The organism is Heyndrickxia acidiproducens DSM 23148 (genome assembly GCF_000374345.1).
Taxonomy (GTDB): Bacteria; Bacillota; Bacilli; order Bacillales; family Bacillaceae_C; genus Weizmannia; species Weizmannia acidiproducens.
Genome location: NZ_KB893998.1, coordinates 1 through 48,478 on the forward strand (window position 1 = coordinate 1; position 48,478 = coordinate 48,478).

Consider the following 48,478-nt stretch of genomic DNA (forward strand, 5'->3'; position numbering starts at 1 on the left):
GGAAGAGAGTACGCACAAGATTTTATTGGCTCAAGAAATTAGGGATCAATAAAAGTAAAGCTTGGGAATGGGCAAACACAAGAAAAGGCTACTGGAGAATTGCCGGCAGCCATATCTTAACCAGAACCTTAACAAACGAACTCTTCCGAAGAGCAAGGTATATAAGTTTTCTGGATTATTATCTGTCTGTAAGGTCGTAAACTTTAGAACCGCCGTGTACGGAACCGTACGCACGGTGGTGTGAGAGGTCGGCTAATCAAATAATGATTAGCCTCCTACTCGATCGTTCTAAAATAAAATAAAAAAATCGTGGAGTAAGAAGAGTATGTAATCGGATGCGGCACAGAGAGCCGGCATGGGTGGGAATCCGGCACGCTTACGATTACAGAATGGGCTTACGAGAGATTTCCTGAATCTATAGTAGGGAAAGACGGCTTCCCCCGTTAACGGGATAGGGTATAAAAACGGGAGAGCCGTTTCGTACCCGAATGAGCGGAAAGGTTGAAGGCCTTTCAAAAGGGGTGGCACCGCGTGAAAAGCGTCCTCTATCCAAACAGCAAAATGCTGCTGTTTGGGTAGGGGGCGTTTTTTTATTGATCGAAAAAGGAGAGAAATTCATGGAACAGAAAAATTACCAGTTTAAAATTGTCAAATTGAATGGTGATATTTTAACGCCGATTATGATATTTACGAGATTAAAAGGAGCCGGAAAGTTCTTGTTTGAAAGCTCGCTGCCGAATGACAGCAACGGCCGCTTCTCATTTATCGGGTCAAAACCGGCGAAAGAATTCATCGGTACGGCAGATACAGTAACTGTTATCGATCATATGTCGGGCAGGACGGAAAAGAAAACAGGAAAGCCGCTGGAGATTATAAAGGAGGCATTGCCCCGCATTGATATTCCGCTGCCGTTTCCATTTTACGGCGGCGCGGTCGGCTATATCGGCTATGATACCATCCGCCAGTATGAAGAGATCGGAGCAGTGCCGGAAGACGAAATCGGCATTCCTGATTTGCATGTCATGGTGTACCAAAATGTCGCAGTCTATGATCATAAAAGCCAAACCGTCTACCTCGTCTCCATCCATGAAGACGGGCAGGTGATTGAAAAAAATCTGGAGGCGATGGAAAAAGCAATTTTTAAGCAGACAAAGGCAGAACCGTTTGTCGATTTGGGGCCGGTTGAATTTGTACCGTCCATTGAAAAAGCAGCCTTTATGCAAATGGTGGAAAAAGCAAAGCAGCACATTGAAGCAGGGGATATTTTCCAGGTTGTCCTGTCGCAGCGGATGAAAGGAAAGCTTGACCACAACCCGTTTTATTTCTACCGGAAACTCCGGAAAGCCAATCCATCGCCATATATGTTTTACCTCGATTTTGGCAGCTATGTCGTGCTCGGCGCTTCCCCGGAAAGCCTGATAAAGACAAAAGGAACGACCGTTTATACGAACCCGATTGCGGGAACAAGGCCGCGCGGGCAGTCGGAAGCAGAAGACGTATCCCTTGAAAAAGACCTGCTGCAGGATGAAAAAGAGCTGGCGGAACATAAGATGCTCGTTGATCTGAGCCGCAATGACTTAGGCCGTGTATGTGTGCCCGGCACCGTCCATGTCCATAAATATATGGCGGTCGAACGCTTCCAAACAGTCATGCACATTGTGTCGGAAGTCCAAGGCGAATTGAAGCAGGGGTACAGCGGCGTTGATGCTCTGGTGTCCTGCATTCCGGCCGGCACGGTGTCAGGCGCGCCAAAAATCAGGGCGATGCAGATCATCAATGAATTGGAAAAGCAAAAGCGCGGCATGTATGCAGGCGCGGTCGGTTATATCAATTTCAACGGGGATATCGATTTTGCACTGGCGATCCGCTCGCTCCTGATTAAGGGCCATACCGCTTACCTGCAGTCGGGTGCAGGTATTGTGTACGATTCGGATCCGGCGCAAGAATACCAGGAAACGCTCAATAAAGCAAAATCCATTCTGGAGGTGCAGGCAAATGATTTTATTACTCGATAACTATGATTCTTTCACTTATAACTTGTATCAATATATATGCGAACTTGGCCGGGAAGTAAAAGTCGTCCGCAATGACCGGATCACGGTTGAGGAGATTGAAACACTCGCACCCGAGGCGATTATTTTATCGCCCGGGCCGGGAATTCCGGAAGATGCCGGCATTTCGGTGGAAGTGGTCCGGAGATTATACCGGAAAATTCCGATCCTGGGCGTTTGCCTTGGCCATCAGGCGATTGGCTGCGCGTTCGGGGCAAAGATTGTGAAGGCAAAAGAAATCAAACATGGCAAGACATCGATGGTTGAACATAATGGGAGCGGCGTTTTTGCCGGCCAGCCCGCACCTGTCAAAGTCATGCGCTACCACTCATTAGTCCTGGATAAAAACAGTATTCCCCAAGAACTGGAAGTAATGGCGAGATCTTTGGATGACGGGGAAATTATGGCGGTTAAGCATAAAAGCGCACCTTGTTACGGGATCCAGTTCCATCCTGAATCGATCGGAACAGAAACCGGGAAACAAATGCTGGAAAACTTTTTACACGAAATGAGAAAGGATGAGCAATATGAAACCATATCTTGAAAAAATTTTAGCGCAAAAAAGCCTGACTTTTGCAGAAATGCAGGAAGCGTCAAGGGAATTATTTTCAGATGAAATAACGGAGGGGGAAATGGGCGCATTTCTGGCGACCTTGAAGTTTAAAGGGGAGACGGCCGAAGAAATTGCCGGGCTTGTCGAAGTGATCCGCGAAAAAGCCGTGCCGATCCCGTGTAAAGTCCGGGGGCTGATGGATAATTGCGGGACAGGGGGAGACGGCAGCCACAGTTTTAACATCAGCTCGACATCGGCATTTGTGCTCGCCGGCGCCGGCATTAAAGTCGCAAAACACGGGAACCGCAGCGTTTCAAGCCGGACTGGAAGTGCAGATGTATTGGAAAACCTGGGAATCTCGTTATCTTTGCCAAAAGAGGAGGTTGAAAGCCTGCTTTCAAACATCGGGATTGTGTTCCTGTTTGCTCCGAATGTCCACCCGGCATTGAAAAAAATGATGAAGATCCGCAAAGATTTGCGGATCCCGACGATTTTTAACCTGATCGGGCCGCTCACCAATCCAATGAATTTGGAAACACAACTGCTTGGGCTGTACCGGCGCGATTTGCTTGCAACGATGGCGGAAGTGCTTGGCCGCCTCGGCAGAAAACGGGCGCTTGTCGTTAATGGCGCAGGCTTCCTTGATGAAGCATCCTTGTCCGGCGAGAACCACTTTGCACTTTTGGACGGCGGCAAGATCACAAGATTCACACTCTCGCCTGAAGATGTCGATCTTCCGGTTTATCCGAATGAAGCGATTCGCGGCGGGGATACACAAACAAACAGCAAGATTTTACTTTCAGTGTTAAATGGCGAAAAGAGCCCTTACCGGGACACGGTGCTGTTTAACGCCGGGCTTGCAATATTTGCGGCCGGTAAAGCGGAGACGGTGAAAGAAGGCATCCGGCTGGCAGAAAAATGCATTGATTCAAAAGCGGCGCTGGAGAAACTGCACGCACTTGCCGAAGCCAGCCGCAACTTAACACAAGAGGTGATCTGAATTGACATTTTTGGAAAAAATCCTGGCCGAAAAGCAAAAAGAAGTGGAGCGTCTGAAAGCGGACGGAGCCGTGTTTGAACCATCGGGAAGGAAAGCCGCTTCCTTGTATGAAACGTTTATGCATGCGGAAAAAACGAGTATTATTGCGGAAATCAAAAGGGCTTCCCCGTCAAAAGGCGATATTAAAACAAGTATCGATCCGGTCCGGCAGTCCATCCACTATGAAAAGGCGGGGGCCGGCGCCATTTCCGTCTTAACGGATGAAACGTTTTTCAAAGGCAGCGTCCAGGATTTAAAAGCCGTGAGTGATGCGGTTAAACTGCCGGTTCTTTGCAAAGATTTTATCATCGATGAAATCCAGATTGAGCGGGCAAAAGCAAACGGTGCAAGCGTCATCCTTTTAATCGCGGCCGCACTTGCACCAAAGCGATTGAAACAGCTTTATGCATATGCACACAAACAGGGGCTTGAAGTGCTGCTTGAAGTGCATCATGAAGCCGAACTGGAAATTGCGCTTGCTATGGGTGCCAACATCATCGGCATCAATAACCGCAACTTAAAAACGTTTGAAGTGGACCTTGGCGTTGTAGAACGGTTGGCCGGAATGATCCGGGACCCGAACATTCTGGTTATCAGCGAAAGCGGGATCCGTACCCGAAAAGATGTCCTGCGCGCAGAAAAAGCAGGGGCAAAAGCGATTTTAGTCGGTGAAACATTCATGCGGGCGGGCGACCCGGAAAAAACAATCAAGCAGCTGATCGGTGTGCCTGAAAAACGGAAAGTGAAAATCTGCGGCATCCGGACATTGGAAGCAGCAAAGGCTGCTGTCGAAGCAGGTGCGGATATGATTGGTTTTGTTTTTGCCGATAGCAGGCGGAAAATTACACCGGAAAAAGCCACACAGATTGCTGCACAATTACCCCGGGATATTGAAAAAGTCGGCGTGTTCGTGAATGAAAAGCCTGAAATAATTACAAAAATTGCCGATATCGCAGGCCTTGATTACGTCCAGCTCCACGGGGATGAAACGCCGGAACAGGTAGCCGCGATTCCTTACCCTGTCATTAAAGCCTGCGCCGTGCAATCACGGAAGGATATTGAGGGGCTGCAGGCTTATCGCTGTGATATGGTGCTATTGGACAGTCCTAAAGGGAAATACCGCGGCGGCAACGGAACCGCTTTTGACTGGGAACTCGCAAAAGATCTTTCCAAACACCGGACCGTCATACTTGCCGGGGGGCTCTCGGCGGAAAATGTTGCCGAAGCCATATTCACCGCCCGGCCGCAAATCGTTGATGTTTCAAGCGGTGTTGAGACAGACGGGGAGAAAGATACGGAAAAAATCTTTGCTTTTACGGCGGCAGCCAAAAACGCATTCAATAAAATAGAGGAGCGTGACAGCTATGTTAACCTATAAACAACCTGACAAAACCGGACATTTCGGTGCATTCGGCGGAAAATTTGTACCGGAAACGCTGATGCCGGCCATAAACGAACTGGAGAAAGCGTATAAAGAAGCGATCCTTGATCCGGCTTTCCATGAAGAACTGGATGGCCTGCTTAAACAATATGTCGGCCGTGAAACGCCGCTTTATTACGCGAAAAACTTAACGAAGCTTGGCGGCGGCGCGAAGATTTTCTTGAAACGCGAAGATTTGAATCATACCGGCGCCCATAAAATTAACAACACGGTCGGCCAGGCGCTGTTGACGCTCAGGATGGATAAAAAGAAAGTGGTCGCTGAAACGGGCGCGGGCCAGCACGGTGTCGCAACGGCAACTGTGTGTGCTTTGCTTGGCCTCGACTGCATGATCTTTATGGGCGAAGAAGATATCCGCAGGCAAAAGCTGAATGTTTTCCGGATGGAACTGCTCGGTGCTGAGGTGAGAAGTGTTACGCAGGGGAGCGGCACATTGAAAGATGCGGTCAATGAGGCGCTGCGCTACTGGGTCAGCCATGTCGAGGACACCCATTATATTATGGGATCCGTTGTCGGCCCGCACCCTTTCCCGCAAATTGTCCGGGATTTTCAAAGCGTGATCGGAAATGAAACGAAAAAGCAAATTATTGAGCAAACCGGCAAACTTCCCGATGCCGTTGTTGCCTGTATCGGCGGCGGCAGCAATTCGATGGGCATGTTTTATCCATTTATAAAAGACGAAACGGTGAAACTGTATGGTGTGGAAGCAGGCGGCGCCGGTGTGGAAACCGGAAAACACGCGGCATCTTTAAGTAACGGCAAACTCGGCGTCCTGCACGGGATGAAGACGTATTTGCTGCAGGATGCGGATGGCCAGATCCAGGAAGCCTATTCTGTCTCGGCCGGACTTGACTACCCTGGTGTCGGCCCCGAGCACAGCTATTTGAAAAAGACCGGCCGCGTTACTTACACATCCATTAATGATGAAGAAGCATTGCAAGCCTTCCAGTTACTTGCGAAAAAAGAGGGCATTATTCCGGCATTAGAGAGCGCCCATGCCGTCAGTTTTGCGATGAAACTGGCAAAGGAAATGGGAAAAGATGAATCGCTTGTGATTTGCTTATCAGGCCGCGGCGATAAAGATGTAGAAGCGGTCAGTGACTTGTTTGGAGGGAGAAAGTAATGGGAAAACAAAAATTAACGGCAAGCTTTGAAGCAGTATCAGCACGAAATGAAAAAGCGTTTGTCCCTTATATCATGGCGGGGGATGGCGGGCTTAAAAAGACGCAGAAAAGGCTTGAATTTTTGGAGGCTTCAGGTGTTACGGCAGTTGAGCTGGGCATTCCATTTTCAGATCCGGTTGCTGATGGGCCAACGATCCAGGCGGCAGGCATCCGGGCGTTAAAGGAAGGCACGACGCTGAAAAAAGTGCTCGACCATTTAAAAGCCCATCCGCGCCAGGTGCCAATTATCTTAATGACGTATTTTAATCCGATTTTTTCATACGGCATCGAAAAGTTTACAGAAGATTGTGCTCAGGCCGGTGTTGACGGGCTGATCATTCCGGACTTGCCGCTTGAAGAAGAAAACGTTATGGCAGCGGAACTTGAGAAGAAGGATTTGGCCTTTATCCGCCTTGCTGCGATTACAAGCCCGGAAGAAAGGCTCAAGGAAATCGCCGCCCGCTCGGAAGGCTTCCTGTATGCTGTTACGGTCACAGGCACAACCGGAAGCCGAACCCGTTTCCATGACAACATCGAAGCTTATTTAGCCCATTTATCCGAAATCAGCAGCGTGCCGGTTCTGGCGGGATTCGGTGTTTCCACCCCCGAACATGTCCGCCATTTAACCGCTTATTGCGACGGGGTCGTAGCCGGAAGCCGAATCATTGAGCTTTTTGAAAAAGATGATCAGGTAACAATGAAAGAACTGATTGGAAGTGCAAAACGAAAAAACAGTTTGGCACAAAAATGAAATATTGTCAAGGTCAACTGATAAGCAAGAATGTGAAATGAGAGATTTGCCCACAGATTTATTCACAGAGCAGTCCTCTAATTTTCAAGGCTCGCCAAGGTTATCAACAATATACACAGTTTATGCACAGGATTTAACCACAATTTAATACACAGATTGGTGATGCTGTTTTTCCTTATATCATAACGAAAGCAATAAGTTATACACATTATCCACAGTTTAAAAAACGGGAGCCTGTTATTAAAACGCGGCTCCCGTATGGTTTATTGTTTGGCTCTTTTCTCTGCTGCTTGAGAACGGGCTTGTGCTTCACGGTCATCCTGGTCTGCAAGCACCTCGGAAAATTCGACATCCCTGCCGTCTATTTTCATATTCTTTGGTACCTGAGGAAGTGTAGCTTTGTTTTTATCACGTGTTTTATGTTTATGCGCTCTGCCCATGCTAAAACCCCTTTCAAGCACATTGTATGCGGAAAAACCCGCATCTTTAATGTTTGTTGAAAAGGCATTTGCTAAACAGGTAATTATTTACGACCGTTTTTCTGTGTATCCGCCGGCACGGTCTGCTTTTTTAAACTCGCGCTGATAGGTCACTTCCTGCATGCTCCGCAAATTGCTTTTGGTTTGTACCTTCTTATCTTTTGGCATGGCAAATCCTCCTTTTGATCCCATTTCCATCAGCGGACAACCCCCACTGATGGAGGTTTCATTTTAGGATTAGTATTCCCCGTTTTAGCGTGAACTACACGATCGATGGTAAAATAAGAAATGAGAGGGGGGTTTTATGTGCCGGTAATTACGAAAATCTCTGTACAGAAACACAATGCGGAGCGTTATAATATTTTTCTTGATGGGCAGTACCGGTTCAGTGTCGATGAAGAAGTGCTGGCACGGTTCCAGCTGTTGAAGGGGAAGGAACTGGATGAACTGGACATTGAATCGATTCTTGCCCAGGATGATGTCCGCAAAGGCGTTAATACTGCAATCCAATTTCTTTCTTACCGGATGCGCTCTGAAAAAGAAGTACGCGATGATTTGCGAAAAAAAGAATTTGGCCCTGAAGTAATCCGGGAAGTCATCTTAAAACTATACGAAATGCAATATTTAGATGACGCGGAATTTGCTGCAAGCTTCGTCAGGACCCAAATGAATACAACTCATAAAGGCCTGGGCGTGATTGAAAGGGAGCTCCGCCAAAAAGGAATTGCTCCTGTACATATAGAAAAAGCACTGCAAGCGTTTAATACGGAAAAACAAGTAGATCATGCACTTGTCCTGGCACAAAAGCTGGCAAAGAAACATGCAAAGCTGTCCGAAAAAATTTTAAAGCAGAAAGTGGAACAGGGCCTTCTCCGCAAAGGCTATCCATCCGGCATCATCAGGATGGCAATGGATGAACTCCATATTGTAAAGGATGAGGAGGAAGAATGGGCGGCGCTGCAGCTGCAGGCAGAAAAGGCACAGCGCAAGTACGGGAAGCTGCCCGGTGCCGCTTATGAGCAAAAGATGAAACAGGCTTTGTATCGAAAAGGGTTTCCACTTGATTTAATTGACCGCTATTTGCGCGAACAACAAGAATAAAGGGGACAAGGGGAAAATGGAAAAAAGGTACAGTGACATGAGCACGTATGAGTTAAAACAAGAAATTGCACAATTGACAGAAAAAGCCCGTAAAGCGGAACAGCTGGGGATTGTGAATGAATTTGCCGTTCTGGAACGGAAAATCATGATGGCAAAGTCGTATTTGCTGGATCCAAACACCTTTAAAAAAGGTGAAATATATGAAGTGGAGGGGGACCCGGGCGTTTATTTTAAAATTGATTACATCGATGGCGTATTTGCCTGGGGCTACAGGATCAGCGGCGGAAAACCAATTGAAGCACTGCCGGTCGCAATGCTAAAGGCAGTGAAGTAAGGCTGTGCTGGGATCTTTAAGGCATCTCACAGTTCTATAAGCTGAATTGGGATTCATAAGCGGTACGAAGGGATTTCGAGGGTTTTTTTACGTGAAATGTTTTTCATTAGCGTTAGCATGTTATTTGAAAAAGGAGCGCCCAAAATGAATTAGGGCACTCCTTATTTTTACTCTCCTCTATGGCTGGATGCCCGCATGCGTTCCTGCGGGTGGGTATTGGTGGTGCCGTCTGCGCGCTTTGAAGCGTATTCGGCTTTGGCGCGCGGCTCGCCTTCAAATACATTGTCATGTTGGTATGGGAATCCCTTTTCTTTATTGCGCATGCGTGGCCCCTCCTTTTAAAAATAACCGTTGTGGAATGTGCTCCACAGCGGTTATTTTTTGCACCTGCCGTTATTTTTATCCCGGCTAACGGGCAGTAAGGATACTTAAATACTGGGGCCCTGCTTTATCTTGGTACAACATCAAGTTTTTTCTTCAATTTTTCTTTATTGAAGATCCAACCTGTATAGGATCCGATAATTTCCAAGTCGCGGTTCAGCTTTACGACCGCGACAAAAGGATAGTGGCCGTGGCTGCGGTACCTGAGATCGGTAAAGCGGATCTGGTACCCATTTTCTTTCTCCACAACCTGCCAGCGGTACACTGGGGAGAAGCTTAAGAAAGCGGACAAATTTTTATCTTGTTTCGCAGCCTGCAGGATTTCATTGTCCGGAACAGGCAGGCGCTTGAATTTATCAAGAATGGTAATATACGATTTATACGCTTTGGCAACATAATAATGATCTTTTGTTTTCACTGCAATTTTCCATTGGTGAAAGTGGATTGTAGGCGAAATGATGACTTTTTCCACATCCGGAATTGCAGCCAGCACCGCTTTTTTGACATCGTGCCGGGCTGTAAACCGCGCAATATAATATAAAAAAACAATGAAATACATTAGCGTAAAAGTGATGCCTGGCTGCGCCCCTAAAGCCCATGCAAGCAATCCGAAAATATGGATTGAAAAAATGATCGGGTCAAATGTATTAATGACACCAAGCGCTACCCATTTATACGAAAATGGCCTGAGAGCCTGGGTGCCGTATGCGTTGAAAATATCAACAAACACATGCAGGAAAACAGCCAGAGATGCCCATAGCCAAAGATGCAGCATATCTGTTCCCGGGAAAAAGATACCCAGCACAGCCGTAATGGCAAGCGGCCACAGCAGGACTGCCGGGACAGAATGGGTAATGCCGCGGTGGTTTCGGATATAAACGGCATTGTTTTTAAATTTTAACACTGTATCAATATCTGGTGCTTGTGAACCTAAAACCGTGGCGATGAGAACACTGTGAAAATGAACCGCATCTTGCGCAACTGCAGGGTCCAAAGTTGCTAAACCCCCCAGTGCAAATCCCATAACAATATGGGTTCCTGTATCCAATCCTATTCCTCCTAAAAGTGGTTCTGGTTCTTCCGGTAAAGCGCTTATTCTTCATTATGACTTCATCATATGGTAAATTAAAGAGAAATGCAATAGTTATGTGCTGAACAAAACCTGATCTTTTTTACAATATTATGCCCGATCAAAAGTGGAGTTAACATGTTAGTTGGAGGATTTACCGTGAAGAAAAATATACCGGATGATTATACAAAAGATCTTGATATACAAGCGTTTCAACACGATTTAATTTCCTGGTTTGAAAGAGAACAGCGGGAATTGCCATGGCGACGCGACCACGATCCTTATAAAGTCTGGGTTTCAGAAATTATGCTGCAGCAAACACGGGTTGACACTGTGATCCCTTATTTCCAGCGGTTTATGGAGCAGTTCCCGACCCTTGAAGCCCTTGCGGAAGCAGATGAAGACCAGGTGTTAAAAGCATGGGAGGGGCTGGGTTATTATTCGCGCGTCAGAAATCTCCACAGTGCCGTAAAAGAAGTGCAGGCGCATTATGGCGGCACTGTGCCGGATACGCCGGAAAAAATTACAAAGCTGAAAGGGGTCGGGCCTTATACTGCAGGAGCAATTTTAAGCATTGCTTACGGGCTTCCCGAGCCGGCCGTGGATGGGAATGTGATGCGCGTGCTGTCGAGAATTTTATTGATAGAGGAAGACATTGCCAGGCCGTCTGCACGCAAAATATTTGAAGCGGCCGTCCGCCGTATGATTCCTGATGATAATCCGTCTTTTTTTAACCAGGCATTAATGGAACTGGGTGCCCTCGTCTGTACGCCGAAGTCGCCGGCATGCCTGCTTTGCCCGGTACGTGAGCATTGCGGCGCTTTTGCGGAAGGGGTAACAGCCGAACTTCCGATTAAATCGAAAAACAAAAAACAAAAGCAGCATCAGCTGGCTGCGGCGGTATTAAAGGATGAGGATGGAAAAATTTTGATCCATAAACGCCCGAATGAAGGCTTGCTTGCTAATATGTGGGAATTTATTCAGGTGGAAGCAGGGGCGATTATTCCCGCAGAAAAAGTGCTGGCGGATTTTCTTGCTGAAGATTACGGCATCACGGCTGAAATTGAACCGTCTTATTTTACCGAAATCCATCATGTATTTACGCATTTAATATGGGATATCCATGTCTATGCCGGTATGATAAAAGGCAGCGTAGAGGAAACGGACAGTCTGAAATGTGTGCGGGCGGATGAAATGGACCAATTCGCATTTCCCGTTTCGCATCAAAAAATATGGAAAGCCTATCAAGGTAAATCATAAAAAAGAAGGAGGCAGCTCCTTCTTTTTTATGATTTTCGTTAAGCAGATGGCTGCTCGATTGCCTCGTTTTTGCCAATGAGAAACTGGTCGATTTCCTTTGCCGCTTTTTTTCCTTCCTGAAGGGCCCAAACGATCAGGCTTGCACCGCGTTTTGCATCACCGGCGGTAAAGATGCCTTCCGTAGTCGTTTGAAAGCTGCCCGGACGGGTTTGAATCCGGCCGTTAGCCACGGCCACGCCGGCTGTTTCAGACGGGTTAACGCCTTGGAAGCCAATGGCAATCAGCACCAAATCAGCTTCCCAAAACTGTTCTTCAGTTACAGGTACATCGGAAAACGGCACAGTCATTAATCCTTTAACACGACCGTTGTGATCACCGAGAAATTCAGTTGTCTGAATATAATATTCTCGCGGATCCTCACCAAATACTTTTAAGGTTTCTTCATAGGCGTAATCCAATGTAAACAGTGATGGATTAATCGGCCATGGTTCGTGTGCCGGGCGTTCTTTTGGCAGTTCGCCGTGCTTGCCGAATTGGACAACGCTTTTGCAGCCCTGGCGGATGGCGGTGGCCACGCAGTCTGCGCCGGTGTCCCCGCCGCCAATGACAATGACTTTCTTGCCTTTTGCCGAAATGGCCGGCTCGCCGGCTTCACCATGTTCCAGCAAATGTTTTGTGCTCGTTTTTAAGTACTGCATCGCGGGATAAATCCCGTTCAGGCTGCGGCCCGGAATGTCTATATCCCGCTGTTTTTCCGCTCCGATACAGAGAAGTACGGCGTCAAATTGCTGCCGGAGCTGATCAAGCGTGATATCCTTGCCAATTTCAGTATTGGCTTTGAATGTAATGCCTTCCGCCTGCAGTAAGTCAATGCGGCGCTGCACATATTTCTTTTCAATTTTCATATTCGGGATGCCGTACATCAGGAGACCGCCAAACCGGTCTTCTTTTTCAAAAACGGTAACATCGTGCCCGGCCTGGTTCAGGTCATCGGCAGCTGCCATCCCGGCCGGCCCGCTTCCGACAACGGCGACTTTCAATCCGGTCCGTTTTAACGGAATTCTTGGTTTCACCCAGCCTTCTTCAAAAGCCCTGTCAATAATTGCTTTTTCAATGCTCTTAATGGTCACCGGCTCGCTTACCAGTCCGGCTGTGCACGAACCTTCACAGGGGGCGGGACAGGCACGCGATGTAAATTCAGGGAAATTATTGGTTAAAAGCAGGCGATGGTAGGCTTCTTCCCATTTTCCCTGGCTGGCAAGGGTGTTCCATTCCGGAATTAAATTGTATAAAGGGCAGCCGCTTGTTTGCCGGCCGATTAACTCGCCCATTTGGCAGAAAGGGGTGCCGCATTCCATGCAGCGGGCTGCCTGTGTTTTCAGCTTTTCTTCCGGAAACGGTTTTTTGTATTCGTTCCAGTTTTGAACCCGTTTAAGGGCATCGACTTCCTTCGGTTTTTCTCGTTTTTTATCGATAAAATCAGTTGTTCCGCGCATGGTTCACTCTCACTCTCCTGAACAGCTTCACCCGGCTGTATTCATGAATCTGCAGCCGGATTAGTGAAGGTTATTTTGCTTCAGTTGGAAATGGTTCTTTTTCAACAATACTTAAGCTTTTTCCTGCCTTTTTATATTCAAATGCAGCCAATTTTGCTTCTTCAAGCGGCATTTGCTGATCTTTAAAGTATTGGATCAATGCCATCATCGCTTTATACTCGCGAGGGACAATTCTGATAAATTGATGCAGGGATTTTTCCCAGTTTTTAAGAATTCGTTTGGCAATGAGGCTGCCTGTATTTTGGTAATGTTTCTGGATCATATGGTAAAGCTCACGCAGCTCGCCATCTGAATCGGCCCCTTCCACGCTGACCAATTCCTGGTTGATTTGCGATAAAATTTCATTTTCTTCGCCAGCGCCCGTATAAATATAGGCGGTTCCTCCGGACATCCCGGCGGCAAAGTTCTTGCCAATCGGGCCGAGTACAACGACGCGGCCGCCGGTCATGTATTCACAACCATGGTCGCCGATGCCTTCCACGACAGCATGGACGCCGCTGTTGCGGACGCAGAAACGCTGGCCGGCTGTTCCGCGGATGTATGCTTCACCGGATGTGGCGCCAAAGAAAGCCGTATTGCCAATGATCGCCTGCGGTTCGTTTTGTTGCCAGCCTTCACCCGGTTTTACGATAATTTTCCCGCCGGATAAACCTTTGCCGACATAGTCATTGGCGTCGCCTTCCAAATTCAGGGTCAGGCCTTTTGGAATAAAGGCGCCAAGGCTTTGGCCGGCAGAGCCGTTCAAATTGATTTTGATGAAATCTTCCGGCAGCCCCTTGTCGCCGTATTCCTTTGTGATGATATGGCCAAGTGTGGTGCCGACAGCGCGGTCAGTATTTCGGACCGGCAGTGTAATGGCTGTTTTTTGTTTATTCCGTACTGAAACGGCCAGATGCTGTAAGGCGCGGCTGTCAAACCGTTCTTCCATTTTGTGGTTCTGTTTGACCTTGCCTTGTTCCGAAAGCAGGGTTTCAGAAGTTTTAAACAATAATTTATTTAAGTTTAGCTGTTTTGCTTTCCAATGGTTTTGTACTTCATCTTTCACTTTAAGCAGGCTTGTTTCGCCGATAATTTCGTTCAGGCTGCGGTAGCCGCATGCTGCCAGAACTTCACGGACCTCTTCAGCAATAAACCGCATATAGTTGACGACATGGTCAGGATTGCCCATAAAGTTGGCACGCAATTTTGGATTCTGGGTTGCGACACCAACTGGGCATGTATCGAGATGGCAGGCGCGCATCATGATACAGCCAAGCACGACAAGCGGTGCGGTGGAGAAGCCGTATTCTTCGGCACCGAGGCAGGCGGCAATGACAACATCTCTTCCGGTCATCAGCTTACCATCGGTTTCCAGTACAACTCTGTTGCGCAGCCCGTTCAAGGTTAGCGTCTGGTGCGCTTCTGCTAAACCAAGCTCCCAAGGCATGCCTGCATGTTTGATGCTTGTTTGCGGGCTTGCACCGGTGCCACCGTCGTGGCCGCTGATTAAAATGGTATCGGCAAGGCCCTTCGCCACTCCGCTTGCAATGGTGCCGACTCCGGCTTTTGCAACCAATTTGACTGATATGCGCGCACGCGGGTTTGCGCTCTTCAGGTCGTAAATCAGCTGGGCCAGGTCCTCAATTGAATAAATATCATGATGCGGGGGAGGGGAGATCAGCCCAACGCCGGTTGTGGAGCCGCGGACTTCGGCGATCCACGGATACACTTTTGTTCCCGGCAGCTGTCCGCCTTCGCCCGGTTTTGCGCCCTGCGCCATTTTAATCTGGATTTCATCGGCATCTGTCAAGTACAGGCTGGTTACACCGAAACGTCCGGAAGCCACCTGCTTGATGGCGCTTCGCCGTGAGTCGCCATTTGCGTCCGGCACATACCGTTCTTTTTCCTCGCCGCCCTCGCCGCTGTTGCTTTTTCCGCCGATGCGGTTCATGGCGATCGCAAGCGTCTCATGTGCTTCTCTGCTGATAGCGCCATAAGACATGGCCCCGGTTTTAAATCTTTTCCAAATTTGTTCAACCGGCTCAACCTCGTCAAGCGGAATCGGTTTGCGGCTGCTATTGATGGTTAACAGGCTGCGGATCGTTGCATAAGGGCCGCTGTGGTACATGCCTGAAAACTTACGGTAAGCTTCTTTATCATTTCTCCTTGCTGCCTGCTGCAGCGTGTACATCATTTGCGGGTTAAATAAATGGTATTCGCCGTCTTTGCGCCATTGCAGCTCGCTGCCCGGATCCAGTGCCTTATTATATTGGTAGAGCATTTCCTGCGCTTTTTCATAGCGTTTATAGGATTCTGCCCCGATTTCAGATACTCCGATTCCGCCGATTTGTGAAACGGTTCCGGTGAAAAAGCGTGCAGTTGTCTCTTCTGAAATGCCGAGCGCTTCAAAGGTCTGTGCCCCGCGATAGCTTTGCAGGGTAGTAATACCAACTTTTGTCATGATCTTTACAACGCTTTTGCGGATAATCTTGAGATAATTCCCAATCGCTTTTTTAAAAGGCAGGTCAATATGGCCGTCATCAATTAAGTTTTTAATGGTCTCAAAGGCCAGATATGGATGAATGGCATCAGCGCCGAAGCCGAGCAGCGCCGCCATGTGATGCGAATCCCTTGGTTCACCGGAATCGATAATCAGGCTGGCTTTCGGACGTGTCCCCAGCTTAATTAAATGCTGGTGGACAGCGGAAGTAACGAGCAGGGATGGCATCGGCACCGCGCTTTGGCCGACTTCCCGGTCCGATAAAATAATGAGTTCCGCACCGTCCGCAATGCTTTTGTCTACAGTTGCCAGCAGTTCTTCCAACGCCTGTTCAAGATTGCGTTCCGGAGTATAATAAGCCGGTATTTTTACCGTCTTTAAACCCATGTTTTGGACCGCATAGAACTTTGCCGTGCTTAAAAACGGGTGTTCCAGCTGGATTTTTTTATAATCAGTATCGTCATGGCCGTCTAGAGAAACCTGCGGGCCCAGCCATGTTACGGTTGAGATGACACAGGCCTCACGAATCGGGTCGATCGGCGGATTTGTAACTTGCGAGAAGCTTTGTTTGAAATAATGGAACAGCAACTGCGGCCGTTCTGATAAGACCGCGATCGGCGTATCGACCCCCATTGCGCCAAGCGGTTCTTTCATGTCCTGTGCCATTGGAACCACTGATTTTGTCAATTCCTCATATGAATAACCAAACAGGGTTTGCAGATAAGTCAGTTCATTTTTATCAAGCTGTGAAGCCGCAGAAATTAAACGCTTGGAATCCGGGATACGGACGACAGACTGTTCCAGATGTTCAGCATAAGGTTTTTCCAGGCTGACCAGCGCTTTTAACTCATCGCTTGGAATCAGCTCGCCTTTTTCCAGATCAACAAACAGGAAATGGCCCGGTTTTAAATGGTGGCGTTCTTTAATATTTTCAGCGTCAATGTCAACAACACCGACTTCTGAAGCAAAAATAATTTTATCATCGTTGGTGAGATAATACCGTGCCGGGCGCAGGCCATTCCGGTCCAAAACCGCACCGATTTGTTTTCCGTTTGTAAATTCGAGCGCCATCGGTCCGTCCCATGGCTCCATGATCTGGCTGTGGTATTCGTAAAAAGATTTTAAGTATGGCGGCAGATCTTCGTTGTTCTCCCATGGTTCCGGCACCATCATCATAATGGCGCGGGGGAGAGAAATGCCGTTTGTGGTCAAAAATTCAAGCACGTTATCAAAGACCGCGGAGTCGCTGCCGCTTGCATCGATGACGGGCTGGATTTGATTTAACGTCTCAAGGCCCAATTGATTGGCGAACAGAGAAATTTTTGCGTTAAACCAGTTGATATTTCCTTTGATCGTATTGATTTCCCCGTTGTGTGCGATGATTCTGTTCGGATGGGCCCTTTCCCAGCTTGGAAATGTATTCGTGCTGAAACGCGAATGAATGAGCGCCAGCGCGGATGTGAATTGGTCATCCTGCAGGTCCAGGTAAAATAAAGGGAGCTGTTCGGCTGAAAGCATGCCTTTATAAACAATGGTCCGGTTGGATAGGCTGGCCGCGTACAGGCCGGACTTGAATTTGTTTTCGACCAGTTTCCGCAGGATATAGATCTTTCTTTGAAAAACGGATTCTTCCATGCTATCGTTTAAAGAAGAAATGAAAATCTGGGCAATAAACGGCTGCGAATCTTTCGCCTGCTGTCCGAGCACGCCCGGATCCACCGGTACATTGCGCACACCGAGCACTTGAAGCCCGAGGCGGGATGCCTGCAGTTTAAATTCATTCAGTATTTGGTTTTGGGTGGCTGGATCGTGGGGCAAAAAGAGCATTCCGACTGCATACTCCCCTTTTTGTGGAAGGCTGAAGGAACATACGGCCTGGAAAAACTCATGCGGAATTTGCATAGAAATACCTGCACCATCACTTGTTGTTCCATCGGCATTTTTTCCGGCACGGTGATCCAGTCTTTTAAGCATCTCCAATGCAGTAGTAATGATCCCGTGGGAAGCGCGGCCTTTCATATCCGCGTAAAACCCGATGCCGCAAGCATCATGCTCGTATTCTGATTGGTAAAGTCCATATTGTTGATTATTCATTGCTTCACATTCCTTCCATAGTCAGCTCGAGTCCGAAAAGTATGATTATTTTAAATTTTACTCTTTTGTTATTCTTTCTTACAATATATAATTAAGATGGATTTAATCTCAAATTGAGAATGGTGTGATATTGAGTGGAATTAAGGCAGCTGTTTTACTTTATAGAAGTGGCCAAACGCGAGCATGTGACAAAGGCGGCAGACGAACTTCATGTCGCCCAGTCCGCAATCAGCAGGCAGATTTCGCTATTGGAAGCCGAGCTTGGGGTGGAGCTTTTTTTACGTGAAGGGAGGAATGTCAAACTGACGCCGATCGGGAAAGTTTTTCTCGAACACGCTGAAAAAGTTGTCCAGGAAATTGAAAAAGCAAAAAAAAGGATGAATGAATTCCTGAATCCTGAGGCCGGCCTGATCCGGCTCGGTTTTTCAACCGGTCTGTCGGTACAGTCTTTTTCCGCTTTTTTGGCGCAGTTCCGGGAGGGGCATCCGAATTTGCAGTATCAGTTCATCCAGGGTACCCCAAACGATTTGATCCGTTTAATTGAAAGCGGCGAACTTGATATTGCGCTGACTGCACCTGTCCCAACGGATCACCCGGCTGTTGCAGGCGATGTTTTATATATGGAAAAACTGATGCTGCTATTCCACCGCGGCCATTGGCTGGCAGACGAACCAATCATCCGGCTGGGGCAACTTAAGGCGGAACGGTTTATTACCTTCCGCCCCGGATTTTCAATCAGGGAAATGCTGGTGAACGCGTGCCAGCAGGCGGGATTTGAGCCTTCAATTGCGTTTGAAGGCGAAGATATGGAGACCATTAAAGGGCTGGTTGCGAGCGGAACAGGAGTTGCAATTCTTCCGGAGCCTGCGCTATTATTTAATTTGTCAAAAGAAATTATCACGGCTGAAATCAGCGATTATCATTTCACAAGGCCGGTTGGCGTTATCGTTCCGAAAAAGCGGGAGATGGCACCGTCAGAAAAAGCCCTTTATGAATTTCTGAGCGCTTTTTATGACCGCCTGAACCGTTTTCAAAGATGACGGGATAAAGGATTAAGGACATCCATCCGCTTGTTGAGGAATAAGGAAGGTGTTATGAATGGAAAATAAGGTGGCATTGGTGACGGGTTCAAGCCGCGGGCTGGGCCGGGCAATTGCGCTTGATCTTGCCAAAATGGGCTATGATCTCGTTATAAACTATGCAAGAAGCAAGTCAAAGGCAATGGAAGTTGCCGGGGAAATCGAAAAATTAGGGCAAAAAGCGTTGCTGGTGAAAGCAAATGTTGGCGACGTGGAAAAAATTAAAGACATGTTTGCACAAATCCGCGCTGCATATGGCAGGCTGGATGTACTGGTAAATAATGCCGCTTCCGGTGTGCTCAGGCCGGCTATGGAGCTGGAAGAATCCCATTGGAACTGGACGATGAATATCAACAGCAAAGGCTTGTTATTCTGCGCCCAGGAAGCCGCGAAAATGATGGAGGAAAATGGCGGCGGGAAAATTGTAAGTTTGAGTTCGCTGGGTTCAATCCGATATATTAAAAATTATACAAGTGTCGGCGTATCAAAGGCTGCGGTTGAAGCTTTAACCAGATATTTGGCAGTTGAACTGGCGCCGAAAAATATTATCGTCAATGCAGTTTCAGGCGGGGTACTGGATACCGATGCCCTGAACCATTTTCCAAATCAGCAGGAAATGCTGGAAGATGCGCGCAAAAATACGCCGGCGGGGCGCATGATGGAAATAGATGATATGGTGAAAACCGTGCGTTTTCTGCTGTCGGATGATGCCTTTATGATCAGGGGGCAGACCATTATCGTGGATGGCGGCCGTTCGCTGCTGTTAAATTAATTTTCCGGTACAATCGTATTCATGCGGCGGAAGCCAGTTTGTTACTGCCTTTTTTTGTCAGCTGGATTTTTAAAGGATAAATCCGCTCATCTCTGGACAGATTAAATGTCGTGGAGGTGAAAAAAGATGGCAAACAACTTTAACAAAGCTGCAAAAGGGCAATTCGGTTCTGAATTTGCAAGCGAAACAAACGCACAAAAAGTAAGAAAACAAAACGCACAATCCGCTTCTGAGTCAGGATCTTTCGGTTCTGAATTCGCAAGCGAAACGGATGCGCAGGAAGTAAGAAAACAAAACCAGCAATCAGAAGCTAAAAAATCACAAAACGCTGGTCAATTCGGCCAACAATAATTGCAGGATACAAAAAGAGGCACTCTTTCTCGAGAGAGTGCCTCTTTTCTTGCCTCTTTTTACTTAACAGCAGCGCCCTCCGCTTTTCTATGATCCAGCTGCGGGCGCTATCGGCTAGCGGATTTCTACGTCTTTTCCCTGCGATAAGTCAACATCGATTCGCCTTTTCAGCTCATCGTGTTTCCTATATCTCAGTCAAAGACTACGAAATCCGTACGCCGATAAGCAAGCGCCCTCCGCTTTTCTTGTTTTCGACAAAAGAAGTCAAAGGAATTTTAAGTGCCGTAAAGAATATGTGTTGATAGAGAATGGAATCCATCCCAAAAGGAGGCTGTTCAAATATGGAAAATTTTAATGAGATCGTCTTAAAACAAATGGATACGATGGGGAAGTTGTTATATTTGCAGTCGGAAATTGAGAGATGCCAAAAAGTCAAACGCGAGCTGCAAAAATTACAGGAAGAAACGAAGGTGGATAGCATTAAAGAAGAAATTGCGCAAATGAACAGCCAATTGTTTGAAATTCAAGATGTTTTTGAAACCCAGACAATTGAATTGATTCAGGTTTACCACAAAACAAAGATCTGTTAAAACAATCCTATTTGAAAATAGGGTTGTTTTGTTTTAAAAATATCCATTAACCGTTATAATAATAGAAAATATACTATGTTGCCAGGAATATACATATCAACAATACGAAAGTAGGCTAAAAATGATGGGGATTCCCGCGGAGGGTGAAAAAATACAAATACAAAGCTATAAACACAATGGCCATATTCACCGCATATGGGAAGAAACAACAGTGCTAAAAAGTACGAAATCACTGGTGATCGGCGCCAACGACCGCACGCTTGTAACGGAATCGGACGGGAGAACCTGGATTACAAGGGAGCCGGCCATTTGTTATTTTCATGCTGACCATTGGTTCAATATCATCGGAATGATCCGCGAAGACGGGATTTACTACTACTGCAATTTAGGATCGCCGTTTGCGTATGATGAGGAAGCGCTCAAATACATTGATTATGACTTGGATATTAAGGTATTTCCTGATATGACGTTTACGCTGCTGGATAAAGATGAGTACGAATACCATCGCAAAAAAATGGGCTATCCGGATGTAATTGATCATATTTTAAAACGGAATGTCGACAATTTGATCGATTGGATCCGGCAGCGGAAGGGCCCGTTCAGCCCGGATTTTATTGATATTTGGTATGAGCGGTATTTAACTTATTTACGTTAGGGGAATCACCTGTTGAATGGCCAACAGGTTTTTTATATGCTTTTTTGTGTATGTTCATTAAACGGGGAGTACATATGGACGAAAAAAATAGACTTGGAATTAAACGGGCCGGAGGGTATAGTGAGTGAATAGTGTAAAAAGATATATGAAATTTGTCAAACCGTACCGGGCGCAAATCTTTGCCACAATTGTGATTGGCATCTTGAAATTTGCCATCCCGCTGTTAATCCCGCTGCTGATTAAATATGTGATTGATGATATCATCGGGAATCACGGTTTGTCTGTGGATGAAAAAATGCATAAGCTCGTCTGGGTTATGTCGATTATGCTTGCTATATTTGCGATTGTACGGCCGCCAGTCGAATATTACCGCCAGTATTTTGCCCAGGGGACGGCCAGCCGGATTTTATATGATATCCGCGGCCGCCTTTTTACCCACCTGCAAAAATTGAGCTTTAAGTTTTATGCAAATACACGCGGGGGAGAAGTCATTTCGCGGGTTATCAACGATGTCGAGCAAACAAAGGATTTTGTGATCACCGGGCTGATGAATGTTTGGCTTGATATGGTGACCGTGCTGATTGCGATTGTGATAATGTTTATGATGGACGCCAGGCTTACGCTGATTTCGCTTGCTGTGTTTCCTTTTTATATTTTCTCTGTCCGCTATTTTTTCGGGAATATGCGGTTTTTAACGAGAAAACGGTCGCAGGCGCTGGCCGAGGTCCAGGGATATTTGCATGAGCGTGTGCAGGGAATGGCAATTATCAAGAGTTTTGCCATTGAAGATCATGAACAGAAACAGTTTGATAAACATAACGCTAATTTTTTAGAAAAAGCGCTGACCCACACAAGCTGGACGGCCAAATCTTTTGCAGTCGTAAATACGATTACCGATATCGCGCCGCTTTTAATTATTTTTGTTGCGGGTTATTTGGTGATCGGAGGCAGCCTGACAGTGGGGACGCTTGCTGCATTTATCGCTTATATCGATCATTTATACAGCCCGCTCAGACGGCTCGTAAATTCCGGCACGACATTGACGCAGGCGTTTGCTTCGATGGACCGGGTGTTCGAATTGCTCGATGAAACATATGATATTGACGATCTTCCTGATGCGGTTGAATGTAAAAATGTCCGCGGCGACATCCGCTTTGAAGGTGTTGAATTCCAGTACGCAAAAGGCGGAGAACCGGTTTTGAAAAACATCAATCTGCAGATAAAAGCAGGGGAAACAGTAGCACTTGTCGGCATGAGCGGCGGCGGAAAGTCTTCCCTGGTCAGTCTGATCCCGCGCTTCTATGATGTGACAAAGGGGGCGATCCTCCTGGACGGTACGGACATCCGTTCATTTCAGGTCCGGAGCTTGCGTGATAAGATCGGAATGGTACTGCAGGATCATATTTTGTTCAGCGACTCGGTCAAATCAAATATTCTGCTGGGGAACCCAAACGCCTCGGATGAAGAAGTGGTACAGGCTGCGATTGCTGCCAATGCCCATGATTTTATTATGAATTTACCCGAGGGTTATGACACAACCGTCGGCGAAAGGGGCGTCAAGCTCTCGGGCGGGCAAAAACAGCGGATTGCCATCGCCCGTGTCTTTTTGAAAAACCCGCCGCTTTTGATTTTGGATGAGGCGACTTCAGCACTTGATCTTGAGAGTGAGCATCTGATCCAGGAGGCGATCGATAAATTGGCGCGCAACCGCACCACTTTTATCGTCGCCCACCGCCTCTCCACCATCACCCACGCCGGCCGCATCATTTTAATCGAAAACGGTGAAATTAAAGAAATGGGAACCCATGAACAACTGATGGAAAAACAAGGGCTTTATTACAACCTGTTTCAAATCCAGCAATTGGAGTCATGACACAATCGGAGGCTGCTGTCTCCGATTTTTTTGTCAAGGTATGAAACATAATTTCCTTTTTAAATATAATAATCAAAAAATATTGAAATTTCATTTCAGAAAATATATAATGGCTTCAAAGGAGGGATGCACAGATTGCTTGGTTTTTCGATTTACTTGAATGAAGATTGGTCTGTTGAAAAAGAAGACTTTATAAATGACATGGCAAGTATTGGCTTTAAAGGCATTTTCACATCTCTGCACCTGCCGGAAGATGATGCTTCCAAATACGGAGAAAGATTGGCGCCATTGCTGAGCGCCGCAAAACATAACGGCCTGAAACTGATGATTGATATTTCAGGAGATGCCCTTCACCAGATTGGGCTGTCAATCCGGGAACCTGAACAAATCGTTGAAAGCGGGATCAGCGGGCTGCGTTTGGATGACGGGTTTGAATTAAAAGATACTGCCCGGCTTTCCAACTATCTCACGGTCGCTTTAAATGCCAGTACATTAACGAAAAAAGAATTTGAACAGCTTGAACGCTATCATGCCAATTTCGGCAGGATGGAGGCCTGGCATAATTATTATCCCCGGCCTGAAACCGGGCTGGAAGAAAAGTGGTTTGGCGAAAAAAACGAATGGCTGAAAAGCAATGGATTTGCAGTTGCTGCTTTTGCGCCCGGAGATGGCAAATTGCGGCATCCTTTATTCGAAACACTTCCGACATTGGAAATCCACCGTTGCCAAAATCCCCTTGCTTCATCCTTATCGCTTTTACAGGATTATGGAGTGAATCATGTGTATCTTGGGGATCCGGGTTTGTCGCCGCATTCCCGGCGCCAATTTATTGAATATTTGAATAACCGGACCATCCTGCTGCATGCAGCGACTGCAGATGCAAAATGGCATGATTATATGTTTAAAGACCACGTCAATCGCGTGGATGTTGCAAAGGATGTCATCCGCAGCGAACGATCAAGGCGGCATAATAGGGATGCAAATATTCTGCCGGAAAATAACCGGCTGCGGAGAAAAGGAAGCATTACTTTGGATAATTATCTTTATGGCAGATATAAAGGAGAACTGCAGATCACGAAGCTCGAACTGCCTGCAGATGAAAAAGTAAATGTGATTGGGCAGATTGTTGAACATGATCTGCCGCTGCTTGAATTTATCCGGGCAGGAACGAAGTTTAAAATTACAGATCGTGCAGGTGGAAAGTGATGGAACTCGATAAGCTCGCCACAGAACAGCGCAATGAAAATACCATGAATTTGGATACATTGTCTACGATGGAAATTTTACAGAGAATGAATCAGGAAGACCAGACAGTGCCATTAAGTGTCCGGAAAGAACTCGGGCAAATTGAAAAAGTTGTCAAAGCTGTAATCCATTCATTTAACCAGGGCGGCCGCCTGATCTATTGCGGAGCCGGCACGAGCGGGCGCTTAGGCGTGCTTGATGCTGCCGAATGTGTCCCAACATTCAGTGCAGACCCGTCCATGGTGCAAGGCTTAGTTGCAGGCGGCGCTGCAGCGATGACGGTTGCAGTTGAAGGGGCGGAAGATTCTTTAAGCCTTGGGGAAGAGGATTTGAAAAAGATTCATTTAACAGACAAGGATACGGTGCTTGGCATTGCGGCAAGCGGCAGAACCCCGTACGTAGTCGGCGCGCTCGATTATGCCGGAAAAACAGGGGCCGTTACAGCCAGCCTTGCCTGCAATAAAAATGCGGTCATCAGCAGGCATGCAAAGATTCCGGTAGAAGTGGAAGTCGGCCCGGAAGTGTTGACAGGCTCAACAAGATTAAAATCCGGCACCGCCCAAAAGCTCGTTTTAAACATGATTTCGACTGCTGCCATGATCGGGATCGGAAAGGTTTATAAAAACTTGATGGTGGATGTCCGGCCGACAAATGATAAGCTTGTGGAAAGGTCGAAGTCGATTATTATGCAGGCAGCAGGGTGCAGTTATGAAACAGCAGCGCAGGCTTTACGGGCAGCAGATGAAAATGTCAAACTGGCAATTGTCATGGTCTTAACCAATCTCTCAAAAGAAGAGGCACAGAGTAAATTAGCGCAGGCGAAGGGCTTTATCAGGAAAATTATTTAATTTTCAGGGGGAAGGATAAAATGGCTGAAACGAAAGAGCAACGGCTGGCGGGTGAGATTTATGAAAATGTCGGCGGCATCGGAAATGTTGAAAAAATCATTCACTGCATGACGAGAGTACGCATGACCATTAAAGATTACAGTAAAGTGAACCTGGATGGGCTGAAAGCAATTGACGGCGTGCTGGGCGTGGTGGAAGATGAAACACTGCAAATTGTTTTAGGGCCCGGGATTGTCAATAAAGTTGCGAACATCATGGTGGCACAGGCCGGTGTAAAACTGGGTGAAAAGTTCCCAAATCATACGGCAAAAAAGGACTCTGGATTAACAAACCGCGAAATCGCGGAAGCAAGGGCAGCCGAAGTAAAGGCAAGGGAAAAAGCGAAACATAAGAATTCAGCTTTTAAAAATGCACTGAAATCGATTTCAAATATCTTTGTCCCGCTTATTCCGGCATTTGTCGGCGCCGGGATTATCGCCGGGATCGCCGCAATTTTTGCGAACATGATGACCGCCGATCGTCTCAGCCAGGATTGGGTGCCTATTATTACCACCTTAAATGTCATTAAAAACGGGCTTTATTCTTATTTGGTGATTTATGTCGGCATCAACAGTGCAAACGAATTTGGGGCTACGCCGGGCCTCGGCGGCATTATCGGGGGCACAACACTGCTGACAGGCATGAGTCCCGATGCGCCGCTGCCAAATATTTTTAACGGCGATGCATTATCGGCAGGACAGGGCGGTATTATTGGTGTGATATTTGCTGTATGGATTTTGTCGCTGGTTGAAAAATGGCTTCATAAAGTTGTACACAATTCTGTCGACATCATTGTTACGCCTACAATTGCGCTTCTTGTTGTCGGACTTTTTACAATATTTATCGTCATGCCTGTCGCTGGTGCGGTCTCGGGGGCACTGGTCGGATCGATTACCTGGCTGCTCCATGTCGGCGGCGCTTTTTCAGGATTTGTACTGGGGCTCTTCTTCCTGCCGATGGTCATGTTTGGCCTCCATCAGATTCTGACGCCGATCCATATTGAAATGATCAATAAAACCGGGGTGACGCCGCTGCTGCCGATTTTGGCAATGGCAGGCGCCGGGCAGGTTGGTGCCGCCCTTGCTTTATGGGTGAGGTGCAGAAAAAATAAAAAATTGGTGCAGCTGATTAAAGGGGCGTTGCCGGTCGGGATCATGGGCATCGGCGAACCCTTGATTTACGGGGTGACCCTGCCATTAGGGCGCCCGTTTATTACAGCATGTATCGGCGGGGGCATCGGCGGCGCTGTCATCGCCGGAATCGGCAATATTGGCGCCTTTGCGATTGGCACAAGCGGAGTGGATTTAATTCCTTTAATTGCCCACGGGCATTGGCTCGGATATGTGTTCGGGCTGCTTTCAGGCTATGCCGGAGGATTCATTGCCACCTATTTCTTCGGTATTCCGAAAGAGGCGCGCGCCGCAACAGAAGAAACTAAAGCGAGTGATCTGGTTGGAAGAAAACATTATTTTACAGATTAAATCCAAACTAGGCGATCTTTCAAAAACGGAAAAAAAACTCGGGGAATACATTCTCAGCCACTCGGTGGAAACGGTCAACGATAATACGAGCGAGCTGGCAAAGAAAGCCGGGGTCAGCCCGGCCACGATTGTCCGGTTTTGCCGATCCATCGGGCTGTCCGGATTTTCGCAATTAAAAATCAGGCTGTACGCGGATGCTTCCGGTGTTGACCGGGATATTTATACAGATATTACGTCAAATGAAGAGGTGCCGAAGATTGTAGATAAACTGGCGCTGCGATTTAATCAGTCAATCACGCAAACTGCAAATCAACTGGATACGGACTGTATCGAAAAGATTGCGGAAGTCCTGGATATATCCCCGGTCATCTATATCTATGGCCTTGGCGCGTCACATATTGCGGCCGAGGATTTTACACAGAAATTTTCGAGGATCGGGAAACCGGTTGTGAATATGCAGGATCACCATTTATTGGGGTCCTCACTAATCAATGCGGCGGAGGATTGCGTGTTTATCGCCATCTCTGACTCCGGGGAAACCATTGAAGCCATTAAATTAACCCGGATGGCGAAACAAAAGGGGCTGCTAACGGCTGGAATTACGCAGAAACGGGACAGCACGCTTGCCGGGATCGTGGATTATCCTGTTATTCACCATGGCGGGGAAGCAGTCATGTTAAGAAGCGCAGCCACAACCTCTCTTGCGGCACAATTATTTACAATTGATGTATTATATTATGCTTATGTGAATCAGCACTACCATGAAATCATGCGCCGGTTAAAGAACTCAAAAATGAATATCCAGGACTTTTTCCGCAAAGAAAACAGCTGAATCACAGGAAATCTTAAGTTGAAAAACGGAGGCCGGCTATACTGTGAATAGCCGGCCTTCCCATGTTTACTGGTCTTCTAACTCGTTAATATTCAATTCCGTTTTTTCTTTATGGTGCAGTTGGTATACTTCAATTAATTTCTCCAAGTGTTCCAGTTGTTCCTGATAGTCAACGAGCAGCGCAAGCAGGTTCATAATATGGTAGGATTGAAGATTAGCGCGGAATGACTCGTCTTTTAATTTATGGAGAAAAAGTTCCATCAGTTCATTCCGTTGTTCATCGCCTGTATCATTTTTTCTTGAGTGCCCTTTAACCTTTCCAAGGAACATCAGCAGCAGTTTTTCGTGCTCATTTACGAGGAATTCAAGCTGCTCCTGGATCATATTTTGAAAAGCATCCGGTAAATAGGCGATATCCGATTTGTACTGGTGCAGCCGTTTCAAAATAATATAGGTTAAATTTAGAATCGAAACCATTTCTTTATACAGAACGACCTTCCGCTGCGCATCAAACTTTCTTTTTTTTCCGTAGCTTTTTTCCTCTTTGAATAAAGTATAGAGCTGTTCCACTTTGTAAACGCGCTCTTTAATGGTCGGCAGCTCCTCTTTTAAAAGATGATAGTCCGCTTCCTGGCGCGACGTGATCCGGATAAACTTTAGCAGCTCCTCGGTCGCATGGGTGAGGCGGACAAAGAGTTTTGCCTCGTACTTCGGCGGCAGGAAGATCAAATTCACAAGAAATGAGCTGAATATCCCGATGAACAACGTGGCGAAGCGGACCCCGGCTGCCTGCAGGAAATTGGTGCCCGGCGTTTCCATAATGACAATCATCGTGACCAGCGCGAGGCCGACCGTATCATCCAGTTTCAGTCTCAGCATCAAAACGATGATGATGATCGATCCCAGCCCGACGATTAAAAAGTGGTTGCCAAAAGCCATTACTAAAATGGCGGCAAGCACGGCGCCGATAATATTTCCCTGCATCTGCTCAATGACTGATAAATAGGAGCGGTAAATGGTAGGTTTAATGGCAAAAGTGGCTGCAATCCCGGCAAAAACCGGAGACGGCATCTTTAATAATTGTGACAGGAACAAGGCAATGGTGATTGCAATTCCGGTTTTAAAAATACGGGCTCCAACTCTCATCATATACAATCCTTTCTCCATCATTCTATACAGGAATAAATGGTTATGCAAGAATACGAGCATTTATGAAGAATGCCGGACTTTCCCTTTATCCAAATCATCATTTTTTAAACCGGTTGCGAAACGGCATGATCCCGTTGCTTTAAAACGGATGGTTCGGACCGAATTTTGTTCGTCCTTTTAAAGGCAATTTAAAATATGCCCGCTGTTTATTATCAGTGTCCTGCATGTACGAAAGGTAATGTATATCGTAATATCACGGGCTGTTTAAGGGGGGTTTTACAGCAGCGTTTGGCGGTGACAGGCGGGGGCGGTTAGAGATCAGGGGAGAAATCGTTTTTATTCCGGCAACTGGATTTTTTCTCATTTGTCCCATTGCTTATCCTAAATCAGCATGTCCCTGAATATGTATAAGAATAAATACATGGGTCATTAACTGTTAAAAAGGAGTAGCGCGATGTTTTTTCTTATTGAAAAATATGTTCTGGGTATGGCGATGCTAAGATTGATTTCAGGCATGATTGAGATTACTGCGGCAATGTTGATGTTAAAATATAACCAGGTGGAAAAGGCGCTTGTAATAAACAGCTCTCTTGCCATTGTAGGCCCGATTGTTTTAATTACAACAACCTCACTTGGCATTATCGGTATAGCCGACAAAATATCCTTTGCAAAAATTTTGTGGGTTTTGACAGGTGTGGGCTGTATTATTTATGGAGTGAAAAGCAATTGAACACAATTTTATCCGGACCGAACTTTTTCCTCCCCCACATTCCCGGGTCATGGAAATACGGGCGAGAAACGTATGGTTTTTTCTATTTCAGTTAGTAAATGCCGCACCTCCCCGCCCTCCATAATATTGACATTGATTTCCTTGATTGCCGTTTCTTTTACAACATCCATCATTTTTTCCTCGGATCCGTCTTTTTCTACTACGGTTCTGTTTCCTGCCTGGTCTAAAATCCAGAACGTATACTGCAGTTTAGGATGTTCCTCGGGGAAACTGAAAAAGATAACAAAATGAATATTAAAATCCCGGTCAAAAAACTGCAGGATGCCGCGAAGATAGTTATGCTCATTTTTGGTAGACGATAATGAAACCCGAAACTGATGGTTTAATCCGATCTGCTCGATTTCATCTAAAATATACTCAATAAATAACTTCATTTCCACTTTTCCTCCTCATGCATGTGAAAAATAGCTTCCCACAATTAAAAAATAATATTCCGGCCCGGCTTACGGAAAAAATGCTTTCTTGAATCATGCATAGATTCGCATATTTCGGAAACGCTAACATAGCAAAATTTAAAATGGGGAGGGTATTATGGCAAGTAAACAAAATTCAGCCATGACTGTAGTTGCAATCGGATCGATTCCGTTGATCATGACACTGGGAAATTCAATGCTGATTCCCGTTTTGCCCAAAATGCAATCCGAACTCCACCTGTCATCTTTCCAGGCGAGTTTAACCATTTCGGTTTTTTCCATTGTGGCTGCTGTATTTATCCCGATCCTCGGTTATCTTTCTGACCGGTTTTCACGGAAAATCGTCATATTCCCGGCACTTTTTCTTTACGGTGCAGGCGGTATATTAGCCGGTTTGGCAGCGGCGTTCTTTTCCCATGCATTTGGCTGGATTATTGCAGGCCGGATTTTACAGGGGATTGGTGCTGCGGGAACTGCACCGATCGCAATGGCCTTAACCGGTGATCTTTTTAAAGGGTCGGAAGAGAGCCGGGTACTTGGACTGGTTGAGGCTTCAAACGGGTTTGGAAAAGTGTTGTCCCCGATTTTGGGTGCATTGATTGCAATTGTGGTATGGTATGGTACCTTTTTTGCCTTCCCGGTTGTCGTAGCTGTTTCCATTTTATTGACATGGATCTTTATTAAAGAGAAAGAAAAAAAGAAGGAACCGCCCAAATTCAGAAAATATGTAAAGGGCCTGGCAGGCGTTTTTAAAGAAGACGGAAAATGGTTATTAACGGCGTATCTGGCTGGAGCGACCTGTTTGTTTACGCTGTTTGGCATCCTTTTTTACCTGTCTAATACGTTGGAAACCAGGTATAAAATTGACGGGGTGATAAAAGGGCTGGTGTTAGCCATTCCATTGCTGGTGATGTGTACGACTTCCTATATTACGGGAAGTAAAATCGGGAAGAAACAGGGGCGGATGAAAAAGCTTATTGTGCTCGGCTTCATCTTGATGACGGTTTCGTATGCTTTGCTTACGTTTTTTGACAACCTGATCCCGTTTATCTCTGTCCTTGTGATCAGCAGTCTCGGTACAGGCCTTATCCTGCCTTGTGTGAACAGTTTTATTACAGGGGCGGTAGGGAAAGAAAAGCGGGGATTTGTGACTTCTCTTTACGGCTCTGTCCGCTTTCTCGGCGTGGCAATCGGCCCGCCTGTTTTCGGCAGATTGATGGAGTGGTCCAGGACAGGCATGTTTATGTCGATCGCAGGTTTTACTTTTGTCGTAGGGGTTTTGGCATTGCTGCTGATTCATACCAATCAAAATGGCGAAGAACAAGCTGGCGGGAAGAATAAAGGAAATAAACAAAAAAATAAACGAACCCTCTTAGAACCGGCAGGCGGCAGATAAGTCAGCAAAAAAGTGAATCATCAGATGGTTCACTTTTTTCGCCATCCCAGGGGAAGAAACGGAATTTTCAGCTGAATGGAAGCAAAGGAAAAATGATAGATCCAGGCAACCATTTTCGTCGAAATGTATTGGCATATGATGGCTTGTATCACAATTCTCCAATCAATGACGTACGCTGTAATCAGAAAAATAAGTCCATTGATGATAAAAAGAGGCTTCGCCGGATTCACTGTCCGGTATTTTGCAATGATTAAGGCGATGATTCCGATGCCGCCATTGGAAAAGCCATTCCGGATCAGAATTCCTACACCCAGACCTAAAATTATCGATCCGACTGCCAAATCCATCCATTCATTTGTAAATGGCGTGTCCCATAATACGTGAAAAATATTGACGGAAATCGATGTAATGGTAATTCCGATGAGTGTCCCCAATGCACTTGCGCCGCCTAAATAATAAATCGCGAACAACAGCATTGAAGAGTTAAGGAACCAGAGGGCGATGCTGAAGGGAATTTGAAACCAGTAATTGAATAGAACCGTTAAACCTCCGGCCCCGCCTGAAGGGATCGCATTTGGAAATAGAAAAACGCCCATGGCATAACCTTGAATCGCTGCCCCTGCAACAAGGTAAAAAAGTTTTCTATAAAGAAAAGGGTGATATTGGCGGTATTTTTTCAAAGAAACCATCCTTATTTTGAATTGAAATAGCTTTACGCTTATTACTATATGCTTGTGCAGCCAATAGAATGACGGCTTGGACGCATCATAAAGATGGCAGGATAGAATGCTCAAAAAAAATAAGCCCCGATTTGGAAAGGACCGTCCAAATCAGGGCTTATGATGCAGGCCGTTTTTCTAGTTTGTACCGGGAATCGAGTGGATGGAATAGCTCTTGTGCAAAATATTTCGATTGCTTGGAGGCATATTTTCCGTTATGCCCATGATCCGATTTCTGATTTGATTCACGATCGCCGCAAATGCTTCACGATCTCTTTGCCGCGGCCTGGGTAACTGAATCGGGACGTCTTGGGCGATACAGCCATCCTGCAGTAAAACAACCCTGTCAGCCAGTGCGACGGCTTCTTCAACATCATGGGTAACGAGCAGAGCGGTAAAATTGTTTAATTTCCTGATTTCCTCGATCAAGTTTTGCATTTCAAGCCTGGTAAGGGCATCCAGCGCGCCAAGCGGTTCATCGAGCAATAATAATTTTGGCTGGTGCATCAGCGCGCGAGCCAGCGCCACCCTTTGTTTTTGGCCTCCTGAGAGCTTTGCGGGCCATTCGTACAGGTAGTTTTCCAAGCCGACATGTTTTAAAACTTCTATCGCTTTCTGTTTGTGATTTCCTTTTAACCCCAGCTCAATATTGTCTATGACCCGCTTCCATGGCAGCAGGTGCCCATCCTGAAAAACCATGCATGCCTTTCGGTTCAAGCTTTCCAGCCGTTTTCCATCAATCAAAATCTGCCCGCCGCTTGGCTTCTCCAAGCCCGATAGGAGGCGCAGCAGCGTACTTTTGCCGCACCCGCTTTTGCCGACAATTGCAATAAACTCTCCTTTTTCTATATTTAAATTGACACTTTTTAGTACGTGCCTGTCTCCGTAATGCTTTTGTATATCCAGAATTTGCAAGAAATCATTTTTGACCACAGCCAATCCTCCAGTTCTGTTTATACCACCTTATCGGGCAAAACCGCCCACAGATGGAAGTTCAGTTTAAGAATGTTCCTGATAACTTGTATGCCATTTTAACCATCTTTTTTCAAAAAAACGGGCAATCGCATCAGACAGCTTACCGAAGAGGGCGTATAATAGTATGCTTAATAGAATAACGTCCATTTGCATAAACTCCCTCGCCGTCATGGCCATATAACCAATACCGGAAGTGGAAGAGATGGTTTCTGCAACAATTAAGGTAATCCACATGACCCCCAATGAAAATCTGATACCAACAAGAATAGAAGACAGGGCCCCGGGGAAAATAATGTGCGAAAACATAGAAAAACCTTTTAAACCATATATTTTTCCCATTTCGATTAACCCTTTATCAACCGATTTGATCCCGTGATATGTGTTCAGGTACACAGGAAACAAAACACCTAAAGAAACAAGGAATATCTTTGCTTCTTCTCCAATGCCAAACCACAATATGACAAGCGGGATTAACGCCAGGTGCGGAATATTCCGCAGCATCTGCACAGACGTATCGAGCAGCAATTCACTCGACCGGAAAAGCCCGTTTAATAAACCGAGCACAAACCCAATGCTGCCGCCTATCAGAAAACCCGTTAACGCTCTCCATAAGCTTACCCAAACATGATGCCCCAGCTCTCCAGTCTCTGCAAGCTTTACAGCGGCAACAAATACATCGCTGGGAGCCGGCAGTATTTTAGATGAAACAATCCCTTCTTTTGAAAAGACCTGCCAAACGATGATGAGTAAAATCGGGATGCCCCAGGGGATAAGCTTGCCGATGAGATTGTAAAGGAATTTATTCACTTTGCTTCATCCTTTTTGCTGAAGTGATGAACGCTCCCTTTAATCTTTACTTTTTGGGGAATCATCTTTAAATCATATAATGTGTCGGCAATTTTTTGCTGTTCATTTATAATTTCCGGTGTAAATTTATCCAAGCCGTATACGCGTCTTTCTACTGCTAATTTCATAGCTGATTTGTCAATGCCTAATGCTTTTGAAAGCATCTCTGATAACTCATCCCGGTTCTCGTTTGCCCAGGTGCTTGAGTGTTGGACTTCTTCTAACACGATTTGGACGATATCTTCATGTTTTTGTAAAAAGTCAGAAGTGGCGAGGAAAAAGTCGCGGTCGGTGGTGTACCCCTTTCCGTTCGTTAACATACGCGCATCATCGGATATTTCCGCATCAGCGGTGAACGGGTCCCATACTACCCAGGCATCAATTTTGCCTTGTTCAAATGCAACCCTTCCATCTCCCGGCTGTAAGTAAGCAGGCTTTATGTCCTTAAAAGCGATCCCGTATTTATCCAATGCTTTTACGATGAAATAATGGGAGCTGCTGCCTTTTGCAAAACCAATTGTTTTTCCATTCAAATCTTTAATAGATTGAATTGGAGAGTTCTTTTTTACAAGAATCGCCGAGCCTTTGTATTTTGTTTTCCCTGCGGCTACATACTTTAAAGTCGAACCGGATGCTTGCGCAAAAATCGGCGGTGAATCCCCGGTTCTTCCAAAATCGATATTCCCTGCATTTAAAGATTCAAGGAGAGCCGGTCCGGATTGAAATTCATGCCATTTCACTGTAATGCCAAGCGGTTTCAGCCTTTTCTCCAAATTGCCCCTTTCCTTTAATATAAGGAGAGGCCCGTTTTTTTGATAACCAATCCGAATCACCTGGCCGGACTTTTTCTTTGCACTGTTTTCTCCTGTACCGGAACAAGCTGCAACGATGATGGCAGACAGCGCCAACATGAAACTCAACCATACGGTCAATGCGCGTTTGCACTTTTGTTTTCCCAATTTGATGCACATCCCCTCATATCTAATCTCCATTGCCATATTGAACTTTCTTGCGGCATTCTATATAAATTATGCACAGCCACCTATTAGTTACCTGTACCGGGTAAAAAATTTTTAGGATTTCTTCTTTTTCTAAAGTATATTTTCAAGAGACTAAAATAGCAGCCTGGAATTTTCCAATCAGAGGAGGGGATGGAATGGGTCACAAACAAGGGCCGGGAAAAAGCACCAAACCGAAGACGACGCCTGGCCGCTGTCATGATCAGCCCGCCGTTTAAGCCGGAAAAAATAAAAGCACTGGCCCGGGGTGGGACAGTGCTTCGCTGCTTATAATTGCTTCAGGCGTTTTCCGGATGGACGGTATGCCCGAAGCATTATCATTTTAATCTTTCAGCCGGAAAAAAGCATGATCGGCTGCTTTAATCGTTTCCTGAATATCTTCTTCTGTATGTTCGGTCGTTAAGAACCAGGCTTCATACTTCGATGGTGCCAGGTTAATGCCCTGATTGAGCATCAACTTGAAGAATTTCCCGAACAACTCGCCATCTGAGGCTTCGGCTTGTTTATAGTTTTCAACTTTTTCATCTGTGAAGTATACGGTGAATGCACCGATCAGGCGATTGATTGTAATCGTGATCCCGTGTTTTTCAGCCGCTTCTAAAAGGCCTTTTTCAAGCATTTCACCAAGGCGGTCCAGTTTTTCGTACACACCGTCCTGCTGCAGCACTTCCAGGCAGGCGATTCCGGCAAGCATCGATGCCGGGTTGCCGGCCATCGTTCCGGCCTGGTACGCCGGGCCGAGCGGTGCGACTTCTTCCATAATCTCTTTGCGGCCGCCATAAGCGCCGATCGGAAGCCCGCCGCCGATAATTTTGCCCATCGCCGTTAAATCAGGTATGACGCCAAGCAGATTTTGCGCGCCGCCGTACATAAAACGGAAAGCGGTGATGACTTCATCGTAAATAACGAGCGTGCCGGCCTTGTGGGCCAGTTCATTGATGGCTTCCAAAAATCCCGGTTTCGGCGGCACAATTCCGAAGTTGCCGACAATCGGTTCGACAAGTACGGCGGCCACTTCATCGCCCCATTTTTCAAGCGCCTGCTTGAATGGTTCGACATCATTATACGGAACGGTGATGACTTCATTCGCGATTGCTTTCGTAACGCCGGCTGAATCCGGCATGCCAAGCTGCGATGGGCCGGAACCGGCGGCAACGAGTACCAGGTCGGAGTGCCCGTGGTAGCAGCCTTCAAATTTAATAATTTTGTCGCGGCCTGTATAAGCGCGTGCGACACGGATCGTTGTCATGACCGCTTCTGTGCCCGAATTGACAAAGCGGACTTTATCCATGGAAGGGATGGCTTCTTTAAGCATCTTTGCAAGCTGCACCTCAAACGGGGTCGGCGTGCCGTACAAGACACCGATATCGGCTGCCCGCTTAATGGCTTCGCTGATATGCGGGTGGGCAAAGCCGGTAATGATTGGCCCGTATGCGGCTAAATAATCGATATAGCGGTTATCGTCAACATCCCAGAAATAAGCGCCTTTCCCGCGTTTCATGGCAACCGGTGAGCCGCCGCCGACTGCTTTATAGGAGCGGGACGGGCTGTTTACACCGCCGACGATATGCTCCAGTGCTTCCTTATGTAATGCTTCAGAGTTTGTAAAATTCATTTTCTAACCTCCTGCGATTGCTTTATTCGATCAATTTAAAATCCACAGCTATTTGCACAAATTCCATTTTAGCCTTCGAATTCACCCACGTCCAGTGGAAATAGCCAGCCGTCTGTCATAACCGGAAGCGGACGAGCGTAAAATGGAAGAGAAAATGCGCTGAACGAACGATACAAAAGCAAAACGGTTTTCTCCGGGCATTCTGGAAAAAGGGGTATACAAAATGTTTTTTATTCTCGGCATTCTTGTGCTGTTCTGTATTGTAATGAGCCTGCGTACCCTGTTTTATCCAACTTTACGGCGCTCCAAACAGCTTTCATTTGCTGATTTCCTCTTTCTTGCATTTACCTACTGCAACATCATGATCGGTTTTGGCCTTCTCTATTTGATTCTTGATATGATGGGAATTCCAATTGCACTCGACCACGGCAGGCTGATGGAAGGCCATGATTTTAAAACGCTGCTGGATTATATGTATTTAAGTGCGGTAACCTTGTTTTCTGTCGGCTTTGGCGATGTGGTGCCAATCGGGGCGGCCCGTATTTTGGCCGTGGCCGAAGCTTTGATCGGCTATACGATCCCTGCTGCCTTTGTTGTAAAATCTGTCCTGGATACCGGGAAAAAGTAACGCCCCGCTGATAGAAGTTTCACTTTACATTTGCAATTGGCTGCTAAAATCAGGTACGCTAGAAGAAAAGCAGAAAAAAGGGTGATGACAGATGGCTCCGGACTTTACGCTCCCGGAAACAAACGGGAAAACCGTAACCTTATCGAATTTTCGCGACAAAAAACATGTCGTGCTTTATTTTTATCCAAAAGATATGACACCGGGCTGTACTACGGAAGCCTGCGATTTCCGTGACTATAACGAACAATTCTCAGCACTGGATGCGGTTATTATTGGCATCAGCCCCGACCCGGTTGAAAAGCATCAAAAATTTATGGAAAAACACGGGCTGCCGTTTTTGCTGCTTTCAGATGCGAACCATCAAGTGGCGGAACTTTACGGCGTATGGAAATTGAAAAAGAATTTCGGGAAAGAATATATGGGGATCGAACGGTCTACCTTTGTAATTGATAAAAACGGGGAGATCGTGAAGGAATGGCGGAAAGTGAAAGTAAAAGGCCATGTGGAAGAAGCACTGGCCTATATCAAAGAAAATTTAGCCTGACTATGCCTATTTTTAAGAAGCAATGGCTTTTGTCCATTCCAAATATGCCCGCGTACATACCTTATAGTAGGGCATACCTCCTCAAGAATAGTCTCATTAGGACCGATTCATTCGGTCTTTTTTTATGGCATATCAGCGCGATTTATGGTACAAAAGCTTTATATGGTTCCAAAAATACACCGAAAAGGACCGGGTGTTTTGAAGATTGCAACCAGGCGGGTAAATCCAGCCTGTTTTAACCGCTCCTTCCAAACCTTAATTGTCAGACGGAATGGATATTTTTGAACACCATCTACATACTTATTTAAAGAACGGTACGGATTATCAGAACAGGATTGATTTGAAAGAGGGGATGAACATGCGGATTTATACGAGATCAGGAGATAAAGGGACCACTTCGCTCGTTTACGGGACGAGGGTTCCCAAAAACGATGCAAAGGTAGAAGCTTATGGCACATGTGATGAAACCAATTCTATGATCGGGCTTGCCCTGAGCCACTTGCATGCTGAGGAATTTCCGGAAAAAAAGGAAATTGAAGCCGTTTTCCACCGTATCCAGACCATTCTATTCCATGTGGGGGCAGAACTGTCGACGCCTGCCGGTAAGAAGGTGCAGTGGAAGCTGAAAAAAGAATATATTGAAGAACTCGAAGCCGTGATTGACAAGTGGGATGCAGAATTGGCGCCTTTAAAAATGTTTATTCTGCCGGGCGGCCATCCTGCCAGCGCTGCCATGCATGCAGCCCGGACGGTTGCGAGACGGGCGGAACGGAAAAGCGTAGCGGTTGAGGATGTTCATCCGTTCGTGCTGGCATTTTTAAACCGGTTATCCGATTTTCTTTTTGTTGCCGCCAGATATATCAATCATTGCCTCGGGGTTGAAGAGCAGCCGCTCCATCCATTGCAGGAGTAATTGAGAAATGAATAAATTTTTACATGAAAATCATAGTAATAAGGAAGCTTAAAGATAACGTTTTGCTTCATTTTATTTGACAAACCCCCCGATTTTTTTGTAAACTTTTTATAAAGATTATAAATTAATAATGATAATTGTTAGAAAAGAGGTGCATGGCGGTGTCAGAGCATCATTTGAAAAAAGCACTGGAAACGTTAAAAGAGTCAGGTGTCCGAATCACCCCTCAGCGTCATGCGATACTGGAATATTTAATTCAATCCATGTCACACCCTACAGCCGATGAAATTTACAAGGCACTGGAGGGAAAATTCCCAAATATGAGTGTCGCTACTGTTTATAATAATTTGCGCGTTTTCCGGGAAATTGGTTTAGTAAAAGAACTGACTTACGGCGATGCTTCAAGCCGTTTCGATTTTGTGACATCCAACCATTACCATATTATTTGTGAAGACTGCGGGAAAATTGTGGATTTCCATTATCCGGGTCTGGATGAGGTAGAACAGCTTGCCTCGCAGGTGACTGGTTTTAAAGTAAGCCACCACCGTATGGAAGTTTACGGTACTTGCCCCGAATGTTTGAAAAAACACAGCTACGTCAAAAGTTGAATTCCATGGTTTTCACCCGGTGAACTGGCCTGTACCAGTTCTTTTTTTTGCCTAAAATTTGAAAGCAAACCTTTAACAAGACATTCCATTTTAAAAATAATCCCGGACAGCTGCTGCCTTTTGCCCCCTGCTTCATCCATCAATCTGTTATGATAAAGATAGATGAAAAAAGTTTCTGTAAAAACAAAAAAATCCGGATTACGCTCCGAGCCGTAAATGAGGAGGTACAGAAGATGGAAAACCCGTCCAATATCCCGCTGGAAAAAACGACTGGAAACAGGAAACATCCCCTGCATATCACATCCGAAATCGGTACGTTAAAAACAGTTCTGCTCCACCGCCCGGGAAGAGAAGTTGAAAATTTGATCCCGGATCATTTGGAAAGGCTTCTTTTTGAAGATATTCCTTTTCTGCCCGCCGTACAAAAAGAACATGACTTTTTTGCTGCCACGCTGGAAAAACGCGGCGTTGAAGTCTTGTATCTTGACCGGCTGGCGGCGGAATCGTTGAAGGACGAAGGTGTGCGCGAGCAGTTTATCGACCAGTTCCTGGCTGAAAGCAATGCCAATATATATGGGACTTTTCATATTTTAAAAGAATACTTGCTTTCCATGCAAGTCGTGGAAATGGTGCGTAAGGTCATGGCCGGTATCCTTAAAACTGAAATTGCGAGAGAAAAAAAGAAACATCTTTATGAATTTGTCACCGATTACGATCCGTTTTATACGGATCCGATGCCGAATCTTTATTTTACCCGTGATCCGGCTGCTGTGATAGGAAACGGCATCACGATTAACCGGATGCGCGAAGAAGCCAGGCGGCGCGAATCCATTTTTATGGAGTATATTCTCAAATACCATCCGCACTTCTCCGGCTGTGAAATTCCGGTTTGGCTCAACAGGAACGAGCGGTTTTCGATTGAAGGCGGGGATGAGCTGGTTTTAAGCCGCGATACGGTGGCCATCGGGGTCAGCTCAAGGACTTCAGCCAAGGCAATTGAAAATTTGGCTGTCCAATTATTCCGGCGCCAGGAAAATATCCGGACCGTCGTAGCGGTTGAAATTCCGAAATCAAGAGCGTTCATGCATTTGGATACGGTGTTTACCATGGTTGATCATGATAAGTTTACCATTCACCCGGCCATTCAGGGACCGGATGAAAAAATGAGGATTTATCTATTGGAAAAATCCGCTGGCGATGGCCACATCGTCATCCGTGAAAGAAACCATTTAGCCGCTGCATTAAAAGAAGTGCTGCATTTGCAGGAAATTGACTTCATTCCATGCGGCGGGGGTGACTTTATCGCGTCTGCACGGGAACAGTGGAATGACGGGTCCAATACGCTGACAATTGCGCCCGGTGTAGTGGTTACATACGACCGCAACTATGTTTCCAATGAAATGCTCAGGCAGCATGGCATTGAAGTAATTGAGGTATTAAGCTCTGAATTATCGAGAGGGCGCGGGGGCCCGCGCTGTATGAGCATGCCGCTTGCAAGGGCGGACTTGGAATCCGGCAGTTCTTAAATTTGCAGGAAGAATCCCGCCGAAAAGCGGGAAAACGCTATAAAAATATATTTCAGTATAAATCATGAGGTACGTCCATTTTGCCAGACAAAAAAGTCCAATTTCCAAAAAGCAAATAAGGAAATTGGACTTTTCTTTTGTCATGTTATTGGATTCTTGCATGCAAAGTAAGGTTGATTTTATTTGTGATCGTGTTTCTCAAATGTGAAACAGCCACACAACGACCGGTCCTAAAAAGGAGCCGAGGATTGCACATAGAGCCATTGTAACAGAACTCACCGAAAAGGTCAGTTCACTATATTCGGCAGCTTTAGAAGTTCCTATGGCATTTGATGTACTGCCAAATGCGATGCCTCTGCCAATGGGGCTATGTACACGCAGTAATTTAAAGATAGCAGGGGCGGCTATTACACCAAAGATCCCCGAGATTATCACACCGACAATGACCATTGAGGCATTTCCTCCCAAACCTCTGGCCACTTCAATTGCAACTGGAATCGTAAGAGATTTAGGAAGAATGGAAAGAATCAGCTCATGATTGATTCCGAGGATTTTAGCCAGAAGGCCAACGCTCACCATGCCGGAAAGGGTACCGACCAAAACCCCTCCTAATATGGGGAATAAGTAACGGGTTAAAAAATGCCGCTGTTTATACAGAGGATAAGCAAGTGCGATAACGGACGGACCTAAAAGAGAACTAATCCATTGCCCGCCAATCATATAGCTTTTATAAGGAATATGAAACATTAAAAGGATAATGATGATAAGCGCAGTTGCCGTTAAGGCGGGAAGTAAAAAGGAGTAAGAATACCGTTTGTAAATTTTAGTCATCACAAAGTAAACGGCAACGGTTAATAAAATCATGCCTAATGCGAATATTAGCTGCATTCTTTTTCATCCCTTCTTTTTTGTACTGCTTTTTCAAAAAATTGGCCTGCCCTTCCTGCGATTGCGATGGAAATGAAGGTACTTAATAGCACAGCTAAAACAAGCAATGCACCATGAATAGAAAGTAACGAAGAATAATTCATGATCCCAACTGTTGTGGGTACGAATAATAGCATTAATATACTTAGCAGAAAGCCTGCTCCATTTTCAATCCACTTTACCGGAACGATTTTTAAACATAAACAAATGAAAAGTAATAGAAGTGCAATGATACTTCCTGGAAGGGCGAGATGGAAAAAATCGTGAATCGCATTTCCGATGAAGAAAAAAATATATAAAAAACAAATTTGCAAAAAGACGATCAAAAATTTCATGATTGCATCACTCCTCTATTTGGGGAGTCAATTCCCCTTTTTTGTTCAAAACTTGAATAAAAAATGATGTCTTCCTTCGCCCAAAAGATACGGTCTGTGAATTTCACCGTTTCATCCTTCCATTCACTCCTTAAGATTTGCTGTTTTCGTTATAATTGTGTTGTATATGTTATGAAGATGGCTTAACATTGCCTCTTTTGTTTGGCTTAGATTCCTTGCTTTTAACCCCTCAATAATGAAGTGATGTTCGTTATAAGCCTCATCCAAGCTTTTTCCTGCCTGTAATGCAGTGAATCGGTACCAATTAAAATGGTCTGTAAGGTTTTGGATTAATTTAAATAGCCGATGATTTTGACTTGACTCTGCCAGGAACAAATGAAAGGCTGAATCACAGTACAGAAACTTTAAAGGTTCTTCCTTGGAGTCATATAGTTGTTTATCGATCTTCTCAATTTTATCGATTGTTTCGTCATCCAAAAGAGGAATGAGCAGCTCAATGGCCAGTACTTCGTTAGCTTTTCGAAGTTGGAAAACGTCATCCACATCCTGCCTGTTGATGGTTTTGACAAAAATTCCTTTTCTTGGTACAGATTGAACCCAACCTTCCAGTTCCAGCTGCTGTAAAGCCAATCTCAATGGTGTACGGCTAATTCCAAGGCTTTCACTAAGTGAACGTTCATTTAACATCGATCCAGGGTCAATTTCGTGTTGAATAATTCCTTTTTTAATTTCTTTATATGCATGATCTTTAAACAATTGGGGTTGTTCTGCCTTTAAAAAACTCATTCATTTTCATCCTTTATTAATGGTGGTCAGGCCTTAATAATTTTTCAGCCTGGTTAATACATAAAAAAGAAACCCGGCATCTGGGATCCCAGATGCCAGTGAAAACAGTATATCATTTGTTGCGTCTTTACACAACGCTTTAGAGAATAGAAGAACGCGGAGCCGAGGGTAAAAAACCATGGACAATGGAGCAGGGACAATAAAGCAGAGTGGTTGCGCTTAGAAATATAAAAAACCCAATCAGTATTTTCTCCGCATTAAAGCCCCGTAAATTCTTCTGTAACCCGGCTTGAAATATTTAAGAAATTGGCAAGGGCCGGGTTATTGTCTGCTTTCCGGTAGGCAATGGAAAGTACCGCACTGAGCGGATGGCCTTCAATTTCCCGGTACACAAGATCAAGGTTAAATAATTTTTCGGCTGTCTTGGGCAGCACGCCGATCCCGATTCCCGCTGTGACAAGCCCGACGACCATTTGATATTCGGTCGCTTCCTGGACAATCTTTGGCGTGAAATTTGCATCGTGAAAAACAGACAGGAATTCATCGTACAAGCCCGGCCAAATGTCCCGTGAAACCACAACAAACGGGATGTCAGCCAAGTCATCAATTTGAATTGTTTTCTTTAGGGCGAGCGGATGGTTCTTTGGAATTGACAAAGCGGCTGCCCCTTTTTGAATGACCTTAGTGGCAATCAATGGATCCTGAATCGGCGGGTGCAGCAGACCGACATCAATTTCTTTCCGATGCAAAGCCTTCATTTGGTCCGGCGTCGATAATTCATGAAGGGACACCGCTGTCTTTGGGTACTTCAGGCGGAACTCGCGGACGACCGCCGGCAGGATATCGTATGTCGCAGAACCAACAAAGCCCACAACTACATTTCCAAATTCCCCGCGGTCAGCGCGCTGCGTATTTTCAACTGCCCGCTCCAACTGTTCAAGCACTTGCTTGACTTCTTTTAAAAAGATTTTTCCCGGGATTGTCAATTCAACATGGCGCTTGCTGCGGATAAAAAGCTCAACTCCGATTTCTTCTTCCAGCTGCCGGATCTGCTGGCTGAGCGGGGGCTGCGTCATTTGCAGCCGTTCAGCTGCCTTCCCGAAATGGAGTTCTTCTGCTACGGTTAAAAAATAATGAAGATGGCGCAGTTCCATGGTCTGCATCCTCCCTTTCTGTTCAATTAATATTTCCTATATATTAATACTATGGCAATAATATATTTTAAACATTTGAAAATGTGGTGTAAAGTATAGATATAAACAAGATGGCTCAGCCTAATTGTGAACATTATTTCCTATTGCAAGCAGGAAAATGTTCGATAACGGTTTCCGGCCATGACTGGATTATGAATGGGGAGTGAGGGAATTGGCAAATCAAGCAAATACAATGAATCAAACAGCAGCCGACCTTGTTGTCGATTGCTTGGTAAAACAAGAAGTTCCTTATGTTTTCGGGATTCCCGGTGCAAAAATCGATGCTGTGTTTGATGTACTCAAGGACCGCGGCCCTGAACTGATTGTCTGCCGCCATGAGCAAAATGCAGCTTTCATGGCAGCTGCGGTCGGGCGCTTAACAGGAAAACCCGGCGTCTGCCTTGTCACAAGCGGGCCGGGTGCCTCAAATTTGGCAACAGGCATTGTTACCGCCAATACAGAAGGCGATCCGGTAGTGGCGATTGCAGGTGCGGTGCCAAGGGCGGACAGCTTAAAGAAAACCCATCAGTCGATGGATAATGTGGCATTGTTCCAGCCGATTACAAAATACAGCGCCGAAGTCGTCCATCCGGATACCGTACCGGAAGTGATGACCAACGCATTCCGTTCGGCAGCCTCCGCCCAGGCCGGTGCCGCTTTCATCAGTTTTCCGCAGGATGTCCTGTCAGCTCCGGCATCTGTGAAGGCTTTAGGCCCGCTGCCAAGCCCGAAATTGGGAAAGGCATCTGAAGAAGCCGTGAACGAAGCAGTGCAAGCGATTCAAAATGCAAAACTGCCGGTGATTTTAGTCGGTATGCGTGCAAGCCGCCCGAAAGTCGTGGCAGCTGTCCGTTCTTTATTGAAAAAAATCGCGTTGCCGGTTGTCGAAACATTTCAGGCTGCAGGCTTGATTTCACGGGAATTGGAAAACCATTTCTTCGGCCGGATCGGATTATTCCGTAACCAGCCGGGGGATATTCTGCTCGAACATGCGGATGTTGTGCTGGCCATTGGCTATGATGCAGTAGAATACGATCCGAAATACTGGAACGGCGAAGGGGAAAGAAAGATCATTCACCTTGATGAAATTCTTGCAGATATTGACCATGATTACCAGCCTGATATCGAGCTGGTTGGCGATATCGCTTCAAGTGTTGACAGTATCAAAGAAAAATTAGGGCACTTAAATTTGAGCGGAAAATCGCTGGAACTGCTGCAGCACCTGCGCAATAAATTGAATTTGCGCGATGAGCCGTCTGAAAACTCCAATTCAGATCTTGTCCATCCGCTGCAATTCATCAGGGATCTTCGTTCTTTAATCGATGATAATGTAACCGTCACTTGCGATGTCGGGTCACATTATATTTGGATGGCAAGGCATTTCCGTGTATACGAACCAAACCGTCTGTTGTTTTCAAACGGCATGCAGACATTGGGTGTCGCACTGCCATGGGCGATTGCAGCCACATTGATCAATCCGCATGAAAAAGTCGTCTCTATTTCAGGCGATGGCGGCTTCCTGTTCTCCGCAATGGAACTTGAAACAGCTGTCCGCCTGAAGTCTCCGCTTGTGCATATTGTATGGCGCGACGGATCATATGATATGGTGGCTTTCCAGCAGCAAATGAAATATAGCCGTACATCAGGCGCCGACTTTGGTCCGGTAGATATTGTAAAATATGCGGAAAGTTTTGGTGCAAAAGGTTTGCGGGTAAATAAACCTGATGAACTGATTTCTATTCTCCAGGAAGGCCTAAATGCTGAAGGCCCTGTGGTTATTGATGTTCCGGTTGATTACAGCGATAACCTTGAACTTGCAAAGAAATTATTGCCGGATCAATTGGTTTAAGAAGTACGTACAGATGGTTTGCCGGACGCGCCGGGTTCTGCGGCGTTCGGCTGCTTCACCGGTTTTTGCAGCCAAATCATAAGGGAAGAGGGGATATGTATGAATATTGCCGAAAAAAATGCAAGTATCGATGAACGTGCAACACGCTCGATGAACGAAGTCTATCAACTGTCGACGATGACATCGCTCCTTGACGGGGTTTACGAAAGTGACATGACTTTTGCCAAACTGAAAAAATTCGGGGATTTCGGCATTGGCACATTTAATCATTTGGACGGGGAATTAATTGCTTTTGACAACCAGTTTTACCAATTAAAATCAGGTACCGCTAAGCTTGTTGAACCGGACGACAAATCGCCGTTCTGCTCATTAACCCACTTTACAACGGACATTACCTATAAAGTGGATGGACCGGTTACACGGGTAGAGCTTGAAAATTTAATCAAAGATCTGGTGCACAGTGAAAACCTGTTTTACGCGATTCGTGTTGACGGCGTATTTAAGGACATGAAAACAAGGACGGTTTCGTACCAGGATCACCCGGTTCCGATGACGGAGGCAGTTAAATCTCAGCCTGTCTATTCATTCCAGAATATAAAAGGGACACTCGCCGGTTTTTGGACGCCGATGTTTGTACAGGGGATCGCTGTCGGCGGCTTCCATCTTCACTTTATTGATGACGCGCGCACAGGCGGCGGCCATGTGTTTGATTATGTGCTTGATTATGGCACAATCCAAATCAGCAAGAAGACGAATATGAATCTTGAGCTCCCGGAAACAGAAGCTTTCCTGAACGCCAATCTGTCCCGTTCGGATCTTGCGGATGAACTGGAAAAAACGGAAGGATCCAATTAAACATCTTAAATGAGTAAGAAAAGGGACTGCCTCTAGCGGCAGCCCCTTTTGCACTATTCCCCCTTTTTTTTGCGGTTGTACGCCTCGTTAAATTCTTTACCATCCAACTCCGGATCCAATGTCAGCGGCTCGCTGCAATGCATGCAAATATCCACACGTCCCAATAGCTTCGTTGGTTTTTGGCAATTTGGGCAAACAACCTGTACGGCTTTAACCGACAGCATCCCGATCCAAAAATAAACGGCCGTGCTAAAGAGAATAAACAGCATGCCGAGCACCATGAATACAGTCATGGCAACCGGATGCGCCCGAAAGAACAAACCGGCGTACATCACGATAAAGCCGGCAAAAATCAGACTCAAAGCAAAAGTTCGAATTTTATTGATTTTACTTGAATATTTCGCCAACTCCATCCCCCTCTCACTTTAAATATAACATAACTGGAAAAAAATAAAGGAATGCAATATACTGAAATTTGTTGCTAAAATTTGCAGGTGATTTTCCGTAAATTATAGAATTACGTATGAACGGTAAAAATGATGGAGGAATGCCCCATGAAGGATATTCTCAGGCCGATATATCAGGAAAGGGCTAGCCAGCAGAATACCCTTTCAGTACTATATATCGAGAAAAGGACAGAAGAAGATACAGCCACCAATTTGTTTGATGCCATTCTGTTCACCGTGGTCAAAGAACAGGAACAGCCTGTTTATGTGAAGCATTACCGCTACGAAGACAAAAAAGCGGCGCTGTATGTTGTCAGTGAAGCACAGTTGAAAGACTGGCTCCTGTCCGGTTCAAACAGTAAGATGATAGAGTGGATTACAGAAGGCGTCATTTTATTTGACCGTAATGAGTATATGGTGCAATTAAAAAATGATGTCCGGGATTTTCCTTTTGATGAACGCAAGATGAAAATCGGGACCGAGTTTGCTAAATTGATCCGCAGATATCTGGTTGGAAAGGACTTTTTCAACCATCAGCAATACCTGGATGCATACAGCCATATTATCCATGCTTTACACCACCTGGCGCGGCTTGCGGTTATCGAAAACGGCATCCATCCCGAAACGACCGTTTGGAATCAGGTCAAGCAAGTCGATCTGCAAATCTTCAAATTATACGAAGAGCTGGTGACCAGCCGGGAATCACTGCAAAAACGCCTTGAACTCCTGTTTCTTGCAAGTGAATTTCTCATCCACTCCAGAACACCACTGGGCGCCCGGCATCTATTGGAACTGATGGAACAAAAAGAGGAATGGACAATTGATGAGCTCCTGAACCATCCCAGCCTTCAACCGTATCACATCGACTTAACGGTTTTACTTGAATTTCTGCTGGATAAAAACTTTATAGAAGAAGTGATCGTACCGACAAAAGGCCCCGAGATTTATCATCGCCACTACCGTGCGGCAAAAAAATACTAAAAAATATTCATTTTGGTATTGACGTATAATAAATAAATTGGTATATTAATATACGTCGCTGCTGATAAAGTTAAAAAGCGATGAGAAATAAAAAAGCTGTTGACAAAGATTTATTATTAGGGTATAATAATTAAGTCGCTGTCATAAGAACAGCAATAAAGATTGTTCCTTGAAAACTGAACAAAACAAAACGTCAATGTTTATTTTATGAGCTTTTATCAAACATCTTTATGGAGAGTTTGATCCTGGCTCAGGACGAACGCTGGCGGCGTGCCTAATACATGCAAGTCGAGCGGACTCTTTAAAAGCTTGCTTTTAAAGAGTCAGCGGCGGACGGGTGAGTAACACGTGGGTAACCTGCCTGTAAGACTGGGATAACTCCGGGAAACCGGGGCTAATACCGGATAAGTTTTTCCTCCGCATGGAGGAAAAATAAAAGATGGCTTTTG

48 protein-coding genes, 1 rRNA gene, 1 pseudogene and 1 other annotated feature are annotated in these 48,478 nt (G+C 45.8%); of the genes and pseudogenes, 32 read left to right on the forward strand and 18 right to left on the reverse strand.

Going from position 1 to position 48,478, the window contains the following annotated elements; all coding sequences use genetic code 11:
* The 7 genes and pseudogenes from C232_RS19400 to trpA all read left to right on the forward strand — a co-directional run.
* Positions 1-200 (forward strand): annotated as a pseudogene (locus C232_RS19400) (group II intron reverse transcriptase/maturase); the annotation flags it as partial.
* A 101-nt stretch (positions 201-301) separates the two neighbouring features.
* Positions 302-549: a binding site (T-box leader), on the forward strand.
* Positions 550-617: 68 nt separating this feature from the next.
* Positions 618-2,015 carry an anthranilate synthase component I gene (trpE, locus tag C232_RS0109805; protein ID WP_026314562.1) on the forward strand — a complete coding sequence of 466 codons (1,398 nt, stop codon included), beginning with the start codon at positions 618-620 and terminating at the stop codon, positions 2,013-2,015.
* Complete coding sequence (locus C232_RS0109810; protein WP_018663845.1) at positions 1,996-2,595, forward strand: anthranilate synthase component II; 600 nt, start codon at positions 1,996-1,998, stop codon at positions 2,593-2,595. The genes trpE and C232_RS0109810 overlap by 20 nt, the downstream gene beginning before the upstream one ends.
* Positions 2,579-3,604 (forward strand): anthranilate phosphoribosyltransferase, encoded by a 1,026-nt coding sequence (trpD, locus tag C232_RS0109815; RefSeq protein ID WP_018663846.1) that lies wholly within the window; start codon positions 2,579-2,581, stop codon positions 3,602-3,604. Before C232_RS0109810 ends, trpD begins: the two co-directional genes overlap by 17 nt.
* A gap of 1 nt (position 3,605) precedes the next feature.
* A complete protein-coding gene (trpC, locus tag C232_RS0109820; protein WP_018663847.1) occupies positions 3,606-5,021 on the forward strand; it encodes an indole-3-glycerol phosphate synthase TrpC in 1,416 nt (471 codons plus the stop codon).
* On the forward strand, positions 5,008-6,207 hold the full coding sequence (trpB, locus tag C232_RS0109825) for a tryptophan synthase subunit beta (protein ID WP_018663848.1): 1,200 nt from the start codon (positions 5,008-5,010) through the stop codon (positions 6,205-6,207). Before trpC ends, trpB begins: the two co-directional genes overlap by 14 nt.
* On the forward strand, positions 6,207-6,998 hold the full coding sequence (trpA, locus tag C232_RS0109830; RefSeq protein ID WP_018663849.1) for a tryptophan synthase subunit alpha: 792 nt from the start codon (positions 6,207-6,209) through the stop codon (positions 6,996-6,998). The genes trpB and trpA overlap by 1 nt, the downstream gene beginning before the upstream one ends.
* 263 nt (positions 6,999-7,261) lie before the next feature.
* On the opposite strand, the gene C232_RS19405 is transcribed toward trpA, so the two are convergent.
* Positions 7,262-7,438, reverse strand: coding sequence for a YfhD family protein (locus C232_RS19405; RefSeq protein WP_018663850.1), 177 nt, complete (start codon positions 7,436-7,438; stop codon positions 7,262-7,264).
* Positions 7,439-7,525: 87 nt separating this feature from the next.
* Positions 7,526-7,645 (reverse strand): YfhE family protein, encoded by a 120-nt coding sequence (locus C232_RS19410; protein WP_081622750.1) that lies wholly within the window; start codon positions 7,643-7,645, stop codon positions 7,526-7,528.
* A gap of 138 nt (positions 7,646-7,783) precedes the next feature.
* Here C232_RS19410 and recX point away from each other — a divergent pair, with 138 nt between their 5' ends.
* Both recX and C232_RS0109850 read left to right on the forward strand, forming a co-directional pair.
* The gene (recX, locus tag C232_RS0109845) at positions 7,784-8,578 is read left to right on the forward strand and encodes a recombination regulator RecX (protein WP_018663852.1); all 795 of its coding nucleotides are present in this window, start codon (positions 7,784-7,786) and stop codon (positions 8,576-8,578) included.
* A gap of 16 nt (positions 8,579-8,594) precedes the next feature.
* Entirely contained in the window at positions 8,595-8,912 is a 318-nt protein-coding gene (locus C232_RS0109850; RefSeq protein WP_018663853.1) for a YfhH family protein, read from the forward strand.
* 167 nt (positions 8,913-9,079) lie between these two features.
* Here C232_RS0109850 and C232_RS0109855 read toward each other — a convergent pair whose 3' ends face one another.
* Both C232_RS0109855 and C232_RS0109860 read right to left on the reverse strand, forming a co-directional pair.
* Entirely contained in the window at positions 9,080-9,235 is a 156-nt protein-coding gene (locus C232_RS0109855; RefSeq protein ID WP_018663854.1) for a small, acid-soluble spore protein K, read from the reverse strand.
* Positions 9,236-9,360: 125 nt separating this feature from the next.
* Positions 9,361-10,341 carry a metal-dependent hydrolase gene (locus C232_RS0109860; protein WP_018663855.1) on the reverse strand — a complete coding sequence of 327 codons (981 nt, stop codon included), beginning with the start codon at positions 10,339-10,341 and terminating at the stop codon, positions 9,361-9,363.
* 159 nt (positions 10,342-10,500) lie between these two features.
* On the opposite strand from C232_RS0109860, the gene mutY reads away from it, so the two are divergent.
* Positions 10,501-11,622 (forward strand): A/G-specific adenine glycosylase, encoded by a 1,122-nt coding sequence (gene mutY, locus C232_RS0109865; RefSeq protein WP_051086228.1) that lies wholly within the window; start codon positions 10,501-10,503, stop codon positions 11,620-11,622.
* Between the two features lie 38 nt (positions 11,623-11,660).
* Here mutY and C232_RS0109870 read toward each other — a convergent pair whose 3' ends face one another.
* Positions 11,661-13,118, reverse strand: coding sequence for a glutamate synthase subunit beta (locus C232_RS0109870; RefSeq protein ID WP_018663857.1), 1,458 nt, complete (start codon positions 13,116-13,118; stop codon positions 11,661-11,663).
* 70 nt (positions 13,119-13,188) lie between these two features.
* Positions 13,189-17,751 (reverse strand): glutamate synthase large subunit, encoded by a 4,563-nt coding sequence (gltB, locus tag C232_RS0109875; protein ID WP_018663858.1) that lies wholly within the window; start codon positions 17,749-17,751, stop codon positions 13,189-13,191.
* Positions 17,752-17,885: 134 nt separating this feature from the next.
* Here gltB and gltC point away from each other — a divergent pair, with 134 nt between their 5' ends.
* From gltC to C232_RS0109930, 10 genes are all read left to right on the forward strand, one after another.
* A complete protein-coding gene (gltC, locus tag C232_RS0109880; RefSeq protein WP_018663859.1) occupies positions 17,886-18,791 on the forward strand; it encodes a glutamate biosynthesis transcriptional regulator GltC in 906 nt (301 codons plus the stop codon).
* A 58-nt stretch (positions 18,792-18,849) separates the two neighbouring features.
* On the forward strand, positions 18,850-19,602 hold the full coding sequence (gene fabL / locus C232_RS0109885; RefSeq protein ID WP_018663860.1) for an enoyl-[acyl-carrier-protein] reductase FabL: 753 nt from the start codon (positions 18,850-18,852) through the stop codon (positions 19,600-19,602).
* A gap of 126 nt (positions 19,603-19,728) precedes the next feature.
* Complete coding sequence (locus C232_RS0109890; protein WP_018663861.1) at positions 19,729-19,953, forward strand: gamma-type small acid-soluble spore protein; 225 nt, start codon at positions 19,729-19,731, stop codon at positions 19,951-19,953.
* Positions 19,954-20,294: 341 nt separating this feature from the next.
* Positions 20,295-20,543: a YgaB family protein gene (locus C232_RS0109895; protein ID WP_018663862.1), complete on the forward strand. Its 249-nt coding sequence runs from the start codon at positions 20,295-20,297 to the stop codon at positions 20,541-20,543.
* Between the two features lie 124 nt (positions 20,544-20,667).
* A complete protein-coding gene (gene ntdP / locus C232_RS0109900; protein WP_026314563.1) occupies positions 20,668-21,198 on the forward strand; it encodes a nucleoside tri-diphosphate phosphatase in 531 nt (176 codons plus the stop codon).
* A 124-nt stretch (positions 21,199-21,322) separates the two neighbouring features.
* Positions 21,323-23,071 (forward strand): ABC transporter ATP-binding protein, encoded by a 1,749-nt coding sequence (locus C232_RS0109910; protein ID WP_018663865.1) that lies wholly within the window; start codon positions 21,323-21,325, stop codon positions 23,069-23,071.
* A 126-nt stretch (positions 23,072-23,197) separates the two neighbouring features.
* A complete protein-coding gene (locus C232_RS0109915) occupies positions 23,198-24,277 on the forward strand; it encodes a DUF871 domain-containing protein (protein ID WP_235801536.1) in 1,080 nt (359 codons plus the stop codon).
* A complete protein-coding gene (gene murQ, locus C232_RS0109920; protein WP_018663867.1) occupies positions 24,277-25,164 on the forward strand; it encodes an N-acetylmuramic acid 6-phosphate etherase in 888 nt (295 codons plus the stop codon). Before C232_RS0109915 ends, murQ begins: the two co-directional genes overlap by 1 nt.
* A gap of 20 nt (positions 25,165-25,184) precedes the next feature.
* Positions 25,185-26,684, forward strand: a complete 1,500-nt coding sequence (locus C232_RS0109925; RefSeq protein WP_018663868.1) for a PTS transporter subunit EIIC — start codon at positions 25,185-25,187, stop codon at positions 26,682-26,684.
* Entirely contained in the window at positions 26,647-27,516 is an 870-nt protein-coding gene (locus C232_RS0109930; protein ID WP_235801537.1) for a MurR/RpiR family transcriptional regulator, read from the forward strand. The genes C232_RS0109925 and C232_RS0109930 overlap by 38 nt, the downstream gene beginning before the upstream one ends.
* Positions 27,517-27,582: 66 nt before the next feature.
* On the opposite strand, the gene C232_RS0109935 is transcribed toward C232_RS0109930, so the two are convergent.
* Positions 27,583-28,662, reverse strand: coding sequence for an FUSC family protein (locus tag C232_RS0109935; protein ID WP_026314565.1), 1,080 nt, complete (start codon positions 28,660-28,662; stop codon positions 27,583-27,585).
* Between the two features lie 457 nt (positions 28,663-29,119).
* Between C232_RS0109935 and C232_RS0109940 the strand changes: the two genes are divergently transcribed.
* Complete coding sequence (locus C232_RS0109940) at positions 29,120-29,395, forward strand: YqhV family protein (protein WP_018663871.1); 276 nt, start codon at positions 29,120-29,122, stop codon at positions 29,393-29,395.
* Positions 29,396-29,442: 47 nt separating this feature from the next.
* Here the strand turns inward: C232_RS0109940 and C232_RS0109945 are convergent, their stop codons facing one another.
* Positions 29,443-29,829 carry a hypothetical protein gene (locus C232_RS0109945; protein ID WP_018663872.1) on the reverse strand — a complete coding sequence of 129 codons (387 nt, stop codon included), beginning with the start codon at positions 29,827-29,829 and terminating at the stop codon, positions 29,443-29,445.
* 154 nt (positions 29,830-29,983) lie between these two features.
* Here C232_RS0109945 and C232_RS18525 point away from each other — a divergent pair, with 154 nt between their 5' ends.
* Entirely contained in the window at positions 29,984-31,264 is a 1,281-nt protein-coding gene (locus C232_RS18525; RefSeq protein ID WP_155891561.1) for an MFS transporter, read from the forward strand.
* Between the two features lie 29 nt (positions 31,265-31,293).
* Here the strand turns inward: C232_RS18525 and C232_RS0109955 are convergent, their stop codons facing one another.
* The 4 genes from C232_RS0109955 to C232_RS0109970 all read right to left on the reverse strand — a co-directional run bounded on the left by C232_RS0109955 (position 31,294) and on the right by C232_RS0109970 (position 34,763).
* Entirely contained in the window at positions 31,294-31,944 is a 651-nt protein-coding gene (locus C232_RS0109955; RefSeq protein ID WP_018663874.1) for a YitT family protein, read from the reverse strand.
* 177 nt (positions 31,945-32,121) lie between these two features.
* A complete protein-coding gene (locus C232_RS0109960) occupies positions 32,122-32,916 on the reverse strand; it encodes an ATP-binding cassette domain-containing protein (protein ID WP_018663875.1) in 795 nt (264 codons plus the stop codon).
* Positions 32,917-32,982: 66 nt separating this feature from the next.
* Positions 32,983-33,765, reverse strand: a complete 783-nt coding sequence (ssuC, locus tag C232_RS0109965; protein ID WP_018663876.1) for an aliphatic sulfonate ABC transporter permease SsuC — start codon at positions 33,763-33,765, stop codon at positions 32,983-32,985.
* Positions 33,762-34,763 carry a sulfonate ABC transporter substrate-binding protein gene (locus C232_RS0109970; RefSeq protein WP_018663877.1) on the reverse strand — a complete coding sequence of 334 codons (1,002 nt, stop codon included), beginning with the start codon at positions 34,761-34,763 and terminating at the stop codon, positions 33,762-33,764. The genes ssuC and C232_RS0109970 overlap by 4 nt, the downstream gene beginning before the upstream one ends.
* Positions 34,764-34,955: 192 nt before the next feature.
* Here C232_RS0109970 and C232_RS19775 point away from each other — a divergent pair, with 192 nt between their 5' ends.
* A complete protein-coding gene (locus tag C232_RS19775) occupies positions 34,956-35,096 on the forward strand; it encodes a hypothetical protein (protein ID WP_018663878.1) in 141 nt (46 codons plus the stop codon).
* Positions 35,097-35,145: 49 nt separating this feature from the next.
* On the opposite strand, the gene C232_RS0109980 is transcribed toward C232_RS19775, so the two are convergent.
* Complete coding sequence (locus C232_RS0109980; RefSeq protein ID WP_018663879.1) at positions 35,146-36,438, reverse strand: glutamate-1-semialdehyde 2,1-aminomutase; 1,293 nt, start codon at positions 36,436-36,438, stop codon at positions 35,146-35,148.
* 223 nt (positions 36,439-36,661) lie between these two features.
* Here C232_RS0109980 and C232_RS0109985 point away from each other — a divergent pair, with 223 nt between their 5' ends.
* The 5 genes from C232_RS0109985 to arcA all read left to right on the forward strand — a co-directional run bounded on the left by C232_RS0109985 (position 36,662) and on the right by arcA (position 40,657).
* Positions 36,662-37,066: an ion channel gene (locus tag C232_RS0109985; protein WP_018663880.1), complete on the forward strand. Its 405-nt coding sequence runs from the start codon at positions 36,662-36,664 to the stop codon at positions 37,064-37,066.
* A gap of 91 nt (positions 37,067-37,157) precedes the next feature.
* The gene (gene bcp / locus C232_RS0109990) at positions 37,158-37,610 is read left to right on the forward strand and encodes a thioredoxin-dependent thiol peroxidase (protein WP_018663881.1); all 453 of its coding nucleotides are present in this window, start codon (positions 37,158-37,160) and stop codon (positions 37,608-37,610) included.
* Positions 37,611-37,968: 358 nt separating this feature from the next.
* The gene (locus C232_RS0109995; RefSeq protein ID WP_018663882.1) at positions 37,969-38,523 is read left to right on the forward strand and encodes a cob(I)yrinic acid a,c-diamide adenosyltransferase; all 555 of its coding nucleotides are present in this window, start codon (positions 37,969-37,971) and stop codon (positions 38,521-38,523) included.
* A 161-nt stretch (positions 38,524-38,684) separates the two neighbouring features.
* Positions 38,685-39,131: a peroxide-responsive transcriptional repressor PerR gene (gene perR, locus C232_RS0110000; RefSeq protein WP_169338751.1), complete on the forward strand. Its 447-nt coding sequence runs from the start codon at positions 38,685-38,687 to the stop codon at positions 39,129-39,131.
* 233 nt (positions 39,132-39,364) lie between these two features.
* A complete protein-coding gene (arcA, locus tag C232_RS0110010) occupies positions 39,365-40,657 on the forward strand; it encodes an arginine deiminase (protein ID WP_018663885.1) in 1,293 nt (430 codons plus the stop codon).
* A gap of 198 nt (positions 40,658-40,855) precedes the next feature.
* On the opposite strand, the gene C232_RS0110015 is transcribed toward arcA, so the two are convergent.
* The 4 genes from C232_RS0110015 to alsR form a co-directional block, all read right to left on the reverse strand.
* Positions 40,856-41,545, reverse strand: coding sequence for an LrgB family protein (locus tag C232_RS0110015; RefSeq protein ID WP_018663886.1), 690 nt, complete (start codon positions 41,543-41,545; stop codon positions 40,856-40,858).
* On the reverse strand, positions 41,536-41,919 hold the full coding sequence (locus C232_RS0110020) for a CidA/LrgA family holin-like protein (protein ID WP_018663887.1): 384 nt from the start codon (positions 41,917-41,919) through the stop codon (positions 41,536-41,538). The genes C232_RS0110015 and C232_RS0110020 overlap by 10 nt, the downstream gene beginning before the upstream one ends.
* A gap of 123 nt (positions 41,920-42,042) precedes the next feature.
* On the reverse strand, positions 42,043-42,705 hold the full coding sequence (locus C232_RS18530) for a GntR family transcriptional regulator (protein ID WP_018663888.1): 663 nt from the start codon (positions 42,703-42,705) through the stop codon (positions 42,043-42,045).
* A gap of 257 nt (positions 42,706-42,962) precedes the next feature.
* On the reverse strand, positions 42,963-43,859 hold the full coding sequence (alsR, locus tag C232_RS0110030) for an acetoin biosynthesis transcriptional regulator AlsR (RefSeq protein ID WP_018663889.1): 897 nt from the start codon (positions 43,857-43,859) through the stop codon (positions 42,963-42,965).
* 232 nt (positions 43,860-44,091) lie between these two features.
* Between alsR and alsS the strand changes: the two genes are divergently transcribed.
* Both alsS and budA read left to right on the forward strand, forming a co-directional pair.
* Positions 44,092-45,747, forward strand: a complete 1,656-nt coding sequence (gene alsS / locus C232_RS0110035; RefSeq protein WP_040400073.1) for an acetolactate synthase AlsS — start codon at positions 44,092-44,094, stop codon at positions 45,745-45,747.
* Positions 45,748-45,846: 99 nt separating this feature from the next.
* Positions 45,847-46,602, forward strand: coding sequence for an acetolactate decarboxylase (gene budA, locus C232_RS0110040; RefSeq protein WP_018663891.1), 756 nt, complete (start codon positions 45,847-45,849; stop codon positions 46,600-46,602).
* A gap of 53 nt (positions 46,603-46,655) precedes the next feature.
* Here the strand turns inward: budA and C232_RS0110045 are convergent, their stop codons facing one another.
* Entirely contained in the window at positions 46,656-47,009 is a 354-nt protein-coding gene (locus C232_RS0110045) for a YgzB family protein (RefSeq protein ID WP_018663892.1), read from the reverse strand.
* 147 nt (positions 47,010-47,156) lie between these two features.
* Between C232_RS0110045 and C232_RS0110050 the strand changes: the two genes are divergently transcribed.
* Both C232_RS0110050 and C232_RS0110055 read left to right on the forward strand, forming a co-directional pair.
* On the forward strand, positions 47,157-48,029 hold the full coding sequence (locus tag C232_RS0110050) for a nucleotidyltransferase-like protein (protein WP_018663893.1): 873 nt from the start codon (positions 47,157-47,159) through the stop codon (positions 48,027-48,029).
* Positions 48,030-48,256: 227 nt separating this feature from the next.
* A 16S ribosomal RNA gene (locus C232_RS0110055) occupies positions 48,257-48,478 on the forward strand; the annotation flags it as partial.

Bases quoted from the DNA above. Each gene is read 5' to 3' on its own strand.
- C232_RS19775 (WP_018663878.1), top strand. From the start codon at position 34,956: ATGGAATGGGTCACAAACAAGGGCCGGGAAAAAGCACCAAACCGAAGA.
- trpA (WP_018663849.1), top strand. From the start codon at position 6,207: ATGGGAAAACAAAAATTAACGGCAAGCTTTGAAGCAGTATCAGCACGA.
- C232_RS18530 (WP_018663888.1), bottom strand. From the start codon at position 42,705: ATGAGTTTTTTAAAGGCAGAACAACCCCAATTGTTTAAAGATCATGCA.
- arcA (WP_018663885.1), top strand. From the start codon at position 39,365: ATGGAAAACCCGTCCAATATCCCGCTGGAAAAAACGACTGGAAACAGG.
- budA (WP_018663891.1), top strand. From the start codon at position 45,847: ATGAATATTGCCGAAAAAAATGCAAGTATCGATGAACGTGCAACACGC.
- C232_RS0109935 (WP_026314565.1), bottom strand. From the start codon at position 28,662: ATGAGAGTTGGAGCCCGTATTTTTAAAACCGGAATTGCAATCACCATT.
- C232_RS0109925 (WP_018663868.1), top strand. From the start codon at position 25,185: ATGGCTGAAACGAAAGAGCAACGGCTGGCGGGTGAGATTTATGAAAAT.
- bcp (WP_018663881.1), top strand. From the start codon at position 37,158: ATGGCTCCGGACTTTACGCTCCCGGAAACAAACGGGAAAACCGTAACC.
- fabL (WP_018663860.1), top strand. From the start codon at position 18,850: ATGGAAAATAAGGTGGCATTGGTGACGGGTTCAAGCCGCGGGCTGGGC.
- trpD (WP_018663846.1), top strand. From the start codon at position 2,579: ATGAAACCATATCTTGAAAAAATTTTAGCGCAAAAAAGCCTGACTTTT.
- C232_RS0109855 (WP_018663854.1), bottom strand. From the start codon at position 9,235: ATGCGCAATAAAGAAAAGGGATTCCCATACCAACATGACAATGTATTT.
- alsR (WP_018663889.1), bottom strand. From the start codon at position 43,859: ATGGAACTGCGCCATCTTCATTATTTTTTAACCGTAGCAGAAGAACTC.
- ntdP (WP_026314563.1), top strand. From the start codon at position 20,668: ATGGGGATTCCCGCGGAGGGTGAAAAAATACAAATACAAAGCTATAAA.
- C232_RS0110050 (WP_018663893.1), top strand. From the start codon at position 47,157: ATGAAGGATATTCTCAGGCCGATATATCAGGAAAGGGCTAGCCAGCAG.
- alsS (WP_040400073.1), top strand. From the start codon at position 44,092: ATGAATCAAACAGCAGCCGACCTTGTTGTCGATTGCTTGGTAAAACAA.
- gltB (WP_018663858.1), bottom strand. From the start codon at position 17,751: ATGAATAATCAACAATATGGACTTTACCAATCAGAATACGAGCATGAT.
- trpE (WP_026314562.1), top strand. From the start codon at position 618: ATGGAACAGAAAAATTACCAGTTTAAAATTGTCAAATTGAATGGTGAT.
- C232_RS0109995 (WP_018663882.1), top strand. From the start codon at position 37,969: ATGCGGATTTATACGAGATCAGGAGATAAAGGGACCACTTCGCTCGTT.
- C232_RS0109890 (WP_018663861.1), top strand. From the start codon at position 19,729: ATGGCAAACAACTTTAACAAAGCTGCAAAAGGGCAATTCGGTTCTGAA.
- C232_RS0109945 (WP_018663872.1), bottom strand. From the start codon at position 29,829: ATGAAGTTATTTATTGAGTATATTTTAGATGAAATCGAGCAGATCGGA.
- C232_RS0109980 (WP_018663879.1), bottom strand. From the start codon at position 36,438: ATGAATTTTACAAACTCTGAAGCATTACATAAGGAAGCACTGGAGCAT.
- C232_RS0109940 (WP_018663871.1), top strand. From the start codon at position 29,120: ATGTTTTTTCTTATTGAAAAATATGTTCTGGGTATGGCGATGCTAAGA.
- C232_RS0109810 (WP_018663845.1), top strand. From the start codon at position 1,996: ATGATTTTATTACTCGATAACTATGATTCTTTCACTTATAACTTGTAT.
- mutY (WP_051086228.1), top strand. From the start codon at position 10,501: ATGTTAGTTGGAGGATTTACCGTGAAGAAAAATATACCGGATGATTAT.
- C232_RS0109915 (WP_235801536.1), top strand. From the start codon at position 23,198: ATGCACAGATTGCTTGGTTTTTCGATTTACTTGAATGAAGATTGGTCT.
- C232_RS0109985 (WP_018663880.1), top strand. From the start codon at position 36,662: ATGTTTTTTATTCTCGGCATTCTTGTGCTGTTCTGTATTGTAATGAGC.
- trpB (WP_018663848.1), top strand. From the start codon at position 5,008: ATGTTAACCTATAAACAACCTGACAAAACCGGACATTTCGGTGCATTC.
- C232_RS0110020 (WP_018663887.1), bottom strand. From the start codon at position 41,919: ATGAAATTTTTGATCGTCTTTTTGCAAATTTGTTTTTTATATATTTTT.
- murQ (WP_018663867.1), top strand. From the start codon at position 24,277: ATGGAACTCGATAAGCTCGCCACAGAACAGCGCAATGAAAATACCATG.
- C232_RS0110015 (WP_018663886.1), bottom strand. From the start codon at position 41,545: ATGCAGCTAATATTCGCATTAGGCATGATTTTATTAACCGTTGCCGTT.
- C232_RS19405 (WP_018663850.1), bottom strand. From the start codon at position 7,438: ATGGGCAGAGCGCATAAACATAAAACACGTGATAAAAACAAAGCTACA.
- C232_RS0109870 (WP_018663857.1), bottom strand. From the start codon at position 13,118: ATGCGCGGAACAACTGATTTTATCGATAAAAAACGAGAAAAACCGAAG.
- C232_RS0109895 (WP_018663862.1), top strand. From the start codon at position 20,295: ATGGAAAATTTTAATGAGATCGTCTTAAAACAAATGGATACGATGGGG.
- C232_RS0109850 (WP_018663853.1), top strand. From the start codon at position 8,595: ATGGAAAAAAGGTACAGTGACATGAGCACGTATGAGTTAAAACAAGAA.
- C232_RS19410 (WP_081622750.1), bottom strand. From the start codon at position 7,645: ATGCCAAAAGATAAGAAGGTACAAACCAAAAGCAATTTGCGGAGCATG.